Genomic DNA, 57,671 nt, shown 5'->3' on the forward strand with positions numbered 1-57,671 from the left:
TGTACTGCGCTCCCAAGAAGAAACGCTTTCGTAAAGACGACGCGCCGCGGGTCGGGCTAGACATTACTTTATCGCAGTTCGGATTTGGCAAAGGCGTCTCGCCCGGGTTGCAAAGCAAGGTGGCCCGTCAAATGGCATTGTGTCCTTCGATCGCGTTTGCTCACAAGGAGCTAACTCGCGAGGGAATTGATATCGACATCAAAACAGTCAAGCGAATCACCTATCAGTGCGGTGCAGGATTGTTGGCATTGCGACGACACCGCATTGCACTGTTGCGGAGCAAGCAACTCAAAGCGTCCAGCGAGCTATCGGGCAAACGCGTGTCAGTGCAAATCGACGGCGGGAGAATGAAAATTCGTGGCGAAATGAAGCCAAAATCCGCTGTCATTGAACCAACCGATGAAGACGGCTTGCTGACTGGTAACGCACCGGGACGGTCCAAGAGCACGCCACGTCGAACGTTTTCGGCGGATTGGCGTGAGCCGAAGCTGATGACGATCTTCATCCATGACGAGCATGGCAAGATGGTCAAGAAAACCAAAGCAACCATCGACGGGACGCTGCTTGGTCCTGATGCGATCGCCGAGGTGGTGGCAATGCATCTTCATCGGCTTGGTGCGGCGGAAGCCCTCAGTGTGACGTTCGTCGCCGATGGTGCTCCCTGGATCTGGGATCGTATCGACCGCATCATCCAGCTTGCCGGACTGAAGGATGTCCCGACCTATGAAGTCTTGGATTGCTGCCATGCAGTGCATCACATTTCGCAGGCACTGGCTTCATTGGGCCTAAGCGTCGAGGAACGAAACCCGTTGTATCGTCACCTCCGCAGCCAGCTTCGAAACGGCCAATGGCAACAGGTCGTTGACGACTTGAATGAACTACAAGGCACCGGCAAACCGAACGTAGCACTTGCGACTGAGATTTCTTATCTTCATCGTCACGGCGAAGCGGGGCGTTTGAAGTATGTACGCTTCAAACAACTTGGTCTTCCTTGCGGAAGCGGTGCGATCGAGAGCGGTATCCGTCGAGTGATCAATCTACGGCTCAAGAGCAATGCGATGTTCTGGAAGAGTGAACATGCCGAGTCGATGCTTCAAGTACGCAGCCAAGTGGTTCCTGATCAATGGGATCAAGCAATGTCGGACCTATCGGAGTTCCGCCGCACCGAAGCCCATGACAGCTGGGACTGGGAACCGAAAAACATGAGCATCAAAATTGAAGACTCTCCTGCCTTGGCGACCTAATCCCGTAAATCGCTTGTCCTCAGCGTCCTTTTTAGGGGAATGCACCTGTTCTGGATGGATCTTTAACAAGATCCACTACGCCAGTTATTGATCCCGCGTTCCTTACTGACTTGCGGACACGCCAATCAGTGGGAGCGAAGACGAAGCGATCTCGCAGCACGAAGACAAACCAGTAGGAATCGGCAGTCGCGAATCCCATTGTCGACCGACGACTCCGCCCGTCAAAAGGACGGAGGCGTCGGTCTAGCTCAGGCGGACGGGGCCTTACTTACTGAAATCCCCGGCGATCGCGGTGACCAGTTTGTCGGGGTCGATGTACTTCTTGATCGCTGCATTGACTTGGTCAATCGTGGCGTCGCGAACTTGCTGCTCCTGCTCAGCCACCGCTGCCATCGTGCGGTCGGTGAACATGGACATCAACAACATCGAGGCCAGTGACGCGTCGCCGGTGCGGGAAATGCGTGCGGCTTGCAGATACGATTGCTTCGCCGCGTCGAGTTCCTCCTGCGTCACGCCATCGGCGATCAACCGGTCAACTTCCTCGCGAATGACCCTCATCAACTTGTCTTTGTTGTCCGGGTTCGTAATCGCGTAGAGTGTTAGATCGACGCGATTGTCCTTGGGGCGTGGTGACAAGCCACTGCGAACGCCGTAGGACAAACCTTCTTGTTGCCGCACACGGTCGGCCAATCGGCTGCTGAGTGAACCGCCGCCGAGCACGAAGTTGCCGAGTGTTAACGCGGCGTACTCTGGATCGAGATCCGACATGTCGTACTGCTCACTGCTATAGAGCAGCGCATTAGATTTGTCGGGCGTCTCGATCGTGACGGTTTGACCGGGAACATCGGGATGAGCCGGTCGATCGATGCGCACGTAGGGTTGGTCCGTGGTCCAGCCTGCGAGCTGTGCCTTGACGGCCTTGATCACTTCGGCGGGGTCGAAGTTGCCGACCACAGCGAGTTCGCCCGCTTGGTTCCCGAGATACTTCGCGTGCAGATCGCGGACTTGATCGATCGTGGCCGCTTCGTACATCGCAATTTCTTCATCGATCGTCATCACATAGCGAATGTCGTCTTTGGGATAGGGCGATAGGAGCTGTTGGACTTTGCGTGGCGCCAGGGCGTTCGGTTCGGTCTTGCTCTGCTGCAGACTGGTGATGGCTTGCTGACGGATGAGCTCGAGTTCTTGCGCATCGAGCAATGGTGTCTTGATCACGTCGCCGATCAGCTCGATGACTTTGGGAAGATCTTCCTTTTTCGTCTTCACGTCCACATTGAGCAGTCCCATCAGCGTGTAGACGCTGACGTTCGCTTTCAGCCGTGTGTACTCGTCCTGCAGTTCTTGATAGGTCAGCTTGGTCGTGCCGCGAGCCATCAACAGGCCGAGCAGTTCGACAGCGCCCATTTTGTCCTTCAGCGTCGTCGGCGTGCCGAAACGAATCGTCATTTTGAATGAGACCGAATCGCCACGCGTTTTCTTGGGTAGCAATGCGTACTGGATGCCACCGACCAAATCACCGCGCAGAACCCGTTTCTCGATCACGATGGGATCGGGGTCAAAGCTCTCGCCAGCAGCCACGGCTTCGCGGCCTTGGTAGTCCTTCAGGACAACGTTCAAGTCGGGCGATTCAGGCACCCGGACGCGATCGGACTCCTCGCTGGGGATGAACAATCCGACGGTGCGGTTATTGCGGACGAGATATTTCTTGGCGACTTCACGCACTTGCTCGACCGTCAATGCTTCGACTTGGTCGCGATAGAGAAAATACAATCGCCAATCACCTTGGGCGGCCCAGTCGCTGAGCGTGACGGCGATGCGGTCGGTGTCGGCGCTGGCCATGTCACGCTGCTTCAAAATCTGCGATTTGGCTCGCTCGACTTCGGCCTCGGTGATCGGGTTCTCATCCCAGGAATCCTCGAGGACTTCGATTAGTTTGACGCGTGCTTGTTCGAGCGAATTGTCTTTGGGCACTTCGGCCATCGCCATCAACAGTCCAGGTTCGCGAAAACCGTAGGCCATCGCATACACGCTGCTGGCGAGTTTCGTTTCAACCATTGCTTTGTAGAGTCGACCGCTTGGCTCGTCGCCCAGCACAATGGTGAGTGCTTTGACGGCCGCGTAGTCGGGGTGACTGCCGGCGGGGATATGGTAGTTGGCACCGACCGCTTGAACGTCACCAACTCGGCGGAGCACAACGGTTCGCTCGCCATCCTTGGATGGTTCGACAGTATAGGTTTCGTTGATCGGTTTGTTCGGTACGGCGAGCGGCCCGAATGCGTTTTGGATGGTGGCCAACGCGTGCTCAGGATCAAACTTCCCAGCCACGATCACCATCACATTGTCGGGCCGATAAAACTTGCGATAGAACTCACGCAACTTGACGACAGGCACCCGCTCGATGTCACTCTGGTTGCCGATGGTCGACTTGCCGTAGTTGTGCCAGTCGTAAGCGGCCGATTCCATCCGCTGCATCAGCACGCGTGTGGGCGAATTTTCTCCGCGTTCAAATTCGTTGCGAACGACCGTCATTTCGCTGGCCAGATCTTCGCCGCGGATGAAGCTATTGACCAACCGGTCGGCTTCGAGGTTGACGGCGAATTCGAGGTTCTCTTCGCTCGCTGGCAGCGTCTCGTAGTAGTTTGTGCGATCCATCCAAGTCGTGCCATTGAAACGGGCTCCACGTTCCGTCAGCGACTTCGGCACGGTCGGATGCGAGGGCGTGCCTTTGAACAACATGTGTTCGAGCAGGTGAGCCATCCCGGCTTCGCCATAGCCTTCGTGACGCGAGCCCACGAACACGGTCATGTTCACCGTCACGACCTCTTTGCTCTCATCGGGGAACAGCAGAATCTGGACACCGTTGTCGAGTTCGTATTGAGAGATCCCCTCGACGCTGCGAAGCGGCTTGGGCAGGCTGGCGGTTTCGGCCACGTTGTCGTCCTGAGAGGTTTCTTGGTTTGATTTCGAGTCGGACTTGGCGTCAGACGGTGGTGGGTCAGCCGCGTGCAGCACCGCGGTTGCAGCGAGGCAGACGCAGGCGACGACTGGAATCAGCCGCAGCGCCGACTCGCGACCGATGTGAAAAAGCGATTGCCCAAATCGAATGGGCGAAGATAGCCGGTTCATCTGATTGAAGTCCTTTTGTGTGGCAGACTGATCGTTTGGCCCGAATTGTAACGCCCCGGCTACCGCCTCGACCATCACCCTGAGTAAGATGCCGGCATGTCTGATTCTCAAGCCAACGCCAACGAGCCCAGTGACACGCCGGTGCCAGCGAACGAGTGTGACTGGCGGCTCGCCGCGCGGATCACCGACGATCCCGCCGCGGGCGATGTGAATATCAAAGCGGTCTCGCGTCGCCAGTTCGATTCTGGCGAGGATTTTGCCGTCGAGGTGTTACTCGACGATCGCGTGATCGCAGTGTTTCGCCACGCGGGAACCTGGTACGCGATCGATGGGATGTGCTCACACCAGGGTGGTCCCTTGGCGGATGGAGTCGTCCGCGATGGCTGCGTGACGTGTCCCTGGCACGGCTGGCAATATGATCTGGCCACCGGGATTCAACTGATCAATCATCAACCGCTACAGGAATCCTTCCCGATCCGCCAGGTCGACGACCGAATTGAAATTCAGTTGTCGACCGACGGGCCGAGCCGATAGGAAACGCCCACACACTTTTCGATTCCGAGAGCCGAGCGACCACCGATCACACGCCGTTTTTTGGAAAACAACTCGAATCTGGAAACTCCCCATGACCGATCACACACCAACTCACACCTGTGATTCGCCTGATTGCGGCTGCGGCAATGTCAATATGGAAGCCGCGTTGCGGGTGGCTGTGATCACACTCAGTGACACTCGCACGATCGCAGATGACCGCAGCGGTGATCGTGTCGCCAAGCTACTCGAAGAGGCCGGGCACCTCGTCGCTCAGCGATTGATCATGAGTGACGATGCCGAACCGCTCCGAGAGAAAATCCGCGAGCTCACCGCTGACACGTCGCTCGACGCAATCATCTCAACAGGCGGCACGGGCATCGCGCCACGCGACATGGCTGTGGACGTGATCGATTCATTGCTCGAGGTTCGCCTGCCCGGATTCGGTGAGTATTTCCGAGCCCTCTCGATCGCGGAAATTGGCCCCAAGGGCATGCTCAGCCGAGCCACCGCGGGCCGCATCGGTCAAGTCGTCGTGTTCGCGCTACCGGGATCGACCGGCGCCGTGACGACCGCGATGGAGCAGTGTGTGCTCCCGATCATCCGCCATGCCTCGGCGCTGGTTTCGCAGTAGCAAGCTGTCCAGAAACAGCACGTGGACCGGCTCGCGAAGCAAGCTTGGTTTCGATGGCGATGGCGACTCTCTACCGGGGACGATCGTCGCCGGTTCGGCGGACGAGACAATAGTGCCATGAGGCAAATGGCGCCATGAGGCGGCCTTAAACCACTGCCAGCTCGGCGTCGACGCTTTCGCCGGAATGCCACTTTGTAAAATCGTCGGCGTCCCGGATCACGCGGTTGTAGGTGGTGTCTCGCTCGATCGGTTCGCGGCCCGCTTCACGGATCAACTGTTGGATCTGGTCCACCGACAGGAATTCGGGGGTTTTTGCACCGGCATCGTGATAGATCAGTTCGTGACGAACGGTGCCGTCGAGATCGTCCGCACCGTACGCGAGGGCCGTTTGTGCGGTCTCGATGCCGAGCATGATCCAATAGGCTTTGATGTGCCGGATGTTATCAAGCATCAGTCGGCTGATGGCAACGGTTCGCAAGTCCATCAGGCCCGAGGGTTTCTTCAACTCGGATAACTGTGTGTTTTCGGGGTGAAACGCCAGCGGAATACAGACCTGGAAGCCGCCCGTTTTGTCTTGCAATTCACGTAGTCGCATCAGGTGGTCGATCCGGTGATAGGCCTTTTCCAAGTGCCCATACAGCATCGTGCAATTGGTCTTCATGCCGATCTCGTGAGCGGTCTTGTGAATTTCAATCCATGAGGGCGTGTTGGCTTTGTGCTCGCACAATTGATCGCGGACTTCAGGGTGGAAAATCTCCGCGCCACCACCTGGCATGCTGCCCTGGCCGGCCGCCCGCATGTCTTCGAGTACCCAGCGGAACGATTTCTTGGTCTGGAATCGGAACCAATCAATTTCCACTGCCGTCCAGGCTTTCAGATGGATTTGCGGGAAGTTCGTTTTCAGCAGCGAGATGAGATCGCGATACCACTCGTATTTCCGCTGATGGTGCAGACCGCCGACAATGTGCATCTCGGTGCATCCGTTAGCGGTCGCTTCGCGGCCCCGTTCGAGCACCTGCTCGTCCGTCATCGCGTAACCGCTCTCATCTCGCAAGTCTTTGCGGAACGCGCAGAACCGGCACCGATACACGCAGATGTTGGTCGGATTGAGGTGCGTGTTGATGTTGTAATAAGCGACATTTCCATTGAGTCGCTCACGCACGAAATTGGCCAGCTCCCCGACGGCTTGGAGCGATACCTCGGGCTCGTATAAAAACAATCCGTCGTCGAGCGACAGTCGTTCGCTGGCTTCGACCTTGTCGCGAATTTCACGAAACCGAGCGTTCAGTTCAGAGGAATGCATTGGAAGGGTTCAGAAAAAAGAGGGTTCAGGAACAGGAGAGTTGAATAAAAAGGGGAGTTCAGGGTTGAGGAATCCTCCTGCTGAACCCTAAACCCTTTGTTTTTCGGAACTCTCTTTATAAGATTGTGTCGATGGCTCCGGCCATCAAGAGAATGATACTGATGATGGCATTGGTTTGAAAAAACGCGGCGTTGACGCGACTGAGATCGTCCGGGCGGACCAGCCAATGCTGGACCATCACCAAGACCGCTGTCAACCCAACTGCGGCAGCAAACAACCACCCCAGCCCGGCGGCTTGCCCGGTCAGGACGAGCGCGGCAAGGAATCCGAGCATGATCACGTGCATCACCATCGCGATCCGCAGCGCACCGGCAACTCCAAATCGGCTCGGCACGCTATGCAACCCCGCCGCGCGATCGAAATCGGCGTCTTGGCAAGCATACAAGATGTCAAACCCGGCCACCCAAAACGCGATCGCACCCGCCAAAAGAAGCGGGATATGAAAAAAGTCCCAGCTGAAGTCTGATCCGCGAATCGCAATCCACACACAGATCGGCGATAGGCTCAGCGCCACGCCCAACCACAGGTGGGCGGACGCGGTGAAGCGTTTGGCGAGCGAGTAGCCAAGCAAAAACGCGAGCACCGGAATCGATCCGTACAAGGGCAAGCGATTGGGCAAGAAGAACAGCGTCGAGGCGACGAAACCGAGTGAGCAGACCACCGTGAAAATCAGCACACTGCGACGCGATAGCCGCCCCGCAGGCAGGTGTCGCGACGCCGTCCGTGGATTGCCAGCGTCAATGTTATGATCGACGAGCCGATTGAATGCCATCGCGGCGCTGCGCGCAAAAACCATGCACAGCAACACTCCGACCATGTCCGAAATCCGAATGGTGGGGGTTGCCGTCGACCCCGTCGCCAGGGGCGTCGACCAAGCCAAGAAAGCCGCGAGAATCGCGAAGGGTAACGCAAAAATCGTATGCGAAAAACGAATGAGGCCGAGCCAGTCCGGCAGTTTGGATTTGACAGTCATGAAACGCCCTCGTCGGACGTGTCTTTCCAGCGTGAAATCAGGGCATTCTCCACGCCAACCTGGTCGAGGATCCGAGCGACGACGAAATCGACCAGGTCCTCCAGACACGTGACACCGTGATACCAACCCGGCATCGCGGGCAAGATCACGACACCGGCAGCGGCGAGGCGATGCATATTCTCCAACTGCAACACGCTCAGCGGCGTCTCCCGCGGCACCACGACGAGTTTGCGGTGTTCCTTGAGGTGCACTTCCGCGGCCCGTTGAATCAAATTTGCCCCCGCTGCACGCGCCACGCCCGAGAGCGTGCTGCCGCTGCACGGGCAGATCACCATCGCATCGGTCACAAACGAACCGCTGGCGATCGGCGTGAAAAAGTCATCGTGCTGGTGATAATGAAATCGCTCGTCCCCCGTTTCCCCCAGTCGCGAATCAAACTCCATCGGTGATGCGTTCGACCACGCGGCCACGCAGGTCAGCAAAGCATCGAGATCAGGGTGCCGAAGATCAAGTTGAAGGCCGAGTTCTTGCGCGATCACCGCGGCACCGCTGGGGCTGATCGTCAAATGAACTTCCACGCCGGCGACGCGGAGCGCCTGCAGAAGGCGAACCGCATAGGGTGCGCCACTGGCACCTGTGATCGCGACGACAATCCGGCGGGGACGCCTCACAGGGTCGATCATGCTTGCGCCGCCTCGGGCATCTCGCGAGCGACAGCATCGCCGGCAGCGGACTCGTCGGCGGGCGGCTTGGTACCGGTATAGATCGTCGCCACGCCGAGCGTGAGCGTTTGGAAGGCGACGTCGTCCAAACCCACCGCTCGCATCCGCTCCGCGAGCCGCTCGCCACAGGGAAACTGGCCGACCGAGGCGGGCAAGTACGCATACGCCGACTTGTCGTTTTGTGCCAGCAACTGACCGACGCGAGGCAGGACGGAGCGGAAATAGAAACCGTAAAGTTGCTTTAGGATGGGCAGTGACGGCTGGGAAAACTCCAGCACCATGACTTGGCCGCCCGGTCGACAGACACGCACCATTTCACGCAGTCCCTGGTCGGTGTCGGCGATGTTTCGCAACCCGAACGCGACGCTCACGCACTGGAAATGATCGTCGGCAAAGGGCAGTGCCATCGAATCGGCTTCGAAGAACGGGATCGTGGCCCGACCTATTCCATCGGCGGCATCTCGCACCCGAGCGGCTTCCTTGTCGCGCGCGATCTCTAACATCGCGTGGCAGAAATCGCTGCCGACCACCTGCACACCGCTGCCAGCCCGGTCCGCAATGGCGATCGCCAAGTCTCCCGTGCCGCAGCAGATATCCAGAATCGGCGACTGCGAATCGATGCGCAGGCGATCGACCGCCTGCCTTCGCCAGCGACGATCAATGTTCAATGACAACAGATGGTTCATCGTGTCGTAGCGAGGCGCGATTTGCCGAAACATTTCGCGGACCCGCTGGCCGCTCTTATCGAGCTGGGGCTGGTCGCTCGAACGAGGCTCTGGGACACTGGGCGGATGGACACTCATGGGCGTGTTTTAGTTTTCTCTCTCAGGTGATGCAGGCCAAAACCGACGTGCGCGTTTTTTTATTCGATATCGATGGCACATTGCTGACGACCAAGGGGGTCGGCAGGGGGGCACTCTCCCAAGCGATGCTGGAAGAATTTGGTGTTGCCCACCCGGACAGCGATGTGATGTTTTCGGGACGAACCGATCGTAGTTTGTTGATGGAATTATTGCAGCGAAATGGTCTGGAAGTGACCGAGGAGCACTGCCGCCGGTTACGGGATCGGTACATTAGTTTAATGGGCGGCCACCTCGCTCGTCAGGGCGGGGTCGTGTTACCAGGGATCCGCGCGTTATTGACTGACTTGTATCGTCGCGAGGGGTTGGAACTAGCTGTGATGACCGGGAATTTACCCGAGACCGCAACTCAAAAACTTGCCCATTTTGATCTGCGACAGTGGTTCGCCTGGATTTCCGGAGGCAGCTTTCACGTCGAACGCGACGATTTGGCCCGGCGAACGGCGGAAATTATCGCTCGTCGCTACGGCGATTCCGTCACCGAGGTCGTCGTGGTGGGCGACACCCCCGCCGATATTCGCTGTGGGCATGCGATCGGAGCAAAAACCATCGCAGTGGCGACGGGAGAGTTTCCCATCGATGCCCTCGCGACCGAGAATCCTTCGCAAATTTTTGCTGATTTCTCGCAAACGGACGAAGTTCTGGACGCCTTGCTGTAGGCGGACGCCGCCAGCTGGCGACTTGCTGCGCCTCGCGGGCCAGACACGAGCCCAGACACGAGGCTTGCCAGCCAAACCGTCATGCTGTTCGGTTTGCGATCACAAAGACTTCTTTTTACGATCGCCGTCGCATCCGGATGCGTGTCGCCGCGATTCGTCGCGGGCATGTTGGGTTCTCACATGCGTCATTCATTCGAGCCTGCGATCTGAAAAACTCTACCGCTCTGGCTACCAAGCCCTCCGCGTGAGATGCGTTCGCGGTGCAGCGTCGTAACGCAATGTCGGTTCTTCCAAAGGATATTGGCACACGTCTTGCGTAAACCCATCTCTCGACCGACCCGCGACTTTCCGCGGCGTCGCCCAATTTCAAAATATAGGAATATCAAGATGAAGATGTTAGCAACCCTGGTTTTGGCCGTTAGCACCCTTGGCTTTGTCGGCTGTGAAGAGTCCGCCATGGATAAGAGGGCTGATGAGGTCCGGGACACGACCCAGACCCAAGCCGATCAAATTCGTGATGCTTCCCAAAACACCGCTGAGAACGTTCGCGAACGCGCTGACGGCGTAACCGACGCTGCCGAAAACAAGGCGGATGCCATTGAAGACGTAGGCGAAAAGAAAGCCGATCGGTTGGAAGAGCTAGGCGAGAACAAAGCCGACGCCCTCGAGGAGGTCGATAACTGATTTGGTCCGGGCACCTTCAGTGCGTGATCCCCTGACGCCCCACAAATGCTTGACCGCGGAAACGCGGTCAAGCATTTTTTTTGTGACCATGCTGCTTCCATCGCGAAAATTGACTTGACGCGGTGATGGGCCGCAGACGCGAGGAATACTTTTCAGACAACTCGCCGCGCGGTCACCGCGACGAAGCCGATGATCATCAATGCCAGGACGGCGATCATACACAGTGATCGCCAAAAGGGCAGACTGTATTTCCAGGCGAACTCCAAGTCGAGTTCCATCGGCGAATCCTCGGCGACCTGCACACTGCGTGTGAACGTCGTGATCGCCCCCTCTGTGGGCAGACTGATCAGAATCGCTTGGGGAGCCGGTTCGGTGGTGCGTTGATGATCAACCAACTTGGTTGCAATTCGTTGCAAAAACGCATTGTCTTGAGTGGTGTTGCCTCGCAGCAATTCACTGAATTGCCCCGGTCGAAGATTCAGTTGATTTTGCTTCAGAATCGGGTTCTCGGTGGCGGCATCATGAAGTTGCTGATCGCCAGCGATCGCCTCATCACTTCGGTTGTTGTCGAGGTAGAGACGTTGCCGACGCGTGTTCAAACCAATGATGGCCTGGCGCGTTTGTAAGTTTTCTAACTGCACCCGTGCATCCTCATTCGATGCGGCATCGAGCGCGTGTTGGTTCGCGACGCTATTGAGCGCCCAGCTCGCCTTGGATTGTTCGCCTGCCTGAATCAATTGGTTCGCTTTGGCGAACAGGTTGGCAGCCTGCTCGGCCCGTGCTTTTCGGGCATGGCTCGCGATCGATAGGTAGGAACTGCGATCGTATTGGCTCTGATTAATCTGACGGACGAGTTCGAGATTGCCATCGTGATCCGCCAGCGCATACCCTTCGGGGGCCACCACGCTCCACTCGATGTTCTCCAACGGCACATTCAGCTCGGGGCTGGTCAGCTCAAGACGGTTGATCTCATTTCCACGCACCGAGTAGACGAAGCGAACATTGGCGGTACGGTCGTCGATGCCTGGCAGAATCGTGAACTGCCACATGCTGGCATCACCACTTTGATGGATCGAGTGAACACTTTCACCATTGACGAAGATGCTAAACAGCTCGCCATGGGGCGGTAGCCCGACTCTTAGGCTGCTGCGCTGGATCACATCGACGGTCAGTTCGACGGCGGTCAACTGATCTCCCGTCGGCGAGAGCACCGTGGTCAGGCTACCTTTGGAGACACGCAGCTTCAGCGCTTCGGCGAGCGAATGACGTTTGGCATGCACGATCAGATGCCCATTGGCCGCGACGCTTCGCAGGACAAAGACGGGAGTTGCACGAGTCCCCGCCTCACGCAGTGCCGCCGGGACGCTACTCCAATCGATGCGCTGCCATCCATCGGGTAAGTCGTCGTGGTGGAGCTCAAGCCGGCCACCGGCACGAACAGCAACAAAATAGGACAGCTGACGGGCCTGCGGAATTCCAACCGGTGTGATCTCCTCACGTTCGTCCAGGCGATCACCCCGTCGTTCGTATTCGATGCGAAACTCAACCTTTCCGATCACGCGGCGTTTGAAGCGTAGTTCCCAGGTATTGGAATCGGGGGCCGTGCGAACCAAGTCGCTAACGGTACTGCCACTCGCACGCAGCGTCTTGATCTCGTCTTCATCGGTGATCGGCAAGACAACGTTCAGAGAGCGTATGGATGCGTTCTGGATCTCGAAATTTGTCATCAGCGAGGTGCGTGTTTGCCCCTCTCGCAATGTCACTTCATGTAGTATCTGGCCGGTTACCCAGGGATCGAGTTGTTCGACGCCCAGCACGAGCGACCAGTCTCGTTGCAGAAGGCGATACGCCAATCCGCCAGCCGACGACGCGTGCGCCGCCTGACCGCTCATCTGTTTGAGATCCGATTCGGAGACGTTCTGCCGTGAGATCGTACGCAGCCGGATGCCGGTGGCGGGCCGGACGACCAACTCACCACTTTGGCGAGCGGCTTCGTTGAGTTCAAACCGCGGCACCTTCCACTCCTGCACGTCAGTGGGCGAAGTGCCCGCAAGGGTGAGATGAAAACTCTGTGTCCCAATCGTTTTGCCGTTGAGATGCAGCACAATCTGCCGCTGTTCAACGTCGCCACGCTCGGCCCAATGGTGTAGCGACGCACCCGAGAGCGACTCCACCTCCAATCCATTCGGCAACGGAAAGCTGAGTTGAAACAAGCCCGCTCGGGTGATCTCAGCCGCGAAATTCACGCCCATGACAATCCGCTCTTCACCGAGCGAGAGAACCTGTTGGCTGGTCACACGAACCTCGGGAGCCACCGGTGCAACGCGTGCAACCACATCGCCACCGGCGGCACCATAACGCAATACACGATGCAGCACGACATCTCCGTTCGGCAACAAACCAGCATCGAAATCACTGATATTGACGACGGACATCCCTTGCGGAGTTAGTTTCTCTGGTTGAGCGTCGGGGCCAAAAGCGACCGCTAGAAACCCCATTTCCCCATGCGCTTCGGGAACCCGCAGCGGAGCCAACGTCACGTTGGTCGGCAGTGGCGCGAGACCACGCTGTGTCTCGATGGTGATATCAAACACATCCGATTGTGGTGGCTCTAATTCCAGCTTCAAGTCACCGTGCTCGGCATCGAATTGCCACGAACCGATCGGGCCGCTAACGCTGCTGACGGTCAAACCCTCAGGGATCACCACTCTCAGGCCACTGACCTGGCCCTGAGACATGCGGATGTGCAATCGATGGCGGCCATCGACCACGCCCGGAGCTGGCAGGTAGAGATTGGATGTTTCGACGTAGAACTGTGTTTGCTCGGTGGTTACATCTCGGGCGGGAGGACTCAGCGAGAGATTCGCCGCTCCCGGTCCAAGCAATACGATCGATTGAGTCGAGTCCTCCTTGGTCACCGTTTCGATGCGAACCGCATTGGAACTGTGCACGTCCCAACCCGGTTCGTCATAGTGAAAGCCGATTTCAGCAAACGCGGCGTCACCCGTCAGCACTGGAACGCTCTGACGTGGCTTGATCGATTCGAGTTGATATTCGAACGAGGCCTCATAACGACTCGACTCCGGTTTCTCCTCCGTCAGAGGAATGCTGACGATATACGCGAGGCCCTGCCCAGGAATCTCACTCTTGGTCAGACGCAGCCCTTGCCCCTCGAATCGGGTCAATATCGCCGGTGCGCGAAGCAATACGAACCGATCCCCAGGTTCACCAGAGACCACGACCGTTCCGCTGGCGCTCAGTCGGGCATCTCCATGTGTTACCTGCCATTGCTGTTTCATGGAATCCGCAGCGATAAAACCATCGGGAACCTCGGCGTGGGATATGCCGCATGAGACCACCGACAAGGCAAATACCAACATCGCTGTTGCCACCGATTCGGCGGGGCCGCCGTCCTTAGCGGGTTGTTGTTTGCGACCAGACGCATGCCACTGGTCCGCCGCACGACGCAGTGAACGAAGTGCCGGTGCGAGAAACAGGAATAAAAAGATGGCGAGGGCGACCAGTGCAAAGAACCACCCCGCGGCATCTCCCTGGCACAGTACGCCCATCGTGACCAAGAAGATTCCAAGGCAGCGAATCCGCTTTCGCATCGTGTGGGTCAATGACGACCAAACCAAGCACGCCGCCCCGAACACGATCGCCGTGAAACCAAGCCAAGAGAAATTAGCACGCCAGCGAGGAGTATTCGACACATGCAGCTCAATCGGCGCTCCCGCGGACAGAATCGGCAGGCTCAGTTGCAGCGGCAACGCGGCGCGAATGTCGGCCACCGCCGCCACCGCCGTCAGCAGCGAAACGCCAATCGCAGCGGCCAAACAAAACAAACCGGCCGCTTGCCAGAGCGTCGTCTGCTCGCGTCCCCAGATACCCAAGGCGGTTAACAAGCCGATCAGGATCAGCGATACCAACCCATGGCGGGCGGTCCACTCAAAGCCGGAGGGAGGAAGGATCGGTCGTGGCGGCGAAACGGTACCAGGGCCGGGGGAGAGCACATGATTCTCATCACCCGCGATACTCCACTCGACCTTCAGGAGCGGTGCGTCCACGCTCGGGAGGGCCAGTTCGGGATGCGATTCGCTCACCCGGGGCTTGCCCAATCGCAGGCGGACTTCCACGGGAATATTGGGGTCTGCCGCACCGGGCAGCGGGACCAGCGTGAATTCGTCTGCCTGCCGCGCCGTGACGGGTTTGCCATCGACCGAGACCTCCCATAGACGCACCGGGGCCTCCGGTAGTTTCACTTTCAATGTTCGTTGGCCGCGCGACTTCACAAAGTACGTCACATTGGTTACCAACTCGCCGTCTGCGGACACATGGCTGTCTGCATCGGCAAACTCCACCACTTGCGAAACCATAGTGCCGGGCTGGAACCATTCGACTTTGAGGTTCAACACAAACGGACGTTCGGTGTACTGCCATGTCCCCAGTGCCGGTGCCGTGCTCAACAGCCGAAGTTCGGCGGGCAGTTCGAGCGGATCGAGTTTCAACAAATCGTCGGACACCGACAAACTCTCGATTTTAACCTGCATCGGACTGACGACCTGGATGTAGCCACGCTCGCTCTGTACATCGAGCGGCGTGATCACGCCGGCCTGAAAGGAACCGTGATCGGCATTGGTCTTTTCTTCAAATGTCACCAACACCGTGCTCGCCCCCATCACGCCTTGATGCAGCGTGATGATCAGCGTGTCACCGTCACGCCGCCACGTCCGTACGTCCTGACCATCGACCGTCACATTGCCAAGTGTCTCCGGGACGGAAATTTTCCACTGCGAGACTGGCGAGCCTGTTACGAAGTAGTTGACCAGGGCACTGCCATAGAGAGTTTCATCACTGAGCGAATACAGATGGAACACGTCTGACTGGACACTCCGCTGGAGTAACTCGACGTGCATGGTCGCCGACCAATCCGGCTGGCGGATCCGAAACGCTTGCTGCAAACCTGGGGAGGGTGTTGGGAAATACGAAAGCGGTTTTTCGGTCAGCTGGTCGCTGTCCGCTATCGTGATGCGGAACCCCGCCGCCGCACTGACCCCCACGTCCCCCCGAACCGTTTTCGCATCGGGGTATTCGATTCGCGGTAGCACCCAGTCTGCTTCCGATGCGGGTTCACTCTTTTCCAAATGCAGTATCACGAGTTGCCGGCCACTGACATCTTGCGAAAAGATCACCTTCAAATTGCGACGTTCCTTTTCGACCACCGACGCAGCGACGTAGTCAGCGACACTCGCGCCGGTAACCGCGACGACGGAATAGTCCGGCGGGATGGCAAAGTCCCATTCCCGAATCGGGGCTTCGCGAATGTCCAATTCAATGTTTGCATGGATCACACGATCGGATTCCGATAATTCATAGACAACCAGGTCGGATAGATGAACCTCTGGCTGAATCCGATCAGCCATAACAGCAAACGCGTACTCCGCCGAAGGAAAGCGATAGACGAAGACTTGCCGCGCCGCAGCCGCTTCGCCAGGGAATTGATCGGGCGATAGCTGCGTTAAACCCACGAGGTCGATCGGTTCGAGTCGCACCGATCCCGAGTTACTCAGCCGCAGCAATCCGGAATGGCGAATCGTATCGACTGGTTCGAGTCGCAATCCTTCCGCACGGACGGGAAACGCCCCGAGTGGTGTCTGGCTCCGCACGTTGATCTGGCTCTCGCCTGCCATCGCCTGACTCAGCGTGATGTTCAGCCCCCGTTCCTCGCCCTCGCCGGTGACGTTCCAACCGACCAGATTGTCACCGCTGACGTCGAGAATTTCGCCAGGGCCGTGCAGGCGAAGGCTCAGTGATTTCAATTCACCTTGCAGAACGCGGTATCGAATTTGGTGATCTTGACGCAGCAATCCCGCGCTGACGGTGGCTTCGATGCGACCTGTCGTTGTGAAAAATAATTTCCCCTCCCCGGTCTGACGAGCAGGTTTCCACTGTAACTTGGCATGTCCGGTGGCTGGCAAAAATCCAATCCACGTATCATCGCGATGCTCCGGCGAAACAAACGGCTGGTCATGGGCGAAATCCAGATCGGCGTCAAAGCCCTCCAGCGTCAACGGGACGACCGCGCCAGCGGCGACGGTGAAATCCAGACTTCGACCGACGTCTTCGGAGCGTGGTACTGCGGCGACGAAGTTCAGTTCAATGGGAAATGTCCCCGATTGAGGAAACACCAGCTTATAAACCGGCTGCCCGCCTTCGGTCGCCAAACGCAAACGATAGTTCGGGTCCTGTGGAACATCGCTGATCGCCGCACGTCCTGACAGCACGACCAACTCCGCCCCTGGTTTGGCAACCTGTGCCGTACCGCGGAGTTCAAACCGGATCGAATCACCACTGGCACCGAGTTCACCGCGTAGCGTCGTGTCCGTAAACTCGACTGGTTCGGGAGCGGTGCCACTGCGGCTGATCGATAGTTTGAGATCGCCGCCGGTGCTCGTCTGAAATCGGGTCGTTCTCCCGTCAGACTTTAGTGGTGAAAAATTGCTGGTGCTAGTAACCACTTGCTGCACTCCCTCGGCGGCGTGAACCTCCACGACGGAATCGAAACCAACCGCATCACCACGCGTCAGATGCAGCAGATAGATTTCCGCCGGCAGCTGCAGTTTCGCTGAGCGAGCTTGAACGGTGAACTTCAGGTCGATGGCGTTGTCTTGCACGTTCAAGTCGAGAAATCGGGCCGAGTCTGTCTGGCGGACTGCCCAGGATCGCAGTTCGTCATGGGAACTGGCAACATCAACGATCTCACCGTCGCCATTGATGCCGAGACTGATTGTCTTGGCCTGCCCCTGGATCACGTGGACCGAGACCTCGATCGTCTGCTCAATTCGCTCGGACGTCACGTTGGCATTGGCGTGAGCTTTGCTGGAGTAAAATACTGGTGGCTCAGGTAGTTTGCCATGCGCTTCGAGCACGATCGTGCCCGTACCATCTTCGCCAATCGAGCTATTGATGGTCGCCCCCTTCGCATTGTCTTGGGCATAACAAGTGGTGACGAAAACGAGTGACATCACAATTGAGATGAAGAGCCGAAGCATGGCGTGTGACCGCATGGTTTTCATGAGACTAACTAATTGGGAATGGTCGCTCGGCGAAGGGGATGCCGGTTCGATGGATGAGAGGTGTCGAGTTTTTCATGCGGCGTGTTTGAGCACCAACGGGCGACGCGGTAACGCATGTTTGGAATATCGGAGGAGACGACGGTTCCCTCCGAGAGGTCTTCCGATTCTCTCGGAGGGATCGTTGTGGATAGCTGACAGGGCATCGCCCAGGGATCTGGAAAACGAGTTGCCTTGCTCGCCTCGAAAGACGAATGGCAATCGATAAAACATTCATTGCCCACTGATCTGTCGGGCTTGTCTGATCATCTGTTCGAGTTGCTCAACTCGATGGGAAACCCGCGTCTGCGGCGGCAATCCCGCAATCAATTCGGACAGTGTTTTGAAATCAACGATCTCTCCCCATGGCCCACCGCCAACTTTGGCAGCGAACATTGCCGACACCGTGGCCAATTTCAATGACGCGGAGGCTTGGTCAGCGCGGAGCGGATGGAGTTGATAGGGGATCGGCCAACGACGCTCGACCATTTGTCCCGTTGACATGTCACGAAAACGCACCGAAACCGAGCCAACATCACCCTCGCCGTCCGGTTTGGCCTCGAATTGATAGACCGCCACACCCGCCTCCGCTGCTGCCATCTCGGCCGCGTCGACTTGATCGTTGCGGAAGTCCTCTTTATTGAGTCGGTGCTTCTCAAAGCCGAGCAACCGGTAATGGCCCACTCGCTGAGGATTGAATTCGATCTGCACCTTCACATTCATCGCCGCCGGACGCAGTGCACCAGCGATCTGGCGAGCGAAACCATCATCGGCGGACTCGGCGGAATCAAGCAGGTAGTAACGCCCGTCGCCCTGCCGCGTCAGCGCCTCGAGGACTTCATCGTTGAGCCCGTTGGCGCTGATGCCGGCGGCATCAAATGCAATTCCTGTATCGCGAATCCTCGTGACCATGTTGGATAGCCGATCCGGGTTGGCGTCGCCGAGATTGACAGCTCCATCGGTCAGCAAAATGATCCGGTTCTGCGCACCCTCCGTCCACTGTTCCCGCGCCTTCTCCCACGCCAATTGCAAGGCCGCCTCGATATTGGTGCCACCGTCGCTGGGCAGGTTCTCGATGAGTTGAGCCAGTTCTTTCGCACTCGCGCCACTGACCCGATCGGCGAGCAGTCGTGGCGTTCGTGCGAAACTGATTAGAGTAATTTGATCGCTCGGTTGCAGTTGTTCCGCCAGCGTCGCAAAGGCACGACGAACGGTTTCCTGGCGATCGATCCGCTCCATCGAGCCGGAGTTATCCAGCAGCAGCGTCAATCGCAGCGGTGTTGTCGACGCGCGTCCGGCCGCCGCGGTTCGCAAGGAAACCCGTAGTAGGTTGCGTTGTTGCGCAAAAGGATCGATGCATTGTTCGATTTGGCAGGCCACCTTTTCATGTTGGCTCGGTAGCGGATCGCCATAGTCCAATGCGTTGACAAATTCCTCGATCCGAACCTTGCCCGGATCGGGCCACTGGCCTTGCGCCAGTGCCGCGGCAGCAAGTTTGAACGAGACATCGCTGACATGCAGCGAGAAGGTCGAGAACGGCTCGGCCGCCGCATTCGATTCGCGAACGAAGTCGACGGGCCGCGGAACCTGTTTACCTTTGTCTGTGGCTTCGGAAGATTGCCCCAACCTCTGCTCGACCTCTCGTCGAGCCAGTGGACGACCGTGACCAAGTCCATAGCGATCGTCGAACCGTTCAGAGAGCCGCTGACGATCCGATTGAGGCAGCTCCGTGTCCAGAAAAACGCGGAGGTCGTCGGCGAGTGTTTCGCCGAGTGGCATGTTTTTGGATTCCACCAGGTCGATCGCAATGTCCGGAGCGGTATCGCTGTTCACAAGATCGCCCAAACGAGTGGACCTGCGTCGCGATAAACTCTCCGACAACGCCGGGACTTGAAAGTTCAATGCACGCTCGTTCTGTTCCTTCGCCCCTCCCTCCAGTTTCCCCGCAACAGCAGCCGGCGGTGCGGATGCTGCTTGCTGTCCGACGCCTGCCTGCGATTGGTTTGACAACGACGCACCAGCAAAGGGATCGATGCTGTCGAAATCACCCGCTTCGTTGAGCGACTCCGACTCCAACGCAGACGCATCCCGACGTCCCGCGGCCCGGCCAGAGTCGTCGGCGGATACATTCAAACCAAGCGACTCCACCTTGGACTGACGCTCGTCCGCGACGGAGGGGCCCCGTACATGCTGTGAGCTATCTCGGTACCCAAAGGATCGTGTTTCCGTTGACCGTTCCAGTGGGTCGCCAAAATGCGAGTTGTCGGGCGCCGACTTCTCAAGCACTGGTCGGTCCTTCATCAATAATTGTTTTTGCTCGCCCGCGACTCGCTGCGGCGCGACTCCCGTCACCTTTAAGGAGCGTGAAAAGCGGGGTCCCGGTGCATCGGCAGATTGGTCCATGCCGCGACTCAGATGGGGCCCATTTGTCATGGCTCCGCCCATGCCCATGTCCATGCCCATCCCCTTGTCCATACCTCCGCCCATACCTCCGTCCATTCCCATGTCCATTCCCTCGCCCGCTGGGCCATTGGGGCGTTCCAGTGCAGCGGCGGGCTCATCGACAGCCAATTCGTACACGGTGCTCGCTTCCTCCGACCACAGTTGGGAGACACCGGCACGCGGCGACAGAAAGGCCGTCCGGCGAGGAGCAGCGAGGCTCCACCAACCAATCCCAACAAGGAGACAGGCAGCACATACCAAAGCACCGATTTTCGTAAACCTCGCAATTCGGGAGGCAGGGCGCACGCTCTCTGGTGACTCACCGAACGGCGTGCCATCTTGAGGGCCCGACAAGACACTCAACAACGCGTCACGCTTCTTCACGGGCAGTTTCCATTGACCGTCCTGCTCGGCAGGCCATTCCTCCCGCCCCACATCATGCAGCAGCCGGTGCACGCTCTCAAACCGCGCCTTCATCGCCACCAGTTCGGGGCGCTGCTCGATCAATCGATCGATTTGATCGCGTTCAAAGTCGGACGCCTCGCCCAAGACCGCCGCAGTAATGCGTGACTCAAGTTCTGTGTCTGACGAGGGATTGAGTGATGGATCGTTCATGACGTTGCGTCGACCCCCATGCGTTGGAGTCGTGCGGATAACTCTTTCAAAATGTGATGCAGCCGGTAACCCACGTTGCCAATGCCCATGCCCGTTTGAGCACTGATCTCGCTGTACTTGAGATTTTCGAAATATTTCAGCCGAATCAGCTGCCGGTCGGTGTCGCTGAGTTCCTGCAACACCTGCCGCAGCAACCCCATCGATTCCATGCGGACGAGTAGCGTTTCGGGCGATTCATTGCCGCCGGCCGAATCCGGCTGCTCCTCGACAAAAACTTCGCGACGATGGTTTCGCAAATGATCGAACGCTTTGTTGCGAACGCTGCGAAACAGCCACGCCCGCGGCGATTCAACCTCGGCGAAACGACCGTGCAGCAGCAAAAACACCTCCTGCACAATCTCCTCAGCCACCGCCCGACGCCCGGTCAGCGAAAACGCGTACCGCAGCAGCGGCGTCTCCTCGGTGTCAAACAAGTCGCGTAAGGAGAGCGTGCACTCACCCTCGCAGCTCGGTTGATCCACCTCAGGAGTCGGTTCCAACATGTATTTTGTCGCTATTGCGGTCATGACCATCCTCTCACCAGAGAAGACTCCCAGCGACTGATTATATTAGGAGAAAAATCAGGAATTGTTGAATTCTCTGTTCGTCGAGAGGTCCGATCACCGGTGAGGGCGGACTCTTGCTCGGCGGCACAGACCTGCACGCCGGTGAATCGAGTCCCAACAGGGACGGCAACTCGCTGCCAGGGGCGAACGCTCCCGGTCCCTCGCGACGCCCACCGGCGCAGCCCCGCGAGGAGCGGTAAAGTCTCGCGAGGAGCGGTAAAAACTCGCATTGGCACACTGGCTCATCTGAGGCGGGCATGCTCTGGGCATCCACGCTGCCGATGGCGTCTTACGCACGTGCCGCCACCGGTGCCTAGCCACCGACTTCAGCCTCCGGCGGAGGTCCGACTGCGGTCACAGCATCGTGCTGAGCACCGGTGCGGGAGCAATCGCAGCCCAGGTATCACGCTCCCCAATCCTCGCTTCGGTGTGCTGGTCGCAGGCGGCTGTGGTGACTGCCCGGGACTCAGCCCAATGAACGCGAACGCTGTCGATGGTAATCACCCAGGGCCCACTTCTGCGCTCCACCCTGATTCCCGGAACCTATTTGAAAAAACTGAAAACGAGCGCGCCGACCGTGATGACTCCAAAGACGACTACCAGCAGGTTCGGCATGACCTTGAACTTCTTCCGCAACGAACCGCCAAACTGGCCGATCAACAGTAGCGAAACAACTATCCCTAATATGGCCCCTGCGGTGATGCCTTTCGCAATCAGAAACGCTGAGAGCAGAAGGAGTCCGCCCGTGATGCTGCCTGCGATCAAAGAAGCCTTGCTTGCAGCTTTGACATAGCCCATGACTCCTCCAAAGACGACAAAAGCTCCAAAGAATGCTGTCACGATTACCGAAAAGTCCACACAAGTCTCTTTTAATTTGAATTGCCAAGTTGTGGCAGAAATGATTCAGCGGATTCGACCACAGGCCCATCCACCCAAAATTGCCTTTTGGCGGAATTGTAGTGAGTCGCCCCCAAGTTGCCAGCCACGAGGTTGGCCAAACGGGCCAGAAAGCAGGCATTCGGGTCTTATTGGTTCGCCAGAGGCCAGTGATTTCCGCTGGCTCGGCAATCTGCGATACGAATGGGAGCAGGGACAAAGTTAGCGCAAAGCTTATCCGAAAACCTTGCTGCCCTTTCTTTGCTCATCAGCAGCTGCGGGCTGGGCGAAAGCCTCGACCAAAAACACTACCAGACATCACAACTCATCCATTCAGAATCACACGACCGACCAGAACAGCGATTCCGACCGAGGCCAGACCGACCATGATCACCACTCCGCTGCACCCTCCTTCCTTGACCACGATACCATGGCGTGCGGCCACCGATTCGACCGCCAGTTTGGACTCCAGGAGAGTTGCACCGATTTGATCGCGGTAGAGCTTGACAGCTTTGAGCTTCTTCCCACTCGCCAATAAGCTCAGAACTTCCGCCTCAAGTTTGGCATCAAGTGCGGCATCGGCCCGTCCAGATTCGGGCAGGCCAGATTCGGGCAGGCCGGCACCGCCTTGAAGAGCTTCGACTGCATCCTTGGCGTCTTTCAGCCCACTGCCCGTGTGCTCTTTGTAAAGTTTGACAGCTTCGATCTTGCGTCCTTGACCTAGAAGTGATCGTAATTCTCCTTCGAGGTCCGTGGTCATTGTCGTGGCTGCGGGAAAAGGCACACCACACGACCGGCAAAATTTTTCGCCGGGAGAATTCGGACTGTTGCAGGACGGGCAGTTGGGCATAAAGTGAATTCCGAGAGTGTTGGTGTACCCACCCTAGCAGATGGGCAGCGTCGCTTTGGGTTTGACGGTTTTCGGTCGACGGATTTAAGTCGACGTCATCCAACAGCCACTCTCTCGCCCGTTCCGCCAGCAGCAAGTCATGAGTGCATTGCCGGAGATCGTCCATCCGTCAATCGATGTTCCTATCGCAGTACTCCAGAGCGGCGGCTGCCACGGCTTCATCAAGCAGATCAAGGACGTAATGTGCCGCAATGTAGCACATGGCAAACGCCATCAGCGGTCTCTGATCCAGCCCGTGGTTGATCCCATCAAGATCGGAGTTGGCGACGTAGTTTGCCAGTGCCCCTTTGGTAACACGGGTCCGAAGTGCTTCGTCCCGATAGTCCAGCCCACGGAACTTCATGCACACGTGCGGGGCCAGATGAAACAGGTTGGACTCAGTGATCCGCTTGTCGGTCAACAATCCAAACGGCTTGGAATCTCTGGCATCGGTGATGGCAAGCTCGATCTCGGCGAGCCATTCCTCAGGCGTTGCGGGTTGCGATCGGTTCATAATGCAGTTCCTCAAAGAACGCCTTCGGTGATCATATTTCTCTAAGAGATGAATTCGGCACCCATAGAGTCTATTCTGCAATCGGTCCGCTCAAAAAACTCCCGAGTCACGGAATCATCTCTACAGAGCCGCGTCTTGCTTACGCACCTCTCGATACAGTGGCGAAGTGGTGAACCACAACCCGATGCTTTCGCGAGCAAACTCAGATGTATCCTTGCTACATTTCAAATGCAAAGAAGCTTTGTTCTTGGCAACGTCGTAGATGCCATGCGGGATCACGGTACGGCATTCATGATCGCGAATACTTCGAACTACTGCTCTATTCGCTCCATCAAAAAAACGCTTTAGGCGTATGATCCCAAGAAGTACCGTTCGCTCGCTGCCGCGATTCATGGCTAACGTCGGCGGCAACTTCAATTCGACGCAGGAGAATCTCAGGCATTGGGTCAGGGTTTCAAACCGCAAATGTGGGCGCCCTGGATGGGTTTGCAACGATGAGACTTGGTGATTGCAGAAACAATAGTCAAACCACGTCTCCGCTGAATCGCAAAGAAAACTCCAGTTTCTCCAGAAATTTCCTTGGCAAGGGGCAGGTGCTCCCCTATGGTGAAATAGTTGGGGTGTTTCACCACCATTGACAGCGGCTTTTAAACAGCGTGGGTCAATCATGAAGTCGAAATCAATAGCTCGGAAACGCGTCTCGATTTCCCTGAGGAATCTCGGTGCCTCTAGGGTGGTTCCAGCGAAATTCTCGCCGCAACGATATTCACGGCGGACATTGAGTGTCGAAACGTTTTATCCGCTCCGGATGCTTGCCGCTGACTTGGACGATCCGCCGGATCCAGTCCCGCCGAACGTTGCCGTCGTTTTCGCCGAAGTCACAACGCTGGAAGGAGATGTCAATGCTGATGGGAGTCTGACCGGCCCCTGGAGCAAGAACTCCGCACTTGATCTCACCGTGTTTGCCGACATCAACTTTGATGGAGATTTCGACGACGATGGCGAAATAGTACGCTTCAAATTAGGTGAATTTTGGGCACGGTCAAAAAATCACGGTCTCTATGATCAGTACTCTGGCTTTGACGCATACCTTTCGATGGTCGACGATGCCCTATCCGAAGTTCAGGATGGTGTCCCCGGAAACAATCCCCCTTCGGATGATGTCGACATTCGCATCGAGTTCACTGGCGAACCGACCGACGCAACAGCGGAGGTGATCAACGTCCAACCGCCGTTCACATCGCGTCCGAGTGTGACTACCGAAACTGTGCCCAACGGATCACAACTTCTGGTTGTTTCTTCCACGCTGTGGGATCCTGGCATCCTAGATCGGCACTATGTCACCGTGACATGGGCAGATGGGACCACGACCAATGCGACAGACGAGTCGACGACGGTCGATCCAGCGACGCTGGAATACCAGCCATCCGAGTATAAAACCATTCGTGTCTCTCGGCCGATGCCTGCGGCCGGTTTAGAGCTTTCCCCGATCACGGTTACTCTCCACGATGATGACAAGGGCTACAGCCGAGCAGTTCCAAAGGAATAAATGCCCCTGACATATTCACCTACTTGCAACGCAATATAAACGGCATTGCTACCATACTATTGGCGTGAATGACCTTTCCGGTAATGCCTTGCGTGATTGGACGAAGGATACCATGAACAATAAGTGACGGGTTTACCGTAGTGGATCTTGTTAAAGATCCTGTTCTGGATGGATCTTTATCAAGATCCACTACGCCAGTTATTGATCCCGCGTTCCTAAGTGTGCCAATCGAAGGCCTGTACAATGTGGACCATACCACTGAATACCTTGCCTCTATCGCAGGTTCGTATAGATGGGTTGCGTATGACCTTGGAACAGGAGAGGGATTCAAAATGGGCCTGCCTCACCTCTTTCCTTCTATTGACTACGGTTTGATGCACGGTGCAAATGAGGACGGATCGGAATGGAATGTTTTTGACCATCAGGCACCTCGCTAAACACAAATACCCCTTTCGAAAACAATGCAACTTCTTCACAAACGAGTGTATTTTGTTAAAACTCTGATCGTGTTGTCGATTTGCGTTTCAGTATCAGCCTGCTATCCAGGAGATGACGGTGAACCCCAACCAACTGCTCGGAAGGCTGTCGCTGTGGATGCAGACGACACTGGCAACTGCAGTTCGAATCGCGTTGAAATGGATCTCGATATCGACAGCGACAACAATGACGCTCTGTCATTCCCCAAACGGACTGTGTGGGAAGATCGCATCGAATCGAGTGATTTCTCTTTAGGAAAACTAGTTAAAGTCAACGCAGAAAGCTTTACGCCAATCATTCTTGAACTACATCAAAATGACATCTCAGGGCTACGTTTCGACGCGCAGCCCTTCGATGAGGTTTACATTCAGTTCAGCATCCACAATCTTCATGGAAAGGTAAGACTTTGGTGCAGCTCCCGGTCAGAGAACGAGGCAAAGTCAATTGTCCAGATTGATGAACGGATTCGATTAAACGATATTGGGTTCGATGAGAAAACGGGTACTGCGACCCTCTGGCTAGAAGCAATTGACGCTGCGCCCCAACTTGAATCGAAAGCAGATATCGATCGCAACGGACGACCAGATGTGGTGCTGAAAGCAGAATTATTCGGCTTGGGCTCCGAATCCTTGGCGACCGATTGCGTGAAATTCCTGCCTGTAAAACCGAATAGCTTTCTTGACGAATTTGCGAGACCGGAGAATCGCTATTTGCGAAACGCCATCGCAGCGACCCTCGTGAACGGTAAGGGAACGGTCCATGGAACCACCGCTGCCGTGGATACGAAGCAGAGCGTCGCCTACGGACTCAGGCTTGTCTCCGAAGCAGAACTCGCCAAAATACTCGAGCATTCTGCGCTTAACGAGGGACCGAAAGGATACGTACACGACGTGCTCTTCTATCACCTCCCGTCTTTTCTTAATGAAACCCCCAAAGGCGTTCGCGACCTTCGCGCAGGTCTTTATCACGACATGAACACAGGTGAGTACACACTCGCTTTCCAGAGACGCCTCGGCGACGACTGCATCAAGTCGTTTTTGACACTCGATGTCAACGGCTTCACCCGCAAAGCGGCTGAATGTATCGTTTTCCATGCGAATGCGGCAAAGTTAGGAGCGTACTTTGGCCTGCCCCAGTTCTCCGTTGACTTGCCTGAGCTTGAGATTGTTGGCATCGGCGAGGGCGGCGAGCTAGCTGTGTCTGGAAGCATCGCGTCCGGACGGCCCGGCAACACCTTTGAAACCGTGGCAATCCCCGGAGCGATGCTGGCAGTTGTTCACACGAAGACACAGCCCGGCACGGAAGAACGCACCGAATTTATACCGGGGATACTCACCCGTCTGAAAGATGCGAATTCGCTGGTGCAGTCTTACCAGCTAACGGACACACCTTTTCGGGTAACACTCACTGGAGCGATAGCCGTCGTAGAATAGAAATCATTGCGTTCGTTGCCCGTTGACCGCACGAAGTGGTCGTGCATTTTAATTCACCACCAGGTCTCCGTAGTGGCCAGCGATACTGGGATGGTCTCGGAAAGCCGAAAGTTTTCCAAAGTAAATACTGATGCAAGGCTTCGAAAATCAAAACGGCCTGAGAACAAATGTGACGAGTGGACCGCTAAAGAGGAACCACAGAGGTGCTTGCGGGGACGCTAAAATTCCAATGTCGATTCTTCACCATCTAGCTCGCACCGGCGGCACCCTGATCTCTCGCTGTCTGGCATCGATGGATGGTGCTTGCTTGTTGAGCGAGATCAATCCTGGCGGCACAGATCGATTCAACTCACTCCGGCAAGCCGCAAACTGGTACGGGCTCCTCGAAGACAGCGAAGTTCGTGAGATCTCGACCGACGATTCGTTGTCGTTCGTCTCGACGATCGAGCTGATTGCGGCGCGGGCGAAGGAGCGGGGTCTCACACTCGTGATCCGGGATTGGTCGCGTTTGGATTGGATTGGATTCCCGTTTACTCAGCCGCAATTGAATTCCGCGTGGGATGAGTTGCCGATGCGAGCGTTGCTCGGTTGCGATCACCCGCCCGACGCAAAGTCGGCGTCTCCGGTGGAGAACGATTCCGTAGAGGGACGTTTTGAGTTGATGGGCCGTTGTGCGACAGCGAGGCATCCCGTCGACCAATACCTAAGCACCGCGTGAAGAAAAACTGTCGTGGCTACACTCGCCACAACGTGGGGGCCCATCGTCTGGCGACGGTGGCTACGGGAGAACTCGTCACCTGTCGTTCACGCGATGCCAAGCACGAGGCAAATGGGGCCTTGGTGGCCCAGTGGGATGACGCGGCGGTGTGGCGCGGGATACGGGAGCTCGCTGAGTCTGTGCAGACGATGACCTGGATTCGCTTTGAGCGATTTTGTGCACCGCCCTGACGCCGGATTGCGAGTGACCTGCGATGCAATTGGATTGACTTCGGAACGAGCGGGAAATCACTGTCTGAAATTGTGTCCGAACGCTCCGCGGTCGACCATTCCGACCGCGGAGCATTCGGCCACTTTTTATCCGCTCGTTCCTTGCGACGATGAGTGGCGACTTCGTTGGCAAGACTACCACAAGATCACAGGAGACGTTTTCATAGGAAGGCGTCGCTCGATTGTGGTCACGCCGCGCGTGAAGGTCGATCGATCGTTTTGGACTTCACTGCCTAACAACGAAGATATATTCGCTCCGAGGGGGAAGCCAGAACCGTCGAAGAAGTGCGGTGTCCTTCAGTCGTGCTAATGGGAGCTGGTGCTGACGATTTTGCGTATGAACTTGATCGCCAATGGGTGCGTTGGATTTACCATCTGCCCATGGTCGTAACCGTCGAGTTCAAATAGTTCGACGTCCTCGTCTCCAGTTACCTTCAGCATTCGCCAAAAGTATGCGTTCTCTTCGTATCGCCCCAGCATCTCGAGTTCGCGGTCGCCGGTGATCAGCAGGATCGGCGGAGCGTCTGGCCGAACGTGAAACAGCGGCGCCATGTTGTCGATGGTCGGTTGTGTTCCGCGAATACCTTGTTCCTTGCGAACCGTAAAGTGTGTGATTGTGTGACCGCTGTACGGAATCAGCCCAGCGATGTCATCAGCATTCAAATCATGAGCCGCCAAATAGCTTCGATCCAAACCGACCATGCTGGTCAAATAGCCCCCAGCGGAATGTCCCGCAACGAATACTCGATGGCGTGATCCACCGCGCGATTCAATGTTCTTGATCGTCCAAGCGACGGCGGCTGCGGCGTCCTCAACATAGACGGGCGATTGCACGGCGGGGTTGAGTCGATAGTTCGCAGCCACGACGGCAATGCCTTGGCGTTTTAAACCGTCCGGGATCGACTTGCTGCCGCCGGTCAAGCCGCCGCCGTGGAACCAGACCACGGTGGCATAGTTCTCTCGATTGACGGGGTAGTAGAGATCGAGGCGGCACCGCTGCTCGATCGCCTCAGTGAGGTCGTCACCGGATCGGTACAGCACATCCGCTTCGGTCTTGTACTCAGTCGGCTCTCCGGCCCCCTCTTGGGCAACGAGAGACGAGACGGACAGTGATACAGCGAGAACTGCCGGAAGAATTTGAATCCAAAAGCGATGCATCAGTACACTCGGTATGGGGCAGGAGGTGGGTTCGAAATGGAAGTGCCGGTGAAACAGGCGATTCTAGCCTGAACGCGGGCAACGCGGGTGCCTGTGACGCCATGACCGACGCCCGCCACCAGGATTCTGAATCAAATCGAGCAGGGGGATCCTGCGATATCGACGCAGTTGCTACCATTGGTTCACGAGCAGCGTCAGATTTTGGCTCGCCGACGTTTCGGATAGGTCCGTCTGTCCGAGACGGAGAACTTCCACTCGCCGCTCCGATCCAGCATTCTCGCAAAGTATTGAATTCCTAAAAGTCATGATTGAAATCGGCAACACGTATATCTTAGAAGTGGTCAAGGCGACTGAATTCGGAGTTTATTTAGACGCTGAGAATCTAGGCGAGATCTTGCTCCCCTCAAAACACACCCCGGACGACTTGAGTATCGGCGACACGGTCGAGGTCTTTCTGTACCTGGACTCAGAGGATCGTCCCATCGCGACCACTCAAACCCCCAAAGCGGAGGTTGGTGAATTCGCGTATCTGGAAGTAAAGGACAATACGCCGGTCGGTGCATTCTTGGACTGGGGATTAGACAAAGATGTTTTGGTCCCTTTTGCGGAACAGCATCGACCGATGACTGTGGGCGATTCCTACATCGTGTTTCTATACCTCGATAACCAAGGTCGGATCACTGCGACATCAAAGATCGATAAAGTCGTGTTGGAAGATGACCAGCATAATTTTCACCCGCAGCAGACTGTCGAGTTGATTATCGGAAACAGTACAGAAATGGGCTTCAAAGCGATCGTCGATCAGAGCCATTGGGGCTTGCTATACAAAGACGAAGTTGATCAGCGACTCAGTTTCGGACAGAGCATCCAAGGCTATATCAAACATGTTCGCGCGGACGGGAAAATTGACCTGAGTCTGAAGAGTAGTCAAGAAATCCGCGACAACTACAGTCAAGTGATCCAGGATTACTTGCGAGATCACAATGGGTTTGCTCCCGTGCATGACAAGTCTTCTCCAGCCCAGATATTTGAGCTATTTGGGATGAGCAAAAAACAATTCAAGAATGCGATCGGTGGTTTATATAAACAGCAGATCATCGCGATTGAGAAAGATGGAATACGATTGGTTTGACCAATCATATTATCATTTGCCTCTGCCACCGAATCGGCCGGGCGACATGGCGAGCCAGCGGTTGCTCCCATGATTTCAGGAGAGCATTCGTTCAGGGTGTCGGGTTTCCCGATGCACAACCGCATTCGCCATCAGAGCGTTGGCCCCCGTTGAATGCAAGAACCGTGGGCAGCAAACCAAAGCCATTCTCCGAACATGGCTGAGCACGCCGCAGGTCCACAAATCCCTGACGCGATTGACCGTTATCGATTGGTGATCCACAGCGATTGGTACGGGGTTACCTCCAGAACACTGGCTTGCTCGTCGAATCGATGGCCGGATATCGCATCGTACCAAGTGTCCGAAGAGATTAGATTGAGGTCAGACAATCGCAGTTCTTGGGGCGAGTCGGTCATGTTGTGTACACAGAAAATACTCTGGCTGCGGTCGGTACTTTGACGCCAGAATGCAAATAAGGCATCACTAAGGTGCAGCGTGAACTGCGTCGCGTTGGGGTGAAATGGGGCATGCCGACGTCGCAACTGCATACGCCGGCTGAGTTCCTTGAAGACCTGGCTGTGCACAGATTGATCGTCGCCGAGTCGCTGTTGCAGTTCGGACCAATTCCACTTGTGTCGATTGATACTGCGGTTTTGCTGCGTTGCCGCGACGCCCGCCTGATCGTTTGGGGTCGCCAGCAGGCTGTGGATGTAGAACGCGGGTATGCCCTCGAGTCCCATCATCACGGTTTGCGAACAGAGAAAACGTTCCACCTGCCATTGGTCTTCACCCGCAACGGTGCCCTTCAAAGCATCGAACAACGCGACATTCAATTCGTATACTCGCTGGCCACCATCCTCGGTGCACCGCGTCGAAATCTTACCCCCGAAACGACTGACGGTATCGACGAGCTGCAACTGTTCTTCGTCTGACAATAAACCTTCGGCGGGCCGCATGCCGATGCCGTCGTGCGACGCGGTGAAATTCAGATAGGTGCACCCCACCGGCGCCGGCGGCATGCTCATCATCCATCGCTTCAAGTACTCGGTTTTGCCAGTCAGCAGCGCATGGACCAACAGCGGCGCGAGACTGAAATTATAGATCACATGGGCTTCGTTGCGGTTTCCGAAATACGTCAGGTTCTCGTGGTTCGGCACGTTGGTCTCGGTGATCAACAACGTTCCTGGGGCAAACGAGTCAGTGACCGTACGAATGAGCTTGACAACCTCATGCGTCTGCGGCAGATGCATGCAGTTGGCTCCTGGTTCCTTCCACAAGAAGCCCACGGCATCTAGCCGAAAGATGCTGACGCCTTGCTGCAGATACAGACGAATGATCTTCAAGAACTCCATCAGGACCTGAGGGTTGCGGAAATCAAGATCGATCTGATCGTGACTGAAAGTACACCAAACATGCGTCGGACCGCTGACTGTTTCCGTCGGCCGCAAAAGCGGTGAAGCGCGAGGCCGGACGACGGCTGACAGGTCATCGCCGACATTGGCTTCGATGAAGTACGATGCACCGGGCTCTACGCCGGCGCAGTAGTTTTGAAACCATTGGCTCTGCGACGAAACATGGTTGATGACGATATCGGCCATCAAACGATACTGCTTTGAAATTTGCGAGATCTGAGTCCAATCGCCGAGTTTTGGATTGACCTCGTTGTAGTCGATCACCGCAAAGCCATCGTCGGAACTGAACGGGCAGAACGGCAGTACATGAACGGCTGAGACCGAATCCTGTAGTTGCTGAGTCAGAAATTGTTGCAGGGTTTCTAGCGGAGTCGCATCATCATCGATGATGGAATCGCCGTAAGTGATCAGCAGGCAATCTTGCTGAGACCATAGCTGATTCAGCGGTAGCGGTGACTGCGGCTCAAATTTATCGAAGACCGCGATGACCTGATCGGCCAGTCGCTCTGCGTTGCCTTCGGGATACAGGAAACTGAGGTGCTGACAGAGCTGTGCGTGGACGGCTGACTCGTCTGTTTCAGAAGGATCCATGGCAACCATCGGTTGATGTTGAGAGTTCGGCGTCGGGGTAAAACGGATAGCGGAACTCGCCGCGATTTGAATGTCTCGTGGGAGGGACCCGCTACGATTCGCTTGGCGACTTACACTACGCAAAGACATTGGACAGATCGGCCGCGGTGCGTCCTGCGATCGCGTACAACCTTTCCACAATCGTACGCATTTGCGAGGCCCAACCTAGCTTCACAATACCCCAAATTTCGATAAGGTCGCGAAATCAGGCGTTATCTGCCTCTACCGCCCCTAGCAACATTTCATAGATATCCGGCAGGGCACTCGTCACGCGGGACCAATTATGAATAAACGGGCTTTCGTCCGGACGGTTTAGAAACTCATCACCTGCTGCGACGATCACGCGGCTGAACAACTCCACGGTGGCTTCTTCCTGGTGACGGTCCAGGGTCAGACCGCTCATTACCGCGTCGTTGTGATAATGATCCACCACATCCAATGCCATCCGGTAATAGCACGCCTTGAGAGATCTCAACATACTGCCGCTGATCACAATTCCTTCGACAGCGAGTTTGCGAAAGAATGCTTTGCAGATATCATTCGCCATCCGATGCAAACCGCCCATGCGATCATCTTCGGACACCACTTGGTGCTTGTGGTCGTATGCATCCGCTATATCTACCTGGCAAATTCGGTTGAGGTTGCAGTTGCGATACATTTCCGACAGGGTGCCAATTTCAAGTCCCCAATCGCTTGGGAATCGCAGCGAGGTCACGACTTCGGATCGCATCGAAAATTCACCCGACAAGGCATAGCGGAAGCTGCCCATGTAGTCGAGATACTCAACCCGCCCTAGCATCGTTTTGAGGGCACGGATGAACGGAATGACCAGCAGTCGAAATACGCGGCCATTCAATTTTCCGTCGGCGGCTCGGTAGTAATAGCCTTTGCAGAATTGATAGTGAAACGAGGGATGTGCCAGCGGATATAACAGTCGAGCGGGAATCGAACGATCATACGTCAGAATGTCACAGTCATGCAGTGCGACCGCTTTTGATTTTCCGGATGCCAGGAAATAACCCAGGCAATACCAAACGTTACGTCCTTTGCCGGGTTCGGTGGGCGCAATTCCTTCGGCTTGCAACGCAGCATCAACATGCCTGAGTCGCGTTCCGTCGTTCCAAAGCACGACATAGTTTTGTGGCAGCTTGTCAAAGAACCGCCTCGCAGTCTCGAACTGTTTTTCGTTGGCGCGATCCAGCCCAATGATGATTTCACTCAGGTAGGGGATTTTGGCCAGTTCGTCGACAATCGGTCCCATCGCGGGACCTTCCAGTTCCGAGAACAGGCACGGCAGCAGCAGAGACATCGGTGTCTCTGCAGAAAATCCGACTAATTCCGATTCAATGTCTTCGGTGGAACGATTTCGCAAGTTGTGCAGCGTTCCAATGATTCCGTTCTGGGCGAAGTCAGCCATGGTGTTCCGATTGATCAGGCAAGAAGAAGGGGTTTAGTTTTTATGATGACGAGACTTTTCCGATTCAGCATTGTCGATTCGGGACAGTAGCTCTGTCACGGCTGCGGCCCAACCGGCAGCCCCCTGCTGTTGGGGCAAGATGCCGCGTTCTGGATCGACGTTGACCCCCAGTCCAGCCGCCGTCGGAATGCCGATCGGCACATCCGCTTCATCTAACATGCTCTGGTCAATCGGACTGTCGCCAATGGCTGCCGTCATCGTTGAGCCATCAAGGGACGACAAACGCTGTGCAACTCGCTGCATCGCATCACCCTTGGTCGTTCGTCCGGCGACGTGCCAGAAGCGACCGCCTTGGGTCAGCGTCAACTGGTGAGCTTGCAACACTTGTTCAAACTCGGATCGATTCTCGTCACTGTCGTCCCACAACAATGGCTCGGTCCCCTGACGGGCCATCGCCAACTTTGCTTTGGCTGGCGAGAGTTGTGTTTCGCCCATCACGCCATCCAGGCCCAGGTCGGCGAAGGAACGGAAGCGAAACCGCAGCTTCAGCGTTTTCAGCACCTCAAGAATCGCGTCGCGTGATGCACCGATGACTTCAATTTCGCCCGATGGACTGTCGTCTTCGCCTCGCCCAATCTCGTCCCCCCAGCAAATGACAGAGCCATTTTCGGAGATAAAAGTATTGCCGGTGAGCCCCAGTTCGCTGGCCAGCTGGCTCATTTCCGCAACCGTTTTGCTGGAATTCATGACGACCGGGATGTGGCGTGCACGCAGAGCCTGAAGCGTCGAGGCAGCCGGGGACCAGTCATAATCATGCTTATTGAGCAAGCATCCATCGAGGTCGGTGAAAAGGATCAGTCGTATCGGGTTTGGCAACATGCCGTTAAGTTTATGCGAATGCCAGGCGATCCGCCACAGAACATAAAAGCTGCGACCGAGCAGCGCGTCGATCTCGCCGGGATTCAGGTTGCCGTGGCGCAAATACGGGGACGGCAACTACGGACCAACTACGGGGACAGAGCATCTTCTTATCGACTCGATTTGACGTGACCTTTCCCATCTAGCCTCGCGTCAGCTGGACATACGCGTTTTTGCGTTCTCAAGTCGCCATCGCGAACGCAGCGGGGCACAGCCCTTCGACGAGGATCCCCCCGGAGCACACAAGCCACCTGTCTCCCGCATTTCGCCTCGTCCCTGCATTCCCCGATGCTGGGCAGTTCGCTGAGGAAGGTGCTGTGTCCCCCAAGGAACTGAAGAGAAGAACTCAACGCAGAGACGGGGAGACGCAAGGACGCAGAGAAAGCCGGTCACGGTCTCGCAGCATTCCTCCTCTCTCGCGTCTCTGCGTCCATTTTCTTCACCGACACCTACGTCCACAATGCCAGAGGGACACAGCACTTTTGCAACGAAAGCAGGGGGATACAGCTCTTCGACGAGGAGTCCCCCGGAGCATACAAGCCACCCATATCCCGCATTTCGCCTCGTCTCTGCATTTCCCGATGCTGGGCAGTTCGCTGGGAAAGGTGCTGTGTCCCCCAAGGAACTATGCTGGGCAGTTCGCTGAGGAAGGTGCTGTGTCCCCCAAGGAACTGAAGAGAAGAACTCAACGCAGAGGCGGGGAGACGCAAGGACGCAGAGAAAGCCGGTCACGGTCTCGCAGCATTCCTCCTCTCTCGCGTCTCCCCGACTCTCGCGTCTCTGCGTCCATTTTCTTCACGGGCAAATACGGGGACAGAGCATTTTCTTATTGACTCATGCCAGAGGTGCCAGAGGGACACAGCACTTTTGCAACGAAAGCAGGGGGGATACAGCTCTTCGACGAGGAGTCCCCCCGGAGCATGCAAGCCACTCATATCCTGCATTTCGCCTCGTCTCTGCATTTCCCGATGCTGGGCAGTTCGCTGGGAAAGGTGCTGTGTCCCCCAAGGAGCTGGTTATTTCTCACCCCGGGCAGGTCAGAACTTTCTCAATCGAGTGACCATCACTTCCGCACAGGTGAAATTGGCGGAATTTACTCCGGACCACTGTGATGGTTGGGCCGCATCGTTAATGGGTATGAAACCGCTCGCTGCGAATCACTTCTCGTAGCAATGTCTGCAGACGGTAGTTGTCGGCGGCAGCCTGCGTGAGGATGTCGTCGACGACCAGGGTGTCGGAGGGCGAAAGTTCTTGTTCGAGTGCAAATCGCAACAGGTGCTTGGTGAAGGCTTTGGTGAAACGATGCTGTTCCTTCACGATCGCAGCTTTAAAACTAATCGCTTCGGAAAAATCATGCTTTCGCATCAGCGTGCCGCTGGCATCCACGGCGCGACCGTTGTCGTACACGTCTCGCCATCGTCCGGTGATGTCGAAGTTTTCCAAGGCGAAGCCGAGTGGATCTAGTTTCGTATGACAGCCCGCACAGGACGCGTGGTCGCGATGAGCGGCAAACCGCTCGCGAATGGTCAGGTCTTTGCTACCCGCCTCCTCGTTCAAGGGTGGAATGTCGTTGGGTGGCGGATCAGGCGGATCATTGAAGATAACCTCAATAACCCACACGCCACGGGCAACCGGATGCGTGCGATGGGGACCTGAAGTCATGCTGAGCATGGCCGCATTGGTGATAATTCCGCCGTATCTTGGGTCAGTCACAGGGACTCGCTGAAACTCGCGAGACTGCAGCATCGTGCGAACATGTTCGTCGTACTGTTGCTGAGTCGCCTGAACGACAGACGCGGGATCGATATTCACGGGCACCTGCTTCAGTTCCTCCTGAAGTGTGTCCAGGGCAGCGATCAGCTGCTCGCGCCGCCGTCTCTGATCGGGAGTCATCGCCGCGACCACGTCTCTGGTCGTCACAAAGGTGCCGCGTCCTGCTGCAGTCGCTTCGACTTCGTCGACCGTCAACGCTCGATCATACAGGCGTGCCTGATCGATGCTGACGTCCAGAAATCGGTCGCCGCCGGCGGGCAAATGGCGGAGTCCGAACATCACGTTCGTCACCTCGCGAGGAAACGTCACTTGTCCCTTCTGATACGGCTGCCCGTAAGGATGACCGTTGCGGTACAGCGTTTTGGTCCCGTCTTCCGCGTATACCATGACCAAGTGCAGCAGGTCGTCGGCGACCGTCTCTTCGTATGCGTCGACAATGTCTTCGGTGCGGTCGAAGCCGTTGCTACCTGACATCCAACGCAGGTTCTGTCGTTCGCCCAATACGATGGTCTCAAACAGCCCGCCGGTCACCTGGACCCCCATCAGTCCACCGCCGCGTTGGTCCAAGGTCGCTAACTGAAACCAAACTTCCATCGTCTTGGCGTTGAGGTCGATTGGCAGTGGCTCGCTGAGCAAATAAGCCCCCTCCAAAACCACCCGCCCGTCGCGATACTGAATCTCGCCGTGAGCCGTTAGATCCAGGCCGCGCACGGACTCCGACAAATCACCATCAAAGTCCCAGACCGCGTATGGCTGTAAATCAACTGCCGGTGGAACGGAATTCGATTTCTGACGCTCTTTCAATACCGCCGCGCGGACCGGATCCACAAGCTGGCGGCGTTCCAATTCCAGACTTGCGATGGTTTCCTGTAATTCACGTCGTCGTGCATCCTTTTGCTGGTTATCAATGTTGATCGCCTGCATATCGACGGGCGGTGGCGACAATTCGCTGTGATACCAAGTCTTTAGAAATTCGCTTTGATAGGCGAAGTCGGGAGCCAACAAATCCGCAATCGGTCGATTTTCCACGAACACCGTATCAAACAACAACAGCGGCTCGAGTACCATCTGCACGCTCGCGGGCAGGTCGGGCATGAGCGAGAAGTAGCGATTGATCTGAGGATCAGGAGTGACCGCGAGCACGTTTTCCAACTGCATCCATTGGGACGGAAACGAATCGAGGAAACGTTCGATTTTTCGATCTGCCAACATCCGTGCGATGGTCTGGTCAAGGATCGCCGGATCAGACAGCTGACCCGCTGCAGCTCGCTGAAGAAGCTCGTCGTCTGGGCAACTGCCCCAGAGAAAATACGACAGTCGCGAAGCGAGCACAAATGGCTGTTCGGACGGATCGTTCGCGGGCGAGCGATACAAAAACAGAGGCGACGACAACGCCGCGGCGGCGACCTTTTTCATACCGTCCGGAAACGACAAACCGCTGTCAATCTTTGCGATCGCGTAGGCGGTGTATCGACTGATGGTTTCGTCGTCGACCGGGCCACGGAACGCGATCCGCAGGAACCCCTCTAGCCGCTGTCGGATCACACGGTCGCGATCCTTCAGGTCAATCGGCTCGGCAAAGAAGTCGTTCCAGATGCCAACGGACTGCTCATTAAATTGTGGGCTTTCCATGATCGAAACGCTGAGTTGCAGGAATGTATCGAGCAACAGCGGGGATAGCGTCAATTGACTCGCTTGATTGTCGAAACCGTGTTCGGCTCGCAGATCCTTGGGAAACGGTTTCACTCCTTCCAAGCCCTGCTGGGGCTGCAAGGAATGCGACGCCACCTGCACCGTATCCGGCATTTGGATTTCGCTTGCACCCGAATTCCGGTCGTGCAAATAGTTATGGTGGCGAGTCATCAGTTTTTCGGACAACGGAAATACATCGCGGTCAAGCTGGAACAGATCGCGTACAGTATTGTTATACTGATAACGATTCAGCCGGCTGATCGGAACGCCTGTTCGAGTCGCATGCTCGGTCGCCTTCCGCAGCATCGCTCGTAACGAATTCACAGCCTGCGTCTGCACTTGCTGATCCAATCCCGGCTCGCCATCCGGTGGCATCGCACCGCTTTCGATGGCACCCAGCACTTTGTCGATCCATACAGGTCGGGCGAGAAGATCCTCTACCGTGGCAAGTCGGTCAAAGTCGATTTCGGCGTTTGCTTCATCAGGACCATGGCAGTCCAGGCAATGTTGCTGAAACAACGGGACCAATACCTTTTGGAAATCTTGATCTTCGGCGCGAGTCACATTGCAGGCGACCAAAACCAAGCAAACCATAGCGTAGAATCGTTTCATCATCGACATCCGGTGGCTTTCCCAATCCATGATGGTGACTATGTCCACAAGTCGGAGACTACGCCGGTGCTGTCGGCGAAAGAGTCCATCTCCAACCCCATCAATTGAGCAAACGTCAGCCACAGGTTTGAGTTGAGCGTTCCGCTTGGCAATCTGATGAATCGCCCTTGCTTGATCTGCCCCTGAGCCGTGCCAGCAACCATCATCGGCAGGTCGTAATATTGATGCGTCGCGCCATCACCCAGACCGGCTCCGAAGGCAACCAGCGAATTATCCAGCATCGAACTGCCGTCGGTTTCTTTCATCTCTTTCATCCGCTCGATCAAATAGGCGTACTGCTGCATGTGGAAGACGTCAATTTTTTGTAGATCTTTGTAGCCATCTCCTTTCTGATTGTGAGTCATGTTGTGATGTTGGACTGGCTGGTCGAAGACGCCTTCGTACATCAACGTTGCATCCCAGCGTTCCGGCCCCAGCATGAATGTACAGACGTTGGTAATCCCCATCTGAAAGGCCAACAGCATCAAGTCCATTTGCAAACGAATGTACTCACCCCGAGGCAGCACTTCATTTTTGGGCACTTGTACATCCACATCGGACAACATCCGATCCATCTTTTGGATCCGCAATTCGATGCCGCGAATCATCTCCATGAACTCATGGAGCGTATGGCGATCGTCGTCGGCCAGCTTCCGAGACAGCGTCTTGGCATCTGCCAACACTAAATCCGTGACATCCCCGACATGCTCGCGGTAACTCTCACGCAGGAACAGACGGTCATACAGTTTTTGCGGTTCACGAATCGAAGGCGCAATTTGACCGGGACCATACCACGAGATATTGTCGAATTCGATCGGTTCCCTCGGTGCGGTGAACCCGTTGCAGCTGATCTCCAGAGTATTGAATACCGTTGAGTTTCCTACCGCGTCCCCGATCACCTGATCCAGTGTTCGACCATTGGGATAGACAATGCCTTGCCGGGTAGCCTGTTCGGGAGACAAACTGGTCAGATAACATGACGCTCCCTGGGCATGTACATCCTGCCCGTTTTTGTAGGTTCGATCGAGTCCGGTGATCAGCGACAGATCCTTCACGTGGGCCGCCAGCGGCTGCATCGTTTCCGTCAGTTCGATCGGATAGAAACCCGGTTCGTGCTTGAAACGTCGCTCGTTCTTGGTCTTATCCGCTTCGAAGTTACCAATGAATTCCGGTACCTCAGCGTTTTCTTCGCCGGGAAAAAAACAGCGACGCACAATTCCGTTGGGCAGGTAAACGATCACCATTTTCTTGCTTGGCTTACCGGCACTGGCCGCCGTTCCATCTGCCCAGGCCAGCGACGGGAGGAATGGCAGTGCCAGCATGCCACCGTTCATTCCCAAAAAGCTGCGACGGGAAAGATTCATGGGCCGAGTCTCTGGAAGGCGGGAAGACTGAGGGGCGAGCAAACGGGGAGCTACTATCGTTCGAGTTCCGCTGAATTTCGGGGAAAGCTTCAATCGCCCTCTGCCTGACACGTTACCACAGTGGGTATGCAGATTCCACTTACCAGGAAAATGCGGGTGTTGAAACAGACTCATCGGATAGCAACGAGGGATGCCCGTTGGATCGAATGGTTATTGATGCTGCATCGTAAGGGGGATGCCGGAGGGACGGATGCCGGAGGGACACAGCACTTTTGCAAGGGATCTGACGCTACGCAGAGCGACAGCAGGGGGCACACAACTCTTCGACGAGGAGTCCCCTCGGAGCACGCGAGCCACCCATCTCTCGCACTTTGCCTCGCCTCCACATTCCCCGATGCTAGGCAGTTCGTTGGGAAAGGTGCTGTGTCCCCCAAGGATCCCCCAAGGAGCTGAAGAGAAGAACTCAACGCAGAGACGGGGAGACGCAAGGACGCAGAGAAAGCCGGTCACGGTCTCGCAGCATTCCTCCTCTCTCGCGTCTCCCCGACTCTCGCGTCTCTGCGTCCATTTTCTTCACCGACACCTACGCCCATCATGCCGGAGGGACATAGCACTTTTGAAACGACAGCAGGGGGACACAGCCCTTCGACGAGGCGTCCCCCCGGAGCACGCGAGCCACCCATCTCTCGCACTTTGCCTCGCCTCTGCATTTCCCGATGCTAGGCAGTTCGCTGGGAAAGGTGCTGTGTCCCCCAAGGATCCCCCTGGGAAAGGTGCTGTGTCCCCCAAGGATCTCCCCCAAGGATCCCCAAGGAGCTGAAGAGAAGAACTCAACGCAGAGACGGGGAGACGCAAGGACGCAGAGAAAGCCGGTCACGGTCTCGCAGCATTCCCCCTCTCTCGCGTCTCCCCGACTCTCGCGTCTCTGCGTCCATTTTCTTCACCGACACCTACGTCCACAATGCCAGAGGGACACAATGCCAGAGGGACACAATGCCAGAGGGACACAATGCCAGAGGGACACAGTGCCAGAGGGACACAGTGCCAGAGGGACATAGCACTTTTGAAACGACAGCAGGGGGACACAGCCCTTCGACGAGGCGTCCCCCCAGAGCACGCGAGCCACCCATCTCTCGCACCTTGCCTCGCCTCTGCATTTTCCGTTGTTAGGCCGTTCGCTGAGGAAGGTGCTGTGTCCCCCAAGGAGCTGTTGTTAGGCCGCTCGCTGAGGAAGGTGCTGTGTCCCCCAAGGAGCGTGCTTCGACGAGGCGTCCCCCCGGAGCACGCGATCCACCCATCTCTCGCACTTTGCCTCGCCTCTGCATTTTCCGTTGTTAGGCCGTTCGCTGAGGAAGGTGCTGTGTCCCCCAAGGAGCGTGTCCCCCAAGGAGCTGACGAGAAGAACTCAACGCAGAGACGGGGAGACGCAAGGACGCAGAGAAAGCCGGTCACGGTCTCGCAGCATTCCTCCTCTCTCGCGTCTCCCCGACTCTCGCGTCTCTGCGTCCATTTTCTTCACCGACACCTACGCCCATCATGCCAGAGGGACACAGCAATGGCGGAGGGACACAGAGCAATGGCGGAGGGACACAGCAGTTTCGCACGGGGACCTGATGCGACCCAGCGGAGGGATTGCGAGGGAAGAGGCTAATTCTGACGCTCGCGGCAAAGTTTTTGCGCAGCGAAACACTCTGCTCATTTGGATTCAGAGAGCTGCGGCGACGTTTCCGATTCGAACGACCAGAGTGCTCGGTCGGTGCGAATGAGTAGGTCGTTTCCGGCGATGACCACGGAGGCGTTGGTGGGTTCGTCGAGTTCGTTGACGGCGATTTCGTTGAATTGTTCACGGTCGGGCGCGAACACGGTCGTCCTGCCGGATTTGTCCAGCAAGAACATACGGCCGTCGGCCGTTTGGGTGATGCTCGACCATGTCCCACCGCCGCCGATGCGTTTTTTCCAGAGTTCATCCCCGGAATGGACATCGATACAACTCAGTATTCCGGCCGGATCGCAGATGTAGATGGCACCGTCGTGAGCGACGCCCGTGCCCAACCATCCCTTGTCTTTGGTGCGATGCCACACCCGGCGCGACGTCGTGACATCGCCTTGGCCGCCGACACGAACTGCGAACGATGCTCCGCCGTAGCCGCCCAGAACCACGATCGTGTCGCCAGACTGCATCGGTGATGCGTAGGCCAAGGGTGCGGCGTCGCCACTCGTCCAAAGCGTCTCGCCGGTGAGCGGATTGAGCCCCTCCACGCGGCGCGGTAACACGGCAATCAGTTCATCGTGTCCACGGTCGGCCCCCCCGTCTCTCGAGGCTTCGCCAACATGGACGATGATCGGCGTGTTCCAAGAACCCCGCAGTCGCTCGCTACGTGGTTTGTCGCTACTGGAATCATTCGCGCTGCCGTCGTTTTCCGGGCCGCTCAGTTTTCGCTCGGCCGCGTCATCGATCGACTCGATTTCCCAGCGAGTTTCGCCGGTGACTTTGTCGACCGCGATCATGAACTCTCGCTCTCCCGGGCCGAAGTTCAACAGACACAAATTCTTGTACAGGATCGGGGAAGAACCGTAGCCCCACATGTGGTTTTGTTTCCCCAGGTCACGGCGCCACAATTCGTTGCCATCGAAATCGAAACAAACCAGCCCTGCTGAGCCGAACCAAGCGATCACACGCTGGCCATCCGTCACGGGAGATGACGAGCAAAAGGGGTTGGTTCGATGACTCGACTCCGGCTCGGAGTAGGCGATCCCACGCCGCCATAACTCTTGACCGGTTTGCCGATCGCAACAGATCAGGGCACGGAGATTGGATTCCGAAATCGGTTGCGTCAAGAAAATACGATCCCCCCACACGATCGGAGTCGAGTTGCCCGCCTCGGGGAGCTCCACTCGCCATTTAACGTTGAGATCGGGTCCCCAGGTCGACGGGACATCGGTCGCGGATGTCTTGCCGGTACCTTCCGGGCCACGCCACTGGGGCCAACTGCTCTCTTCGCTGATCCCGTGCGTCGCCATGACGAAATGGCTGATCACGAGCAATAATCCGAGTACTCTCTTCATCGGTAAAACTTCCTAAATCGAAATGACGCATGTTTTTTCGGTGTCCGACACGTTTTTCATCCAATTCGGACCGCATGCACCATTAGACCCGACCACGCTGAGGTCGGGTATCACTTTCGCAGGACTTGGCCGCGATACTTCTTGTGCGGGTTCTCGCCCATATCGCGAGGTTTTGGGGGCGAGTTTCACGGAATCGCTCTTTCGGCAAAATCGACATTTCGATTAAAGTTCACGCTGAAAGTTTTTTGGCGAAGGATCCCGCCAGAGGCAGGAGTGCCTCTAGCCTTCGTCGATGTCGGCCGGTGCCCACGTGGGGCTGGCCATCGCACCCATGGATTGGAGCGTTCGCGATGTTGTTGGATCGAATCGAAATTGACAGTCACGGCCCGTTAAACCGGGTCGAGTTAGGGCCTTTGTCGCACCATCTCAACGTGGTGCTCGGGGCGCCTGGTTCGGGAAAAACCGCGATTGCTCGCTTCATTCGTGATTCACTGATCGACCGCGACTATCCTCGCGGCATGCTCAGCGGTTCGGCAGGCCGTGTCGTCTGGGTACACCAGAATGGCTGGATCCATTGCCGCCGCGAACAGGACGGTTCGCCAGGTGGACGGCGAAGCGTGGAGTTTGAATCGCGCGGTGAAACGGCCGGCTCATGGGATGGCTACACCGATGGCTGGTTCGATGCCGCCCCTCCCACTCACGACCGCAATGGCAGCGCGGCCGCCACAGCAACAGCGCGGCACCTGCACTCCTCCTTAGCCACCCGAACGCTCGGTAATATTCGCATTCCTGAATCGATCGTCGATGGCGTGATGGTCGACACGACGGTCAGCAGTGCGTCGCGTGTTGTCGCCGCGTGTATCTCCGCGGGGTTGGACCAACCGAATCTTGCTCCACTTTCGTTTGCGAACGAAACGGCGCACTACAGCGAACACGGGATCGATCACGACGCAGGAATCGCTCAGCCAGCGGCTCGCGATGACCGGCGGCGGCGAGCATTGCGCGAAGAACTCGCCGATGTGGAAGCGGAGCTGGGCAAGCTGTTCAGCACGACCAATGGCTACCCGCACGAGATGGATCGCCAAGCCGAACCCCGTGCGGAGACGGTCGGCACTGCGAGCGAGATCGAATCGATCCACCGCCAGCGCACTGAGTGCATCCGTCGTCGCGACTCACTGCTGGCGCGACGCAACGAACTGCGTGCCCTCCGCGATCAGGCCGTACAAGAACGTCACCGCTACAGCCCGTCCGGTTCGCACCATCGCGACCAATTGGGTGCGATCGAATCGGGCGTCCAGCCGGCCCCTGCCGATTCCCACTGGATCGCCCGGGATGCTCGGTTGCGAGCTCTCCACCAGCGTGCCGATTCGCTTCGCAGTCGGGCCTCGGCCCTGCAGCGTTGGATCAGCGACCTTGATACACAGGACGGCCAGGGCTCGAGCTATCGATACGACACTGCGGTCTCGATGGAAATGGGGTTGGGGTCGCTTCCTCGACAGTCCTCATGGCATTCGAATTCCGCTGAGCAGTTGCAGAATCGCATCCGTCAGGCTGACCAAGAGATCGTGTCACTGCGCCGCGTACTCGCCGATGTGCAGTCGTTGCAAGATTTGCTCCGCTCATCCGATCGATCCACCGCCAGCGTGAGCGAGTCTTACGACTGGCTCGACGACGGTTCGTTGCGAGGCCGGCGTTATGATCATTTTGTACGCGCCATGGATCATTATCGCAGTGACCGGCCGTGGTCCGATTTTTACGCATCGGCCTATCGACCACTGCGACCGGTGGACGATTTGGCGATGCGGATCGAATCGACGACCCGTCACCTCGATTGGTTGTTGTCACAATTTGAGCAACCGGTCGTGCCCCCCGCTGCTCGCTCGCTCGATTCCACCCCCTGGCGTTTCGAAAGTGACCGCGATGGTACAATTGAACAATCGCTGCGGCGCGTTCGCGAGCAGCTCCATCGACGCGACTATGTGCGGACGACGCAGATGGAGCCGATCATCGTCGAGTTGCATCGAACGCTCGATCAGATGCTTGCCCATCGCCACCAGGTCGTCGCAGCTTTGGCGAGCCATCCCGTGGAAGACGGATATGGTTTTGCGAGCCATTCGAGCCAGCATCCTGACTGGTTTGCCGAACGCCGTGCTGCCACCCAAGAACTTGCCAGCGTCGAGCGTGAACTCCAAGTCGTACTCGATCAAACCGCTGCGCTTCGTCATTCACAGCGTTTCTTGCCCATTTTAGATCCCATTTATCCCATCGGCATGGGATACCCGAGTGCCATGGGGGTCGATACCGAACCGTTCGTTACGCGCCGAGCAGACGTTTCATGGCAGCGTGAACTACGATCGATCGATCTTGAAATCGCAGACTGTCACCGACACGTCGATCAGCTCGATCAACAGGTTCGTGGACTGCAAACGCACCGCCCCACCACGCCAAGCTACCGGACGCATCGATCGACGACCGAGCTGACGAGTCTGCAACGCCGCCGTGATGAGCTGATTGCAGAATTGAACCGGTGTCGACCACGAGCGCGAGCGGAGTCGTCGCTCGCTGAGCTGGCGAGTCGCTGGTTGGTTCGGCTCTCCAATGGACGCTGCCGCCACCTGAGTTGGTCGAGCGCACCGATCGCGACGGACCGCTACACCACTTTGGCAGCAGATGTGAAATCATCAGCCGCTCCCGACCACACGGTGGGCCGCAGCGTCCAGGTGGCAATTGATAACGTTGATGAACGCAACGTAACGGCGACCACTCGCGCGGTCGCTGCGCTGGCCGTTCGGTTGGCTGCCGGAGAGTTACTCGGACGGATGGGACACTCGATCCCGCTCGTGCTCGAAACGCATCGCGAACTTTTTGCAGAAAACGCGTCAAGCAATCCATCTGAGTTTGCAGCGAGCAACGGTGCTTATCAACAATGGACTTCGGAAGGGGTCCGTGGCGACGCGATTGCTTCAGCCCTCGCGGACTACGCCGCCGCGGGTCGGCAACTGCTGATCTTGACGGAGCACACCCAGCTGGCGAACGACCTGCAGCGTTGCGGCTCTCGCCACTTTGTCTTGCACACCGAGCGAGTCGTGCATCCACACCGACCGATGTGGCGAGGCGGACAACGTCACGATCGCTACACAGGCCCCCACACATTCAACGGGGATGGTTTGCCGAGTCGTCACGAAAACCACGAACACGCAGTGGACTGGACCGACGCGGGAGTTGCGAATCGCGAATTCGATCAAGCATGGCGTCAGAGCTCCGGTCTACGTGACGAGACATACGATGGCGCGAGTGCGACGGATACACCAGCAGCAGGTGCGATACTCCGGGACGGGTATTATTATGCCGACCAAAGTTCAACGTCCCCAGTCGCATCGACGAGGACTCCGTCCCTACCCACACACGCTGCCGATGTGGCACAGAGTCTGACGGCCCGTCACCATCGTTCGGCCGCAACGGACGTGGATGACGTTCCGTTCTTTCTGACCGTCGACAGTCCGATTGATGCGGGGCCGTCGATTGATGCGGTGGCAGCGCAGCGGTTACGACGGATCGGCATCTCGCACATCACGCACTTGATGAACCAGGACAGCAATCGCTTGGCCGATACGCTTGGGTTGGCTGGCGTCGATGCCCGGACCATCCGACGTTGGCAAGCCGAATGCCGATTAATGTGCCGCGTCCCGCAACTGCGTGGCTTCGACGCTCGCGTGCTGGTCGGATGTGGGATCACCGACCCTGCCCAACTCGCCGCCATCCATCCAACCGACTTGCTCGAGCGCGTCAAAACGTTTTTGGCGACCGAGCGTGGCCAACGCATCCTGTTGTCCGGAACGAGCTACGAACTGTCTCGGATCACAAGCTGGATCGCGTCGGCCAACGACAGCGTCCACACGACATTCCGTAACCGCACCGTTGATGGACGCCGTGTGCGGACGCGAGTGGCCCGTGAAGAATCTGACACACCACGTCACGACGCAGACACGCCGTCACGAACTCACCGCGTCGAAAGCGAGGATGTTTACCTCACCGACGATGACTTCGACCAAGAGCGATACGAGGTTCAAGTGGAACGCCGCGCTGATCAAATTGTCGATGATCTCGACGAACTGACACGTGAACTCGATTCGGGAAGCGAATCACATCAAAGTGGCCGGCCCGTGGTCAACCGGGACGATCGTCCCAGCGGGTCAAAAACCACGTCCCAACGTCCAGCCTCCTATCGCATGACCAGCGAAGCGAAAACGCAAACTCGCCGCGCCGAGCGAAACTCAAAACGGCAAACCGAGCGAAATCAAACAACGCGCCGACCACGTAGCGGTTCTGCGCAGCTCGACGGCGAAAAACGTGGGCAAGCACGCACCAACAGCCGCATGGAATCGATGAAGTCGACGTTGCGGTTCTACCTAGAACGCGCCGATGACGTCGTCGATGCTCCCTCGATCGGCCCCCGCATGGCGGAACGGCTGAACAAGATTGGAATCATGACCGTTGAGGACCTGTTGAATGCCGATGCTGCCGAAGTGGCTGAGAATTTGAACCACCGCCGCATTGAAACGGCCACCGTCATCGAGTGGCAACAGCAGACCACATTGGTATGCCGAGTCCCCATGATGCGTGGCCACGACGCGCAGTTCCTCGTGGCCGCTGGCGTTACAACTGCCGAGGAGTTGGCGAAGTGCGATGCCAGCGAGCTGTTCGAACAGGTCGATGCGATCGCCCAATCCACCGATGGCAAGCGGATCGCCCGCGGCGGTGCCTTGCCAGATCTGGCCGAGGTCAGCCAATGGATCGAGTGCGCTGCCCAGCACCGCTCTTTGCGAGCAGCGTAAGTTTGAATTCTTAACGGGCCCTGCGGCCTTCACCCCGCAACCCGGACAGTTCGAAATTCCTGAGCGGTGGTGTCTCGCCTACGCTTAGTGTTTGGACTTGGCAATTTTTCGTTTTCACTCTTCAACGATTCTCGCATTCATCAGGGTTTCCTATCGCGGGTTCCCTATCGAGCAATGCCATGAGTCGTCATCTTTTTGATCGTCTCCCCCGAACGACGAGCCGTGGTGGCCACGAGGAGTGAATCGATCGAATGGGCAGTGGCTGCCTGACGGGGACGGAACCCTCTCTCTCAATGGGACCACGCGGGGCGATGGTCCCCTGCGACGCCCGACGTCTGCACCGCCAAATGGGAGACGCCAAATGGGAGTGATCCGAGCGTGGCGTTGGTCAGAAGAGCCGTTGATAGCAGGCGAAGAAGATCCATGCGTGGAGGGCGAGCAGCGCCGCGGCGAAGATCGCACGCGACGAGAACAGGCCGATCGTTGCCAGTGCGCAGCCCAGTGCGGCGACGATCACGCCGCCTCCGGGAAACATTTGCAGGCAGGCCAGACCACAGATCGCGACCCATGCGGAGGCCCAATTGGACGCTCGCAAGACGCCCCATTCGGGATCAAATTCATGGCCCGGCGTCGCGAGGGCGAATCCATTGATTTCCGAAATTGAATCGATATCGCCATGAATTGTTGACTTTGCGAATGGACTTCCCCGGCGGACGGGGGCCTCATTCCCAGCCTCAGCGTCCCCTGCGACAGCATCCCCTGAGGCATTTCGCTCAGCGGCGTCGTGCACGGCACTTTCACCGGAAATGGAACCGCCCGGGGCATTACCGCCCGGGGCATTACCGGCCGGGGCATTACCGGCCGGGAGAGGGCCAAGAGGAGAAGATGGTTGGGACATTGGCGGGCTGGCGTTCGTTTATCAAATTTTGCGTCTGCGATCATGTTCCCTGACGCTCGGTACAGCTATCCTAGAGCATCTTGCTGGGATTGTCTGGTTTAAGCAGACCACAATTGTGGCAGAATTGTCGCTCACCCTCCGCCGCCGCCAAACGCCGCTCGCCCGATGTCGCAAAAAACGCCGCCTCGTCCTGATCAATCCGCCCGCCCATTTCGCCCCCAGACGGGATTGATTCACTGTCTATTCGCGATCGCCTTGCTCTGGCAGGCCGCAGGTGAAGGGACGGCCGCTGACGTGGCGGGGACAGCCTCGCCGCGGGCCGCCGTTGCCGAGGTGGCGCCGGCGTCCGATGAGCCAGCCGAGGCGATGTCGGCCATCCGCATCGAGCCGCAATGGCGGATTGAACTGTTCGCCGCTGAACCTGAAATCGCGAACGTGGTCGCGTTTGACATCGACGATCGCGGGCGGGTGTTCGTCTGCGAAACATTTCGCCAAGAGCGAGGCGTGACTGACAACCGTGCTCACGACGAGGCATGGGTGCTCGCCGATCTCGCCGCCGAAACGGTGCAAGACCGAATTGATTATCACAAACGTTTGCTCGGCGAAGGGGCAACCGCGTACGCGCAGCAAGAGGATCGTATCCGTCGTTTGGTCGATGAAGATGGTGATGGCAGGGCGGACCAGAGCACGATCTTTGCCGACGGCTTTCATGCCTTGGAGGAGGGGACCGGCGCCGGTGTGCTGGCCCATGGCAAAAACATTTACTACACCTGCATTCCGAAACTGTGGCAGATGACCGATGGCGATGACGATGGAGTCGCCGACGAGCAGGTTGTGTTGTCGGATGGGTATGGTGTACGCGTGGCGTTTCGTGGTCACGACCTGCATGGCCTGACGATGGGATACGATGGCCGCTTGTACTTTTCGATTGGCGATCGCGGGTTCCACATCTCCACGCCCGACGGTCGAGTACTCTCTCATCCTGACCAAGGCGCCGTGTTTCGGTGCGAACTCGATGGCAGCGATTTGACCGTTTTCACGCGCGGACTCCGCAATCCTCAAGAACTCGCCTTCAACGACTATGGTGACTGGTTTACGGTCGACAATAATAGTGACAGCGGTGACAAGGCACGCATCGTGCAGCTGCTCAAGGGCGGTGATAGCGGGTGGCGGATGTACTATCAGTACCTACCCGACCGTGGCCCATTCGGTCGACAAAAGATTTGGGAACCGCATCGCAACGACCAGCCTGCCCACCTCGTGCCACCGATCGCGAACTTCACCGACGGTCCATCGGGGCTGGCGTTTTACCCCGGCACTGGGTTTGGCGACACGCTGAAAAACCGTTTCTTAATCTGCGATTTCCGCGGCGGCCCAAGTAACAGCGGCATCCGTTCGTTTGAACTGAACCAAGCCGGGGCTTTCTACGCTCTCGGCGAGAGTGACCAACCGCTATGGAACGTTCTGGCGACGGACGTCGCGTTCGGCCCCGGCGGTGAACTCCTCGTCAGCGATTGGGTCAACGGCTGGGAAGGCTTGGGAAAAGGACGCATCTATCGAATTACCGACCCGAGCGCGCAAGACACTCCGATTGTCTCCGAAGTACGTCAACTATTGGCAGCTGGCGTGGACGAGATCGACACGAGCGACTTGGGCTCACGGCTAACACACACCGATCGCCGCGTGCGGTTGGCGGCCCAGTGGGAACTGGCGCGGCGGGGCGAGATCGACCCGTTGATCAAGGTTGCACTTGATACGAGTCTCGATCCTCGCTTTCGTCTGCATGGGTATTGGGGCGCCGAGCACGCCGTCCGACTGCATGCTGAACTGCGTGAGCGAGTGGTGACCGCCTTGCGGGTTGGCCAGCAGGATGCCAGCCCTTGGATCCGCGCCGCCGCGTGCCGCTTGGCGGCCGACCAGAATGATACCGATTCGATTGCCCAGCTGGTCGCGGCCATCGACGATCAGGACGCCCGCGTGTCCTACCATGCAATGATGAGTTTAGCCGAGTTACTCGCCAGCGACAAACCATCCGCCGCCAAGGTCGGCGGGCCCGTGATGATCGCGGTGCAGGGGCGTCTGGAGGCGAATGCCAATAAAGATCCAGCGCTGCGTCATGCCGCCATCCGCTGTTTGGCAGCTGTGGCCGACGACACCTGGCTGGTCAATCTGCAGTCACACCAGTCCGTCGACGTCCGCCGCGCGGCGGTGGCCGCACTGCGGGAACGCCGCAGTGAAAAGGTGGCCGAGTTCCTGTCCGATGCCGACACGCTGGTGATCGCCGAAGCCGCGATGGCGATTCATGACGCGCCCATTCCAGTGGCCCAAGAACGATTGGCGGAAATGATCAGCAAACCGGACCTGCCGATCGACTCCGACCCGCTGCTGCGTCGAGTGCTGTCGGCTGGATTTCGAACGGGCACACCGGCCGCTGCAGCCGCGATCGCCGAGTTCGCTGCATCGGATCGATCGCCGGAGTGGGCACGGATCGAAGCGATCGATTCGCTTGCCGATTGGGCCGCTCCCGGCCCGCTCTGCCGTGTTACCAATAAGTACAGCCCGCTGCCCCCGCGACCGGTTGCAGAGACCCCGCTGCTACCTGGCAAGACGCGTGACACGACGGCGGCGAACGCTTCGATTGCAAAAGCTGCGCTCACGAGCCGAATCGATGAACTGATGCTTGCGAGTGACGCCGTTCGCGAGAAAGCCATTGACGTTGGTTCGACGCTCGGCATCGTTAAAATTGCTCCGAACCTGGTGAAACGGTTCACGAACAAGACACTCAATCCGGCGACACGAGCAGCGGCATTGACTGCGTTGGCGCGGTTGCAACCCACGCTCGCCATCGAACTCGCCCGTGAAATCGATCTGCAACAACCGATCAAGATTGTCTTGGCAAGTCTCAATGTTCTCGGCCGCTATGACTCGGCAGCTTCCATCGAACGGTTAATCGTGGCAACGAATAGTTCGAGTCAGCCAGTACGTGGGCTGGCGTGGGACCTGATCGCGTCAAATGATTCGCCGCGGGCGAAACAGCATCTGGCAGTCGGACTGCAAAAGTACCTGAGTGGTGAGCTCCCCAGCGACGTGCGACTCAATGTGGCGGAAGCGGTGCGTCGGTATGTGCCGGACTCGGCGGCTGAAATTGCTAAGTACGAAGAGAAGTTGCAGGCCACCGAACCGCTTGCTCCCTGGTTCGATGCACTCGACGGTGGTGACGCGGACGCCGGCAAAGAACTCTTTTTTGGCAAAACGGAGCTGTCGTGTGTCCGCTGTCATCAAGTCGACCGGGCCGGTGGCGAAGTCGGCCCCAATCTGACGATCGTGGGCAAGACGCTCAATCGACGCCAGCTCCTCGAAGCGATTTGCCTGCCCAATGCTCGAATTGCTGAAGGCTTTGATACCGCGGTCATCGCGGACGAGGATGGGAACGTTTATACCGGTATCGTCGCCGCCGAGACCGATGACTCGGTCGAGCTGATCGCCGCCGACGGCGTACACCATCTGATCGAGAAGGAGTTGATCGTCGCTCGCAAGAAGGGGCTCTCTTCGATGCCCCTGGGACTCGTCAATCTGATCTCGGCAAGAGAACTCCGTGACCTCGTCGCCTACCTGGCGAGTCTGCAAGTCGATCCACGCGCCGAATCCGCTACTGAGTGAACGCTGGCCCATCCCAACGGATGTCGCCAGAACTGCAGGGTCTCTAGGGTTGCGTGATCTCGCCTTTGACGATTTCCATCGTTTCCCTCTGTCGCTTAAGCACGAACTGTCGTGCCGCTTCCGTCTTGGCTTGGGCGGCCGCGAAGTCGCTGGCCATCGCGAGGACAGCGTCGGGGACGGCGGCGGATTCCGATTCAATGTCGAGATCAAAGAGCCAATCGCCCAGGCCGATGTCTCGCCACATGATTCCCTTGCTGGTCTGCTCGGCAAAACGACATACGATCGCGGGAATTCCGCTGCCGACCGCCATGATGGGTGAGTGCATTTCACTTCCGAACAGACCGGCGCTGCGAGCGTAAACGCTCAGCGCCTCATCGGTGAGCCAGAAATTTTCGCGCCAGACGACGCGTCGCTGCACGTCGGCTGGCAACTTGTCGTAAAGGTACTCCTTCCCGACCGCCATCTGTGTCATGTCTTCAGGACATAGCAGCACCTTCAAATCGGTTTCGCGGACAACGCGAATGATCGCTTCCCGAATGGGAGCATGGTCTTGTTCAGCCATCTCTTCATTGCGAGCGACTCGCTTCGGGTCTACTTTGCGATTGCTACCGGGGATCGTCCAGTACGGTGTATAGCGAAGCCGCGATAGGCAACATAGGAACTTGCCTGGTTCCAGCCCATTGTCCGCGAGGAATTTGTCCGCTTTCGCATCATCACGCAGGTCGCACGCGAACGCGCCGTCAGGCCCAAACTCCATCACGGGACACTGCACACCTTGATCCTTAGCGAGTTGCAGTGACGCCGAATCGCGAAAGAAGACGAATTTTGCTTGGCTCAGTAAGTCGCGGCCGTTTCCCGACAGGAACGAGCCGTGCGTGATCCCATACACGCCAAACGGCTTGCCGGTGTGCTTCACGAATGCGGCCACGTCTTTGGCCGCCACAAGCGATGGGCCGGAACCGTGCAACAGAAAGTCCGTTTCCGAAATGGCGGATTGCAAGTCCGCGTTGGACGCTTTGCCACGCGAGTCAATGGAGCCTTTGACAATCTTGAGTTTGGGAAACCGACGGTGCTCCATTGCGGCAACCTCGTCCGTCAAGTTTCCTGAGGCCCACAGCGTCACCTCGGCATCCGGAATGTGCTCCTCTAACAGCGACAAGACGCCGGGCGTGTGCGCGATGTCGCCGATGTTGACGCACTGCCAGGACGAACGCAGCAAGATCCGCGGTGGGCGTACCGGGCTGCCTGCCGCCAGAGAGCTTGGGATCGCAGCGACCAACGAGGCGGCTGCACATTGAGATAGAAATTGTCGACGCTGCATGTTGTTGCTTTCAGAACGTGCCGTTTGGATGGGGTGATATCATATCGAATATCGCCCGCCCCCGTGGGACGCCTCACCCGCGTGCACGAGGAGACCCCCAGTGCAATGCTGGGCCGTCGCCACCACCGCTCTGCCAACGCCCCCCCCCCTACCGGCGGAGCTCGTGTCGATAATAGGTTTCCAGGCATAGCGTGGCCATCGCGGTGGTGTAGACCGTGCCGCCGTAGCCACCCCATAAACTGGTGTCCGGCCAACTGCCATCCTGACGCTGCGTGGCCAATAGACGCTGTTTCATCGCGGCATTCCAAGTTTGCCAGGCGTCGTCTTGCCGTTGGTGGAGGGCGAGTGAAGCGTAGTACCAAAAGTAGTAGTTATCAGGTCCAACCTGCTGGCCAGGGAGCGAGGCGAGCAGAACGGCTTCGGCTTCGCGGATAGCATCCTCGTGCACTTTCTCGCCCAGTAACAACCGTATCGCGAGCGCTTCGGCGGTCATCGTCGGACTGGTTCGTTCGCCGGGCCGGTAGCTCGCCAGACCGCCGGCTCGCCCGCTGCGCACGGTCGCGAGGAATCGTTCGACGCCACGCTGCATCGACTCCTGGCCATCGAGCGCTCCGGCCCGCCGTGCTCCGTCAATCAACAAGGCTTGCCAACCCAGCTGGCTAAGGTCTCCGGTATCGCCGCGGGTGTAGCGCCATCCGCCCGTGACCGGATGCTGAGTAGATTTTGAGTACGCGATCGCGCGGCGTGTCGCCTCGATCGCGGCGGGGTCTTCCGTCATCGCGGCCGCTTCGGCCAGCGACAGAGATGCCATGGCGTGACAGTAGTGCGCCGCATAGACCGAGGCATCACCCGCCAACGATCCATCGTCACGTTGTCGACCGAGCAGATAGACTAAGCCGCGGTAGACCGAATCAGTGTAGTCGCCCGATTGATGGGTATTGCCCGCCCCGAGCAGCGAGAGCAGAGCCAAACCAGTCAGCCCCGTCTCAGCGCGCTTGCCAGCTCCACCACGTTCCAAACCCAGCGGTGCTCGCTCACGACCGGCACCGCTGGAGAGTGGATCCCATGCGCCGTCGGCGCGTTGCTGTTCGGTCAGAAAACGAAGCGCCGCTGCGACAGCGGCTTCGGTACTCGCGTCCCCACCCGTCGCCTCGATCGCTTCGGTTTTCGCGGCCCCCTGCCGGGCAGCAAAATCGGAGTCGATTTCGCCCGGGATCAATGCCTTGGCAGCCGCAGTCGCTTTCGCCTCGTCGACCGGTCGATCCACCGTCGCCACTTTCTCAGCCGGAGGTGAGGGGGGGGGTTCGGCAGGCGGTTCCTCGACGGGGGGAGCCAGCGTTTGCGCTAACCAATCACCGAGTGCGTCGTCGAGGTCACTCCCCGCATCCGCAGGCGTTTGAATCGTTGCCGATGCCAGCGTGGTGGGCATCAGGTCACGGTAGGTTTCCGCGACTGTAGCGGCAGGCGGCCCATCAACAGGATCGCTCTCATCATCGCCCGCGGGCTCAGCGGGCTCGGCAAGCTCCGCGATGGGCAGCGCTAACGCCAGCGGCGAAATCGCCGAAGCACTCTCGTCACTGTCGCTATCCCCGTTGTCATTTTCGTCAGCCGCAATGTCTGCCGCCGTGAGACTCGGGTCAAAGACCGCAACGGATACCTGGCCACTGCCCGCTTCGACGTCTTGATCGTCCATTCGGCCGCTGCCCGAGAAGAACATGGACATCCGTGGGACATAGACGAGCATCGCCGCGTGCAGACCGATCGAGACCAGCAAACAGATTACCGCCGCGGCGCGCCCACTGCTTTTGCGGCGACGCAAAAGCATCACCGTCGCCACCAGCAAGCCGACCGCGAGCAGCGCGATCAAACGAACGGCAGTCGGGTTATGCCAGAACAAGTCCTCATGGAGAAACGGAGTATTCACGTTGATCGCTCGCTACCTCCGTTTAGTGGCCACCCCAATTTGCTCAACACCCGACGCACGGACCATTTGCAGGACTCCGGCAACTTCGCCATATGGAATACTGTCATCAGCGCGAACGGCGACCTTGAGTGCGGGGTAACTACTGTGCTGGGAACGCAAGACATGGGTGAGTTGATCTGGTGAAACGGCCGCTCCGTCGAGCGTGAGTGTGCCCTCGGCAGTGAACTCGACGATGCGTTCATCGGGAAGCCGCGCCATCGAGTTCATTTGCCCGACGCTCGGCACGTTGACTTGCAAATGGCTCTCGCCATTGTCGAGTTTGCTACCGACCATGAAAAAGATCACGAGCAGGAACACGACATCAATCATTGGCGTCAGGTTAATCGTTACCGCTTCGGGATTGGAACGTCGTATCATCTAAGCGGCTTTGCGTTTGCGTGGAGCGCGACCTGCACCGGAGTTCTCCAGCCCCTCGGCGGAGATACAATCGATCACTCGCTGACAGAGTTTGTCGATCTCGCCGAGATAACGATCGGACTTGGCACTGAAGTACATGTAGGCAAGGTACGCGGGAATCGCCACACTCAAGCCACCGGCTGTCGTCATCAGTGCTGTGCTGATGCCAGCGGCGAGCAGATCGCTCTGCCCACCACTTTGGGAACCCAGATTTTCAAATGCTTCAATCATCCCCAGCACGGTGCCGAGTAATCCGATCAGCGGCGTGACGTTGCTGATCGCGTGGAAGACACGCAGGAATCGACGCAGGGATTCACCAACGCGGTCACCTGCGTCAATGACGGCTTGTTCAATTTCCATCATCGGACGCCCCCAACGCCGCACGGCAGCATGAAAGACTTCCGCAACGGGACAATCGAATTCATCGCAAATCGACGTGGCTTCTTCGTAACTCAATTGGCCGTCTTCAACGCATTCGGTAAAGCGTCGTACGAATGGCTTGGGAATCACGCGTGATCGCCGCAGGGCGATTGTGCGTTCAAGCGACAGACCGATCACGATCAAAGAGGCGATCGCCAGTGGGATCATCAGCCAGCCGCCCTCGCTGATTTTACGAATCATGGCGGGCGTTTCCCAGGACGATGCCTCCTCCGTATCGGGCTCGGCTGCCGCCTCTGCAGGCGCCGCAGGAATCGAAAACTGGTTCGCCGTTGCCGTGTTCGCCTGAGGTGCTGCTGCGATCCGTGCGACGGGCCCCGAGGACGGGCCGAAGCCTGTCCCACCCGAATATCCGTTGGACGGGGATGTGTTTTGGAATCCGCCTTGGTTGTATCCGTAGGGTGTTCCAGAGCCCTGCACCTGTGCCGTCGCCGTCGTCGTCACTGCGGTCATCCCGACCAGGAGCAACACGACAGCGCCGCAACGTGCGGAAAGGGGCGTGCGTCGTACCGTCAGGGAAGAGAGTCGAGGGTATATCATCGTCGTATCGTGCCTGTGGACGAAGTGCCGTCGGTCGTCAGGGCGGCCAAGCGGCGACGAGCGCCGCTGGCGTGTGGCGAATCACCGAACCGGCTAACGAGTGCTGAATAAC

The 57,671-nt window shown here is 57.5% G+C and carries 38 protein-coding genes (2 of these 38 cut by a window edge); 12 read left to right on the forward strand and 26 right to left on the reverse strand.

From position 1 onward, the window contains the following. Positions 1-1,244 carry the 3' portion of a hypothetical protein gene (locus tag SH410x_RS20135; protein WP_473670292.1) on the forward strand. It extends 331 nt beyond the left edge of the window, so 1,244 of the gene's 1,575 nt are visible here — the last part of the coding sequence; its start codon lies off the left edge, out of view; the stop codon is at positions 1,242-1,244. A gap of 264 nt (positions 1,245-1,508) precedes the next feature. Here the strand turns inward: SH410x_RS20135 and SH410x_RS20140 are convergent, their stop codons facing one another. Further along, complete coding sequence (locus SH410x_RS20140; RefSeq protein ID WP_473670293.1) at positions 1,509-4,370, reverse strand: M16 family metallopeptidase; 2,862 nt, start codon at positions 4,368-4,370, stop codon at positions 1,509-1,511. Between the two features lie 96 nt (positions 4,371-4,466). Between SH410x_RS20140 and SH410x_RS20145 the strand changes: the two genes are divergently transcribed. After that, a complete protein-coding gene (locus tag SH410x_RS20145; RefSeq protein WP_473670294.1) occupies positions 4,467-4,904 on the forward strand; it encodes a Rieske (2Fe-2S) protein in 438 nt (145 codons plus the stop codon). Positions 4,905-4,995: 91 nt separating this feature from the next. Next, the gene (locus tag SH410x_RS20150) at positions 4,996-5,535 is read left to right on the forward strand and encodes a MogA/MoaB family molybdenum cofactor biosynthesis protein (protein WP_473670296.1); all 540 of its coding nucleotides are present in this window, start codon (positions 4,996-4,998) and stop codon (positions 5,533-5,535) included. A 145-nt stretch (positions 5,536-5,680) separates the two neighbouring features. Here SH410x_RS20150 and mqnE read toward each other — a convergent pair whose 3' ends face one another. The 4 genes from mqnE to ubiE all read right to left on the reverse strand — a co-directional run bounded on the left by mqnE (position 5,681) and on the right by ubiE (position 9,396). Then, positions 5,681-6,838 (reverse strand): aminofutalosine synthase MqnE, encoded by a 1,158-nt coding sequence (gene mqnE / locus SH410x_RS20155; RefSeq protein WP_473670298.1) that lies wholly within the window; start codon positions 6,836-6,838, stop codon positions 5,681-5,683. A 115-nt stretch (positions 6,839-6,953) separates the two neighbouring features. Then, on the reverse strand, positions 6,954-7,871 hold the full coding sequence (locus tag SH410x_RS20160; RefSeq protein ID WP_473670300.1) for a UbiA-like polyprenyltransferase: 918 nt from the start codon (positions 7,869-7,871) through the stop codon (positions 6,954-6,956). Next, positions 7,868-8,554 (reverse strand): UbiX family flavin prenyltransferase, encoded by a 687-nt coding sequence (locus tag SH410x_RS20165; protein ID WP_473670302.1) that lies wholly within the window; start codon positions 8,552-8,554, stop codon positions 7,868-7,870. The genes SH410x_RS20160 and SH410x_RS20165 overlap by 4 nt, the downstream gene beginning before the upstream one ends. Then, complete coding sequence (gene ubiE, locus SH410x_RS20170; RefSeq protein WP_473670304.1) at positions 8,551-9,396, reverse strand: bifunctional demethylmenaquinone methyltransferase/2-methoxy-6-polyprenyl-1,4-benzoquinol methylase UbiE; 846 nt, start codon at positions 9,394-9,396, stop codon at positions 8,551-8,553. Before ubiE ends, SH410x_RS20165 begins: the two co-directional genes overlap by 4 nt. Before the next feature lie 29 nt (positions 9,397-9,425). Between ubiE and SH410x_RS20175 the strand changes: the two genes are divergently transcribed. Together SH410x_RS20175 and SH410x_RS20180 are read left to right on the forward strand one after the other, a co-directional pair. Continuing rightward, the gene (locus SH410x_RS20175) at positions 9,426-10,112 is read left to right on the forward strand and encodes an HAD family hydrolase (protein ID WP_473677360.1); all 687 of its coding nucleotides are present in this window, start codon (positions 9,426-9,428) and stop codon (positions 10,110-10,112) included. Positions 10,113-10,499: 387 nt separating this feature from the next. Next, the gene (locus SH410x_RS20180) at positions 10,500-10,796 is read left to right on the forward strand and encodes a hypothetical protein (RefSeq protein ID WP_473670305.1); all 297 of its coding nucleotides are present in this window, start codon (positions 10,500-10,502) and stop codon (positions 10,794-10,796) included. 152 nt (positions 10,797-10,948) lie between these two features. Here SH410x_RS20180 and SH410x_RS20185 read toward each other — a convergent pair whose 3' ends face one another. The 8 genes from SH410x_RS20185 to SH410x_RS20220 form a co-directional block, all read right to left on the reverse strand. After that, a complete protein-coding gene (locus tag SH410x_RS20185; protein ID WP_473670306.1) occupies positions 10,949-17,872 on the reverse strand; it encodes a TgpA N-terminal domain-containing protein in 6,924 nt (2,307 codons plus the stop codon). Between the two features lie 270 nt (positions 17,873-18,142). Next, positions 18,143-20,965 carry a YfbK domain-containing protein gene (locus SH410x_RS20190; RefSeq protein ID WP_473670307.1) on the reverse strand — a complete coding sequence of 941 codons (2,823 nt, stop codon included), beginning with the start codon at positions 20,963-20,965 and terminating at the stop codon, positions 18,143-18,145. Further along, positions 20,962-21,531: an RNA polymerase sigma factor gene (locus SH410x_RS20195; protein ID WP_473670308.1), complete on the reverse strand. Its 570-nt coding sequence runs from the start codon at positions 21,529-21,531 to the stop codon at positions 20,962-20,964. The genes SH410x_RS20190 and SH410x_RS20195 overlap by 4 nt, the downstream gene beginning before the upstream one ends. A gap of 393 nt (positions 21,532-21,924) precedes the next feature. Beyond that, on the reverse strand, positions 21,925-22,074 hold the full coding sequence (locus SH410x_RS20200) for a hypothetical protein (protein WP_473670309.1): 150 nt from the start codon (positions 22,072-22,074) through the stop codon (positions 21,925-21,927). Between the two features lie 39 nt (positions 22,075-22,113). After that, entirely contained in the window at positions 22,114-22,428 is a 315-nt protein-coding gene (locus SH410x_RS20205) for a TMEM14 family protein (RefSeq protein ID WP_473670310.1), read from the reverse strand. 343 nt (positions 22,429-22,771) lie between these two features. Further along, complete coding sequence (locus tag SH410x_RS20210) at positions 22,772-23,206, reverse strand: hypothetical protein (protein WP_473670311.1); 435 nt, start codon at positions 23,204-23,206, stop codon at positions 22,772-22,774. Positions 23,207-23,465: 259 nt separating this feature from the next. After that, positions 23,466-23,849: a hypothetical protein gene (locus SH410x_RS20215; protein ID WP_473670312.1), complete on the reverse strand. Its 384-nt coding sequence runs from the start codon at positions 23,847-23,849 to the stop codon at positions 23,466-23,468. Positions 23,850-23,969: 120 nt separating this feature from the next. Next, positions 23,970-24,518 (reverse strand): ISAzo13-like element transposase-related protein, encoded by a 549-nt coding sequence (locus tag SH410x_RS20220; RefSeq protein WP_473670313.1) that lies wholly within the window; start codon positions 24,516-24,518, stop codon positions 23,970-23,972. Between the two features lie 64 nt (positions 24,519-24,582). Between SH410x_RS20220 and SH410x_RS20225 the strand changes: the two genes are divergently transcribed. From SH410x_RS20225 to SH410x_RS20240, 4 genes are all read left to right on the forward strand, one after another. Next, positions 24,583-25,398, forward strand: coding sequence for a hypothetical protein (locus tag SH410x_RS20225; protein ID WP_473670314.1), 816 nt, complete (start codon positions 24,583-24,585; stop codon positions 25,396-25,398). A 461-nt stretch (positions 25,399-25,859) separates the two neighbouring features. After that, complete coding sequence (locus SH410x_RS20230) at positions 25,860-27,308, forward strand: hypothetical protein (RefSeq protein WP_473670315.1); 1,449 nt, start codon at positions 25,860-25,862, stop codon at positions 27,306-27,308. A gap of 229 nt (positions 27,309-27,537) precedes the next feature. Next, the gene (locus tag SH410x_RS20235; protein WP_473670316.1) at positions 27,538-28,026 is read left to right on the forward strand and encodes a hypothetical protein; all 489 of its coding nucleotides are present in this window, start codon (positions 27,538-27,540) and stop codon (positions 28,024-28,026) included. Then, on the forward strand, positions 28,023-28,256 hold the full coding sequence (locus SH410x_RS20240; RefSeq protein WP_473670317.1) for a hypothetical protein: 234 nt from the start codon (positions 28,023-28,025) through the stop codon (positions 28,254-28,256). The genes SH410x_RS20235 and SH410x_RS20240 overlap by 4 nt, the downstream gene beginning before the upstream one ends. A gap of 345 nt (positions 28,257-28,601) precedes the next feature. Here SH410x_RS20240 and SH410x_RS20245 read toward each other — a convergent pair whose 3' ends face one another. Further along, the gene (locus SH410x_RS20245) at positions 28,602-29,453 is read right to left on the reverse strand and encodes an alpha/beta hydrolase (RefSeq protein ID WP_473670318.1); all 852 of its coding nucleotides are present in this window, start codon (positions 29,451-29,453) and stop codon (positions 28,602-28,604) included. A gap of 304 nt (positions 29,454-29,757) precedes the next feature. Here SH410x_RS20245 and SH410x_RS20250 point away from each other — a divergent pair, with 304 nt between their 5' ends. Further along, entirely contained in the window at positions 29,758-30,585 is an 828-nt protein-coding gene (locus SH410x_RS20250) for a CvfB family protein (RefSeq protein ID WP_473670319.1), read from the forward strand. A 242-nt stretch (positions 30,586-30,827) separates the two neighbouring features. Here the strand turns inward: SH410x_RS20250 and SH410x_RS20255 are convergent, their stop codons facing one another. The 6 genes from SH410x_RS20255 to SH410x_RS20280 all read right to left on the reverse strand — a co-directional run bounded on the left by SH410x_RS20255 (position 30,828) and on the right by SH410x_RS20280 (position 43,487). After that, positions 30,828-32,567, reverse strand: coding sequence for a sugar phosphorylase (locus tag SH410x_RS20255; protein WP_473670320.1), 1,740 nt, complete (start codon positions 32,565-32,567; stop codon positions 30,828-30,830). A gap of 244 nt (positions 32,568-32,811) precedes the next feature. Beyond that, the gene (locus tag SH410x_RS20260; protein WP_473670321.1) at positions 32,812-34,023 is read right to left on the reverse strand and encodes a glycosyltransferase family protein; all 1,212 of its coding nucleotides are present in this window, start codon (positions 34,021-34,023) and stop codon (positions 32,812-32,814) included. A gap of 33 nt (positions 34,024-34,056) precedes the next feature. Then, positions 34,057-35,019 (reverse strand): HAD-IIB family hydrolase, encoded by a 963-nt coding sequence (locus tag SH410x_RS20265; RefSeq protein ID WP_473670322.1) that lies wholly within the window; start codon positions 35,017-35,019, stop codon positions 34,057-34,059. A 1,050-nt stretch (positions 35,020-36,069) separates the two neighbouring features. Continuing rightward, positions 36,070-39,018, reverse strand: a complete 2,949-nt coding sequence (locus tag SH410x_RS20270) for a DUF1588 domain-containing protein (protein ID WP_473670323.1) — start codon at positions 39,016-39,018, stop codon at positions 36,070-36,072. A gap of 38 nt (positions 39,019-39,056) precedes the next feature. Next, entirely contained in the window at positions 39,057-40,421 is a 1,365-nt protein-coding gene (locus SH410x_RS20275; protein ID WP_473670324.1) for a DUF1552 domain-containing protein, read from the reverse strand. 1,695 nt (positions 40,422-42,116) lie between these two features. After that, entirely contained in the window at positions 42,117-43,487 is a 1,371-nt protein-coding gene (locus SH410x_RS20280) for an outer membrane protein assembly factor BamB family protein (RefSeq protein ID WP_473670325.1), read from the reverse strand. 350 nt (positions 43,488-43,837) lie between these two features. On the opposite strand from SH410x_RS20280, the gene SH410x_RS20285 reads away from it, so the two are divergent. Beyond that, positions 43,838-48,322, forward strand: coding sequence for a DUF4332 domain-containing protein (locus SH410x_RS20285; protein WP_473670326.1), 4,485 nt, complete (start codon positions 43,838-43,840; stop codon positions 48,320-48,322). A gap of 388 nt (positions 48,323-48,710) precedes the next feature. Here the strand turns inward: SH410x_RS20285 and SH410x_RS20290 are convergent, their stop codons facing one another. Continuing rightward, positions 48,711-49,112 (reverse strand): hypothetical protein, encoded by a 402-nt coding sequence (locus SH410x_RS20290; protein ID WP_473670327.1) that lies wholly within the window; start codon positions 49,110-49,112, stop codon positions 48,711-48,713. Between the two features lie 273 nt (positions 49,113-49,385). Between SH410x_RS20290 and SH410x_RS20295 the strand changes: the two genes are divergently transcribed. Continuing rightward, positions 49,386-52,880 (forward strand): PVC-type heme-binding CxxCH protein, encoded by a 3,495-nt coding sequence (locus tag SH410x_RS20295; protein ID WP_473670328.1) that lies wholly within the window; start codon positions 49,386-49,388, stop codon positions 52,878-52,880. 43 nt (positions 52,881-52,923) lie between these two features. Here the strand turns inward: SH410x_RS20295 and SH410x_RS20300 are convergent, their stop codons facing one another. The 5 genes from SH410x_RS20300 to SH410x_RS20320 all read right to left on the reverse strand — a co-directional run. Next, entirely contained in the window at positions 52,924-54,201 is a 1,278-nt protein-coding gene (locus SH410x_RS20300; RefSeq protein ID WP_473670329.1) for a polysaccharide pyruvyl transferase family protein, read from the reverse strand. Positions 54,202-54,349: 148 nt separating this feature from the next. After that, positions 54,350-56,125 (reverse strand): prenyltransferase/squalene oxidase repeat-containing protein, encoded by a 1,776-nt coding sequence (locus SH410x_RS20305; RefSeq protein ID WP_473670330.1) that lies wholly within the window; start codon positions 56,123-56,125, stop codon positions 54,350-54,352. Positions 56,126-56,137: 12 nt separating this feature from the next. Further along, positions 56,138-56,542 carry an ExbD/TolR family protein gene (locus SH410x_RS20310; protein WP_473670331.1) on the reverse strand — a complete coding sequence of 135 codons (405 nt, stop codon included), beginning with the start codon at positions 56,540-56,542 and terminating at the stop codon, positions 56,138-56,140. Next, complete coding sequence (locus SH410x_RS20315; protein ID WP_473670332.1) at positions 56,543-57,559, reverse strand: MotA/TolQ/ExbB proton channel family protein; 1,017 nt, start codon at positions 57,557-57,559, stop codon at positions 56,543-56,545. Continuing rightward, positions 57,556-57,671: the final stretch of a tetratricopeptide repeat protein gene (locus SH410x_RS20320; RefSeq protein ID WP_473670333.1), read on the reverse strand. 1,999 nt of this gene lie beyond the right edge of the window; only the last 116 of its 2,115 coding nucleotides appear in the window; its start codon lies beyond the right edge, outside the window; its stop codon occupies positions 57,556-57,558. The genes SH410x_RS20315 and SH410x_RS20320 overlap by 4 nt, the downstream gene beginning before the upstream one ends.

Source organism: Rhodopirellula sp. SH410 (assembly GCF_055811895.1).

Bases quoted from the DNA above. Each gene is read 5' to 3' on its own strand.
- SH410x_RS20160 (WP_473670300.1), bottom strand. From the start codon at position 7,871: ATGACTGTCAAATCCAAACTGCCGGACTGGCTCGGCCTCATTCGTTTT.
- SH410x_RS20275 (WP_473670324.1), bottom strand. From the start codon at position 40,421: ATGAATCTTTCCCGTCGCAGCTTTTTGGGAATGAACGGTGGCATGCTG.
- SH410x_RS20150 (WP_473670296.1), top strand. From the start codon at position 4,996: ATGACCGATCACACACCAACTCACACCTGTGATTCGCCTGATTGCGGC.
- SH410x_RS20295 (WP_473670328.1), top strand. From the start codon at position 49,386: ATGTCGCAAAAAACGCCGCCTCGTCCTGATCAATCCGCCCGCCCATTT.
- SH410x_RS20145 (WP_473670294.1), top strand. From the start codon at position 4,467: ATGTCTGATTCTCAAGCCAACGCCAACGAGCCCAGTGACACGCCGGTG.
- SH410x_RS20245 (WP_473670318.1), bottom strand. From the start codon at position 29,453: ATGCATCGCTTTTGGATTCAAATTCTTCCGGCAGTTCTCGCTGTATCA.
- SH410x_RS20140 (WP_473670293.1), bottom strand. From the start codon at position 4,370: ATGAACCGGCTATCTTCGCCCATTCGATTTGGGCAATCGCTTTTTCAC.
- SH410x_RS20230 (WP_473670315.1), top strand. From the start codon at position 25,860: ATGCAACTTCTTCACAAACGAGTGTATTTTGTTAAAACTCTGATCGTG.
- SH410x_RS20310 (WP_473670331.1), bottom strand. From the start codon at position 56,542: ATGATACGACGTTCCAATCCCGAAGCGGTAACGATTAACCTGACGCCA.
- SH410x_RS20175 (WP_473677360.1), top strand. From the start codon at position 9,426: ATGCAGGCCAAAACCGACGTGCGCGTTTTTTTATTCGATATCGATGGC.
- SH410x_RS20285 (WP_473670326.1), top strand. From the start codon at position 43,838: ATGTTGTTGGATCGAATCGAAATTGACAGTCACGGCCCGTTAAACCGG.
- SH410x_RS20270 (WP_473670323.1), bottom strand. From the start codon at position 39,018: ATGAAACGATTCTACGCTATGGTTTGCTTGGTTTTGGTCGCCTGCAAT.
- SH410x_RS20190 (WP_473670307.1), bottom strand. From the start codon at position 20,965: ATGAACGATCCATCACTCAATCCCTCGTCAGACACAGAACTTGAGTCA.
- SH410x_RS20215 (WP_473670312.1), bottom strand. From the start codon at position 23,849: ATGAACCGATCGCAACCCGCAACGCCTGAGGAATGGCTCGCCGAGATC.
- SH410x_RS20210 (WP_473670311.1), bottom strand. From the start codon at position 23,206: ATGACCACGGACCTCGAAGGAGAATTACGATCACTTCTAGGTCAAGGA.
- SH410x_RS20315 (WP_473670332.1), bottom strand. From the start codon at position 57,559: ATGATATACCCTCGACTCTCTTCCCTGACGGTACGACGCACGCCCCTT.
- SH410x_RS20220 (WP_473670313.1), bottom strand. From the start codon at position 24,518: ATGATTGACCCACGCTGTTTAAAAGCCGCTGTCAATGGTGGTGAAACA.
- SH410x_RS20180 (WP_473670305.1), top strand. From the start codon at position 10,500: ATGAAGATGTTAGCAACCCTGGTTTTGGCCGTTAGCACCCTTGGCTTT.
- SH410x_RS20165 (WP_473670302.1), bottom strand. From the start codon at position 8,554: ATGATCGACCCTGTGAGGCGTCCCCGCCGGATTGTCGTCGCGATCACA.
- SH410x_RS20250 (WP_473670319.1), top strand. From the start codon at position 29,758: ATGATTGAAATCGGCAACACGTATATCTTAGAAGTGGTCAAGGCGACT.
- ubiE (WP_473670304.1), bottom strand. From the start codon at position 9,396: ATGAGTGTCCATCCGCCCAGTGTCCCAGAGCCTCGTTCGAGCGACCAG.
- SH410x_RS20195 (WP_473670308.1), bottom strand. From the start codon at position 21,531: ATGACCGCAATAGCGACAAAATACATGTTGGAACCGACTCCTGAGGTG.
- SH410x_RS20185 (WP_473670306.1), bottom strand. From the start codon at position 17,872: ATGAAAACCATGCGGTCACACGCCATGCTTCGGCTCTTCATCTCAATT.
- SH410x_RS20260 (WP_473670321.1), bottom strand. From the start codon at position 34,023: ATGGCTGACTTCGCCCAGAACGGAATCATTGGAACGCTGCACAACTTG.
- SH410x_RS20300 (WP_473670329.1), bottom strand. From the start codon at position 54,201: ATGCAGCGTCGACAATTTCTATCTCAATGTGCAGCCGCCTCGTTGGTC.
- SH410x_RS20280 (WP_473670325.1), bottom strand. From the start codon at position 43,487: ATGAAGAGAGTACTCGGATTATTGCTCGTGATCAGCCATTTCGTCATG.
- SH410x_RS20235 (WP_473670316.1), top strand. From the start codon at position 27,538: ATGTCGATTCTTCACCATCTAGCTCGCACCGGCGGCACCCTGATCTCT.
- mqnE (WP_473670298.1), bottom strand. From the start codon at position 6,838: ATGCATTCCTCTGAACTGAACGCTCGGTTTCGTGAAATTCGCGACAAG.
- SH410x_RS20255 (WP_473670320.1), bottom strand. From the start codon at position 32,567: ATGGATCCTTCTGAAACAGACGAGTCAGCCGTCCACGCACAGCTCTGT.